48 protein-coding genes, 2 pseudogenes and 1 riboswitch (2 of these 51 running past the window's edge) are annotated in these 57188 nt (G+C 70.1%); of the genes and pseudogenes, 23 read left to right on the top strand and 27 right to left on the bottom strand.

Features of this window, described 5'->3' with window-relative positions; genetic code table 11:
- The 3 genes from truB to pnp form a co-directional block, all read left to right on the top strand.
- A protein-coding gene (gene truB / locus LY625_RS02925) for a tRNA pseudouridine(55) synthase TruB (protein ID WP_233737486.1) crosses the window boundary here: on the top strand, window positions 1-146 show its final stretch. Its footprint begins 787 nt before the window's first position; 146 of the gene's 933 nt are visible here — the last part of the coding sequence; its start codon lies beyond the left edge, outside the window; it ends in the stop codon at window positions 144-146.
- A gap of 185 nt (window positions 147-331) precedes the next feature.
- Window positions 332-592 (top strand): 30S ribosomal protein S15, encoded by a 261-nt coding sequence (gene rpsO / locus LY625_RS02920; protein WP_233737485.1) that lies wholly within the window; start codon window positions 332-334, stop codon window positions 590-592.
- Between the two features lie 150 nt (window positions 593-742).
- Entirely contained in the window at window positions 743-2851 is a 2109-nt protein-coding gene (gene pnp / locus LY625_RS02915; RefSeq protein WP_233737484.1) for a polyribonucleotide nucleotidyltransferase, read from the top strand.
- Window positions 2852-2959: 108 nt separating this feature from the next.
- Here pnp and LY625_RS02910 read toward each other — a convergent pair whose 3' ends face one another.
- The 7 genes from LY625_RS02910 to lexA all read right to left on the bottom strand — a co-directional run bounded on the left by LY625_RS02910 (window position 2960) and on the right by lexA (window position 12213).
- Window positions 2960-4342 (bottom strand): aldehyde dehydrogenase family protein, encoded by a 1383-nt coding sequence (locus LY625_RS02910; RefSeq protein WP_233737483.1) that lies wholly within the window; start codon window positions 4340-4342, stop codon window positions 2960-2962.
- The gene (locus LY625_RS02905) at window positions 4339-5178 is read right to left on the bottom strand and encodes an SDR family NAD(P)-dependent oxidoreductase (RefSeq protein ID WP_233737482.1); all 840 of its coding nucleotides are present in this window, start codon (window positions 5176-5178) and stop codon (window positions 4339-4341) included. Before LY625_RS02905 ends, LY625_RS02910 begins: the two co-directional genes overlap by 4 nt.
- Window positions 5179-5232: 54 nt before the next feature.
- Window positions 5233-6177, bottom strand: a complete 945-nt coding sequence (locus LY625_RS02900) for an EamA family transporter (protein ID WP_233737481.1) — start codon at window positions 6175-6177, stop codon at window positions 5233-5235.
- A gap of 87 nt (window positions 6178-6264) precedes the next feature.
- The gene (locus LY625_RS02895) at window positions 6265-9444 is read right to left on the bottom strand and encodes an error-prone DNA polymerase (protein WP_233737480.1); all 3180 of its coding nucleotides are present in this window, start codon (window positions 9442-9444) and stop codon (window positions 6265-6267) included.
- A 4-nt stretch (window positions 9445-9448) separates the two neighbouring features.
- The gene (locus LY625_RS02890) at window positions 9449-10903 is read right to left on the bottom strand and encodes a DNA polymerase Y family protein (RefSeq protein WP_233737479.1); all 1455 of its coding nucleotides are present in this window, start codon (window positions 10901-10903) and stop codon (window positions 9449-9451) included.
- Window positions 10904-10912: 9 nt separating this feature from the next.
- Entirely contained in the window at window positions 10913-11545 is a 633-nt protein-coding gene (imuA, locus tag LY625_RS02885) for a translesion DNA synthesis-associated protein ImuA (protein WP_233737478.1), read from the bottom strand.
- Window positions 11545-12213, bottom strand: coding sequence for a transcriptional repressor LexA (gene lexA / locus LY625_RS02880; protein WP_233737477.1), 669 nt, complete (start codon window positions 12211-12213; stop codon window positions 11545-11547). Before lexA ends, imuA begins: the two co-directional genes overlap by 1 nt.
- Before the next feature lie 88 nt (window positions 12214-12301).
- Here lexA and LY625_RS02875 point away from each other — a divergent pair, with 88 nt between their 5' ends.
- The 4 genes from LY625_RS02875 to LY625_RS02860 all read left to right on the top strand — a co-directional run bounded on the left by LY625_RS02875 (window position 12302) and on the right by LY625_RS02860 (window position 16896).
- The gene (locus LY625_RS02875) at window positions 12302-12964 is read left to right on the top strand and encodes a UdgX family uracil-DNA binding protein (protein ID WP_233737476.1); all 663 of its coding nucleotides are present in this window, start codon (window positions 12302-12304) and stop codon (window positions 12962-12964) included.
- A 95-nt stretch (window positions 12965-13059) separates the two neighbouring features.
- Window positions 13060-14214: a GGDEF domain-containing protein gene (locus LY625_RS02870; RefSeq protein WP_233737475.1), complete on the top strand. Its 1155-nt coding sequence runs from the start codon at window positions 13060-13062 to the stop codon at window positions 14212-14214.
- Window positions 14215-14247: 33 nt separating this feature from the next.
- Window positions 14248-15900, top strand: coding sequence for a serine hydrolase (locus LY625_RS02865; protein WP_233737474.1), 1653 nt, complete (start codon window positions 14248-14250; stop codon window positions 15898-15900).
- Between the two features lie 9 nt (window positions 15901-15909).
- Complete coding sequence (locus LY625_RS02860) at window positions 15910-16896, top strand: LLM class flavin-dependent oxidoreductase (protein WP_233737473.1); 987 nt, start codon at window positions 15910-15912, stop codon at window positions 16894-16896.
- Between the two features lie 66 nt (window positions 16897-16962).
- On the opposite strand, the gene LY625_RS02855 is transcribed toward LY625_RS02860, so the two are convergent.
- Complete coding sequence (locus LY625_RS02855; protein ID WP_233737472.1) at window positions 16963-17400, bottom strand: FKBP-type peptidyl-prolyl cis-trans isomerase; 438 nt, start codon at window positions 17398-17400, stop codon at window positions 16963-16965.
- Window positions 17401-17523: 123 nt separating this feature from the next.
- Here LY625_RS02855 and LY625_RS02850 point away from each other — a divergent pair, with 123 nt between their 5' ends.
- Complete coding sequence (locus LY625_RS02850) at window positions 17524-17919, top strand: host attachment family protein (RefSeq protein WP_233737471.1); 396 nt, start codon at window positions 17524-17526, stop codon at window positions 17917-17919.
- 6 nt (window positions 17920-17925) lie between these two features.
- On the opposite strand, the gene LY625_RS02845 is transcribed toward LY625_RS02850, so the two are convergent.
- The 3 genes from LY625_RS02845 to LY625_RS02835 are packed head-to-tail and all read right to left on the bottom strand — an operon-like array spanning window position 17926 to window position 20296.
- Window positions 17926-19122, bottom strand: coding sequence for an NAD(P)/FAD-dependent oxidoreductase (locus LY625_RS02845; RefSeq protein WP_233737470.1), 1197 nt, complete (start codon window positions 19120-19122; stop codon window positions 17926-17928).
- 4 nt (window positions 19123-19126) lie between these two features.
- Complete coding sequence (locus LY625_RS02840; RefSeq protein WP_233737469.1) at window positions 19127-19675, bottom strand: YaeQ family protein; 549 nt, start codon at window positions 19673-19675, stop codon at window positions 19127-19129.
- A gap of 45 nt (window positions 19676-19720) precedes the next feature.
- Entirely contained in the window at window positions 19721-20296 is a 576-nt protein-coding gene (locus LY625_RS02835; RefSeq protein ID WP_233737468.1) for a manganese efflux pump MntP family protein, read from the bottom strand.
- A 3-nt stretch (window positions 20297-20299) separates the two neighbouring features.
- A riboswitch (yybP-ykoY riboswitch) is annotated at window positions 20300-20480 on the bottom strand.
- Between the two features lie 211 nt (window positions 20481-20691).
- Here LY625_RS02835 and LY625_RS02830 point away from each other — a divergent pair.
- The gene (locus LY625_RS02830; RefSeq protein ID WP_233737467.1) at window positions 20692-21018 is read left to right on the top strand and encodes a helix-turn-helix transcriptional regulator; all 327 of its coding nucleotides are present in this window, start codon (window positions 20692-20694) and stop codon (window positions 21016-21018) included.
- Window positions 21015-22304, top strand: a complete 1290-nt coding sequence (locus tag LY625_RS02825; protein WP_233737466.1) for a type II toxin-antitoxin system HipA family toxin — start codon at window positions 21015-21017, stop codon at window positions 22302-22304. Before LY625_RS02830 ends, LY625_RS02825 begins: the two co-directional genes overlap by 4 nt.
- Before the next feature lie 23 nt (window positions 22305-22327).
- Here the strand turns inward: LY625_RS02825 and LY625_RS02820 are convergent, their stop codons facing one another.
- The 5 genes from LY625_RS02820 to LY625_RS02800 form a co-directional block, all read right to left on the bottom strand.
- Window positions 22328-22651 (bottom strand): YnfA family protein, encoded by a 324-nt coding sequence (locus LY625_RS02820; protein WP_233737575.1) that lies wholly within the window; start codon window positions 22649-22651, stop codon window positions 22328-22330.
- A gap of 22 nt (window positions 22652-22673) precedes the next feature.
- Window positions 22674-23222, bottom strand: a complete 549-nt coding sequence (locus LY625_RS02815) for a DUF2058 domain-containing protein (RefSeq protein ID WP_233737465.1) — start codon at window positions 23220-23222, stop codon at window positions 22674-22676.
- A 45-nt stretch (window positions 23223-23267) separates the two neighbouring features.
- Complete coding sequence (locus LY625_RS02810; RefSeq protein ID WP_233737464.1) at window positions 23268-24125, bottom strand: copper resistance protein B; 858 nt, start codon at window positions 24123-24125, stop codon at window positions 23268-23270.
- Window positions 24122-25903, bottom strand: coding sequence for a copper resistance system multicopper oxidase (locus tag LY625_RS02805; protein ID WP_233737463.1), 1782 nt, complete (start codon window positions 25901-25903; stop codon window positions 24122-24124). The genes LY625_RS02810 and LY625_RS02805 overlap by 4 nt, the downstream gene beginning before the upstream one ends.
- Window positions 25904-26027: 124 nt before the next feature.
- Window positions 26028-26393, bottom strand: coding sequence for a CopL family metal-binding regulatory protein (locus LY625_RS02800; protein ID WP_233737574.1), 366 nt, complete (start codon window positions 26391-26393; stop codon window positions 26028-26030).
- Between the two features lie 138 nt (window positions 26394-26531).
- On the opposite strand from LY625_RS02800, the gene ada reads away from it, so the two are divergent.
- Complete coding sequence (gene ada / locus LY625_RS02795; RefSeq protein WP_233737462.1) at window positions 26532-27650, top strand: bifunctional DNA-binding transcriptional regulator/O6-methylguanine-DNA methyltransferase Ada; 1119 nt, start codon at window positions 26532-26534, stop codon at window positions 27648-27650.
- Window positions 27651-27672: 22 nt separating this feature from the next.
- On the opposite strand, the gene LY625_RS02790 is transcribed toward ada, so the two are convergent.
- Both LY625_RS02790 and LY625_RS02785 read right to left on the bottom strand, forming a co-directional pair.
- Window positions 27673-28386, bottom strand: a complete 714-nt coding sequence (locus tag LY625_RS02790; RefSeq protein WP_233737461.1) for an arginine deiminase-related protein — start codon at window positions 28384-28386, stop codon at window positions 27673-27675.
- A 224-nt stretch (window positions 28387-28610) separates the two neighbouring features.
- On the bottom strand, window positions 28611-30596 hold the full coding sequence (locus LY625_RS02785) for a DEAD/DEAH box helicase (RefSeq protein ID WP_233737460.1): 1986 nt from the start codon (window positions 30594-30596) through the stop codon (window positions 28611-28613).
- Window positions 30597-30735: 139 nt separating this feature from the next.
- Between LY625_RS02785 and LY625_RS02780 the strand changes: the two genes are divergently transcribed.
- The 4 genes from LY625_RS02780 to LY625_RS02765 all read left to right on the top strand — a co-directional run bounded on the left by LY625_RS02780 (window position 30736) and on the right by LY625_RS02765 (window position 37219).
- Window positions 30736-32301, top strand: coding sequence for a YdiU family protein (locus tag LY625_RS02780; RefSeq protein ID WP_233737459.1), 1566 nt, complete (start codon window positions 30736-30738; stop codon window positions 32299-32301).
- A gap of 51 nt (window positions 32302-32352) precedes the next feature.
- Window positions 32353-34257: an ATP-binding cassette domain-containing protein gene (locus LY625_RS02775; protein WP_233737458.1), complete on the top strand. Its 1905-nt coding sequence runs from the start codon at window positions 32353-32355 to the stop codon at window positions 34255-34257.
- 79 nt (window positions 34258-34336) lie between these two features.
- Window positions 34337-34885 carry an alpha-ketoglutarate-dependent dioxygenase AlkB gene (locus LY625_RS02770; RefSeq protein ID WP_233737573.1) on the top strand — a complete coding sequence of 183 codons (549 nt, stop codon included), beginning with the start codon at window positions 34337-34339 and terminating at the stop codon, window positions 34883-34885.
- A 114-nt stretch (window positions 34886-34999) separates the two neighbouring features.
- Window positions 35000-37219: a TonB-dependent receptor gene (locus tag LY625_RS02765; RefSeq protein WP_233737457.1), complete on the top strand. Its 2220-nt coding sequence runs from the start codon at window positions 35000-35002 to the stop codon at window positions 37217-37219.
- A gap of 601 nt (window positions 37220-37820) precedes the next feature.
- Here LY625_RS02765 and LY625_RS02760 read toward each other — a convergent pair.
- The 3 genes and pseudogenes from LY625_RS02760 to LY625_RS02750 form a co-directional block, all read right to left on the bottom strand.
- On the bottom strand, window positions 37821-38759 hold the full coding sequence (locus LY625_RS02760) for a hypothetical protein (protein WP_233737456.1): 939 nt from the start codon (window positions 38757-38759) through the stop codon (window positions 37821-37823).
- 327 nt (window positions 38760-39086) lie between these two features.
- Window positions 39087-39892 (bottom strand): annotated as a pseudogene (locus LY625_RS02755) (transposase).
- 98 nt (window positions 39893-39990) lie between these two features.
- Window positions 39991-41500, bottom strand: a pseudogene (locus LY625_RS02750) (M14 family zinc carboxypeptidase).
- Between the two features lie 142 nt (window positions 41501-41642).
- Here LY625_RS02750 and LY625_RS02745 point away from each other — a divergent pair.
- The 5 genes from LY625_RS02745 (at window position 41643) to LY625_RS02725 (ending at window position 45463) form a co-directional block, all read left to right on the top strand.
- The gene (locus LY625_RS02745) at window positions 41643-43211 is read left to right on the top strand and encodes an oligopeptide:H+ symporter (protein WP_233737455.1); all 1569 of its coding nucleotides are present in this window, start codon (window positions 41643-41645) and stop codon (window positions 43209-43211) included.
- Between the two features lie 3 nt (window positions 43212-43214).
- A complete protein-coding gene (locus LY625_RS02740; RefSeq protein WP_233737454.1) occupies window positions 43215-43820 on the top strand; it encodes a rhomboid family intramembrane serine protease in 606 nt (201 codons plus the stop codon).
- A gap of 74 nt (window positions 43821-43894) precedes the next feature.
- On the top strand, window positions 43895-44167 hold the full coding sequence (locus LY625_RS02735) for a hypothetical protein (protein WP_233737453.1): 273 nt from the start codon (window positions 43895-43897) through the stop codon (window positions 44165-44167).
- Window positions 44168-44177: 10 nt separating this feature from the next.
- On the top strand, window positions 44178-44492 hold the full coding sequence (locus LY625_RS02730) for a GNAT family N-acetyltransferase (RefSeq protein ID WP_233737452.1): 315 nt from the start codon (window positions 44178-44180) through the stop codon (window positions 44490-44492).
- 71 nt (window positions 44493-44563) lie between these two features.
- Complete coding sequence (locus LY625_RS02725; protein WP_233737451.1) at window positions 44564-45463, top strand: RsiV family protein; 900 nt, start codon at window positions 44564-44566, stop codon at window positions 45461-45463.
- Window positions 45464-45541: 78 nt separating this feature from the next.
- Here the strand turns inward: LY625_RS02725 and LY625_RS02720 are convergent, their stop codons facing one another.
- From LY625_RS02720 to LY625_RS02705, 4 genes are all read right to left on the bottom strand, one after another.
- Window positions 45542-47764 (bottom strand): M3 family metallopeptidase, encoded by a 2223-nt coding sequence (locus tag LY625_RS02720; RefSeq protein ID WP_233737450.1) that lies wholly within the window; start codon window positions 47762-47764, stop codon window positions 45542-45544.
- Window positions 47765-47888: 124 nt separating this feature from the next.
- Complete coding sequence (locus tag LY625_RS02715; RefSeq protein ID WP_233737449.1) at window positions 47889-50243, bottom strand: Tex family protein; 2355 nt, start codon at window positions 50241-50243, stop codon at window positions 47889-47891.
- 83 nt (window positions 50244-50326) lie between these two features.
- Complete coding sequence (locus tag LY625_RS02710; protein WP_233737448.1) at window positions 50327-51136, bottom strand: ferredoxin--NADP reductase; 810 nt, start codon at window positions 51134-51136, stop codon at window positions 50327-50329.
- Window positions 51137-51215: 79 nt separating this feature from the next.
- Window positions 51216-52889, bottom strand: coding sequence for an AarF/UbiB family protein (locus LY625_RS02705; protein WP_343223453.1), 1674 nt, complete (start codon window positions 52887-52889; stop codon window positions 51216-51218).
- Window positions 52890-53058: 169 nt separating this feature from the next.
- Here LY625_RS02705 and LY625_RS02700 point away from each other — a divergent pair, with 169 nt between their 5' ends.
- From LY625_RS02700 to LY625_RS02690, 3 genes are all read left to right on the top strand, one after another.
- Window positions 53059-53613 (top strand): DUF488 domain-containing protein, encoded by a 555-nt coding sequence (locus tag LY625_RS02700; RefSeq protein ID WP_233737447.1) that lies wholly within the window; start codon window positions 53059-53061, stop codon window positions 53611-53613.
- A gap of 217 nt (window positions 53614-53830) precedes the next feature.
- Entirely contained in the window at window positions 53831-55312 is a 1482-nt protein-coding gene (locus tag LY625_RS02695) for a SulP family inorganic anion transporter (RefSeq protein WP_233737572.1), read from the top strand.
- Between the two features lie 10 nt (window positions 55313-55322).
- Complete coding sequence (locus LY625_RS02690; RefSeq protein WP_233737446.1) at window positions 55323-56195, top strand: universal stress protein; 873 nt, start codon at window positions 55323-55325, stop codon at window positions 56193-56195.
- 3 nt (window positions 56196-56198) lie between these two features.
- On the opposite strand, the gene LY625_RS02685 is transcribed toward LY625_RS02690, so the two are convergent.
- A complete protein-coding gene (locus LY625_RS02685; protein ID WP_233737445.1) occupies window positions 56199-56903 on the bottom strand; it encodes a BON domain-containing protein in 705 nt (234 codons plus the stop codon).
- A gap of 67 nt (window positions 56904-56970) precedes the next feature.
- A protein-coding gene (locus LY625_RS02680) for an ABC transporter ATP-binding protein (RefSeq protein WP_233737444.1) crosses the window boundary here: on the bottom strand, window positions 56971-57188 show its 3' portion. It continues 1672 nt past the right edge of the window; only the last 218 of its 1890 coding nucleotides appear in the window; its start codon lies off the right edge, out of view — the gene reads right to left on this strand; its stop codon occupies window positions 56971-56973.

The following is a 57188-nucleotide window of genomic DNA, read 5'->3' as shown; positions in this document are numbered from 1 at the left end:
GCCTGCGGCTCCACGGCGGCGTGGAGGACGGGCCGGCCGGCGAGGTCGCCGTGTTCGGACCGGATGGCCGGGCGCTGGGGCTTGCCGAGGTCGACGCCGGCCTGCTGCGGCCGCGACGCCTGTTCAGCCGGGCCGCCATGGCGTAACCGGCCAGACCGGCCGCGTGCTTGTGAGCCCGCCGGGGCGCGGGATACAATGCCGGTCGCCTTTTCCCAAGGGAAAGGCGGTTCATCCATCCAGTCAAGCAAGCGGCGGACCAGGCGGTGCGCCGGTGCCGTCCTTTCCGGCGCCGGTCGTTCTTCTGCAGGTCGCGCGTCCAACGAGGCAATACATGTCCATCGACACCAGCAAGGTCATCGAAGAAAACAAGCGCGGCGAGAACGACACCGGTTCGCCGGAAGTCCAGGTCGCCCTGCTGACCGCCCGCATCGAGCAGCTCCAGAGCCACTTCAAGGAGCACAAGCAGGACCACCACAGCCGCCGCGGGCTGCTGATGATGGTGAACCGCCGGCGCAGCCTGCTCGACTACCTGCACCGCAAGGATGCCGAAAGGTACAAGGCCCTGATCGCCAAGCTCGGTCTGCGCCGCTGATCGAAATACCCACCGCGGCGCAGTGATGCGCCGCGGCCGTTTCCGGGGTCGACGACAGAACGGTCGGACGCTCCCCAGGTCGCGAGCCGGCGACCGACCGGGCAGGGCAAGGGTGCTGTCCGGACCGCATCGAACCGATAGGAACCCAACGTGGCAAAAATCACCAAGACCTTCCAGTACGGCAAGCACCAGGTCACCCTGGAAACCGGCGAGATCGCCCGCCAGGCCGGCGGCGCCGTCATCGTCAAGGTTGAAGACACCGTGCTGCTGGTCAGCGCCGTCGCCAACAGGACTGCGCGCGAGGGCCAGGACTTCTTCCCCCTGACCGTCGACTACCAGGAGAAGTTCTACGCCGGTGGCCGGATCCCGGGTGGCTTCTTCAAGCGCGAAGGCCGCGCGACCGAGAAGGAAACGCTGATCTCGCGCCTGATCGACCGGCCGATCCGCCCGCTGTTCCCGGAAGGCTTCCGCAACGAGGTCCAGGTCATCGCCACCGTGATGTCGATGAACCCGGAGATCGACGGCGACATCCCGGCGCTGCTGGGCGCGTCCGCCGCGCTGGCGCTGTCGGGCGCCCCGTTCGGCGGCCCGATCGGCGCCGCGAAGGTCGGCTACAAGGACGGTGAGTACCTGCTCAACCCGACGAAGACCGAACTCGAGGATTCCAGTCTGGAACTGGTCGTCGCCGGCACCCAGGCCGCCGTGCTGATGGTCGAGTCCGAGGCCGACGTGCTGTCCGAGGACGTCATGCTCGGCGCGGTGATGTTCGGCCACCGGGAAATGCAGGTCGCGATCAACGCCATCAACGAGCTGGTCGCCGAGGCCGGCAAGCCCAAGTGGGACTGGGCTGCCCCGGCTGCCGACCCGGCCATGGTCGATGCCCTCAAGGGTGCGATCGGCGACCGCCTGTCGGCCGCGTTCCAGATCCGCGACAAGGCCGAGCGCCGCGACAGCATCTCCGCGCTCAAGAAGGACGTGCTGGCGTCGCTGGCCGGCCAGATCGAGTCCAACGAGTGGAACCCGGCCGAGGTCTCCAAGCAGTTCGGCGAGCTCGAGTACGAGACCATGCGCGGCGCGGTGCTGAGCACCAAGGTCCGCATCGATGGCCGCGCGCCCGATACCGTGCGCCCGATCAGTGCCACCGCCGGCATCCTGCCGCGTACCCACGGTTCGGCCCTGTTCACCCGTGGCGAAACCCAGGCGATCGTGGTCACCACCCTGGGCACCGCGCGCGACGGCCAGATCATCGATGCCGTGTCGGGCGAGTACAAGGAACACTTCCTGTTCCACTACAACTTCCCCCCCTACTCGGTGGGCGAGGCCGGCCGGATGATGGGCCCGAAGCGCCGCGAGATCGGCCACGGCCGCCTGGCCAAGCGCGGCGTGCTTGCCGTCATGCCGTCGATGGAGGAGTTCCCGTACACCATCCGCGTGGTGTCGGAGATCACCGAGTCGAACGGTTCGTCCTCGATGGCTTCGGTCTGCGGCAGCTCGCTGGCGCTGATGGATGCCGGCGTGCCGATCAAGGCGCCGGTGGCCGGCATCGCGATGGGCCTGGTGAAGGAAGGCGACGACTACGTGGTGCTGAGCGACATCCTCGGTGACGAGGACCACCTCGGCGACATGGACTTCAAGGTGGCCGGCACCAGCGAGGGCATCTCCGCCCTGCAGATGGACATCAAGATCCAGGGCATCACCGAGGAGATCATGAAGGTCGCCCTCGCCCAGGCCAAGCAGGGCCGCCTGCACATCCTCGGCGAGATGGCCAGCGCGCTGACCGCCCCGCGCGAGGAGCTGTCGGAGTTCGCCCCGCGCCTGCTGACCATGAAGATCCACCCGGACAAGATCCGCGAAGTGATCGGCAAGGGTGGCTCGACCATCCAGGCCATCACCAAGGAGACCGGGACCCAGATCGACATCCAGGACGACGGCACCATCGTCATCGCCTCGGTCAACGCCGCCGCCGCCAACGCCGCCAAGGAGCGCATCGAGCAGATCACCTCCGATGTCGAGCCGGGCCGGATCTACGAGGGCAAGGTCGCCAAGATCATGGACTTCGGCGCGTTCGTGACCATCCTGCCGGGCAAGGACGGCCTGGTGCACGTCTCGCAGATCTCCAGCGAGCGCGTGGAGAAGGTCTCCGACAAGCTCAAGGAAGGCGACGTGGTCAAGGTCAAGGTGCTGGAAGTCGACAAGCAGGGCCGCATCCGCCTGTCGATGAAGGCCGTGGAGGAAGGCGAGGGCGCGTCGGCCGAGTGAGGCGACGGGTAATCGCAGGACATGGGAAAGCGGGCTCCGGCCCGCTTTTCCTTTTCCGGGGCCAGCGCATGCCGGAGTACTCCGGTGGGGGGCCGGGCCGGCCGGGCGTCAGCGCAGCAGCCAGCGCAGCACCCGGTCCCGCCAGCCGCCGTACGGCGGGTAGGCCATGCGCAGGGTGTCGGGCCACAGCGGCTTGCGGAACACCGGGCGCGCCTGGCTGAAGGCCTCGAAGGAATGCCGTCCGTGGTAGCGGCCCAGGCCGCTGGCGCCGATGCCGCCGAACGGCAGGCCCGGGGCGGCCAGGTGCACGGCGCAGGCGTTCACCGCGATGGCGCCGGCGCGCAGGCCGGCCTCCACCCGTGCGCGCACCGCCGGGTCCCGGGTGAACACGTAAGCGGCGAGGGGCGGCTGGTGCTGGCGCGCGCGTTCCAGTGCGTCGTCGAGGTCCTGCACCACCACCAGGGGCAGGACCGGCCCGAAGATCTCCTCCCGCGCCAACGCGCTGTCGCTCGGTGCGTCCACCAGCACGGTGGGCTCGAAGTAGCGCCGCCGGGCATCATGGCGGCCGCCACTGAGTACGGTGGCGCCGCCATCGAGCGCCTCGGCCAGCGCATCGGCGAGCCGCCGGTGATGGCGCTCGTTGACGATCTTCCCGTAATCCCGGCTCTGTGCCGGGTCGGCGCCGAAGAACTCCAGGATCGCCCCGCGCAGCTGGCGGGCGAGTTCGGGTGCGTGTTCGCGCAGGACCAGCACGTGGTCGGGCGCGACGCAGGTCTGCCCGGCATTGGTGAACTTGGCGAAGGCGATCCGCCTGGCAATCGTGCGCAGGTCGCCGTCGTGGACGATGGCCGGGCACTTGCCGCCCAGTTCCAGCGTGGCCGGGGCGGGGACGCGCGCGGCCGCCTCCATCACCTGCCGGCCGACGCCGGCGCTGCCGGTGAAGAAGTAATGGTCGAAGCGCTGCCCGAGCAGTTCGCCGGCGGTGCGCGTGCCGCCCTCGACCACGGCCACCGCGTCGGTGTCCAGGTAGCGCGGCAACAGGGTGGCCAGCAGCGCCGAGGTGAACGGTGCCAGCTCGCTGGGCTTGAGCACGGCGCAGTTGCCGGCCGCCAACGCTCCGCACAACGGGACGAGCAGCAGCTGGAGCGGGTAGTTCCAGGGCGCGAGGATCAGGACCACGCCCTGGGGTTGTGGCGTGGTGCGCGCGGACGCGGGCTGCAGCGCCAGCGGTATCGCCACGCGCCGTGGCCGGGTCCAGCGTTTCAGGTTGGCCAGCGCGTGGCGGACCTCGCCCAGGGTGAAGCCGATCTCCGTGGCGTACGCCTCCGGCGCCGGCTTGCCCAGGTCGCGGGCCAGGGCGCCGGCGAGTTCGGCCTCGTGCGTGCGCAGCATCCGTGCCAGTGCCTGCAACTGGGTCCGGCGCCATTCCAGCGGCCGGGTACGGCCGCTGGCGAAGCCCGCGCGCAGGCGTTCGACGGTCGCGGCGGTCATCGTGCCTCCGGCCCGGCGCGGCCGGTGAAGCGTTCCATCGAGCCGTACACCCCGAGCGGACCCCAGGCCAGTGCGTCCCAGGCGCGGCGCGGCAGGACCCCGCGCAGCAGCATCGACAGCCGCACGGTCCACGGCAGCATCAGCATCGGGCGGCCCCGCTTCATCGCCCTCCAGGCACGTTCGACCACGTACTCCGGCTCGAGCAGCGGAGTGAGCAGCGGGGCGCGGGCGCCGGCGAACATGCCGGTGTCGATGTAGCCGGGCATCAGCGTGGTGACCCGGACGTGGTGGTGGCCGGCGCGCTCCAGTTCCAGGCGCAGGGTGTCGCTCCAGCCGGTCGCCGCCCATTTGCTGGCGGTGTAGGCGGCCATGCGCGGCACCGGCAGCAGGCCGGAGGCGGAGGTGACGTTGAGCAACCGGGCCGGCGTGCCGCGCTCGATCATCCCCGGGAGGAACTCCAGCGCCACGTGCATCGGCCCCAGGGCGTTCACCCGCAGGCTGGCGTCGACCTCGGCCGGCGCCTGCTCCCAGAACCAGCCACTGCGCACGATGCCGGCGTTGTTGATGACGATGTCCGGCCCGCCGGCTTCGGCGCGCACCCGCGAGGCGGTGGTGCGGATGTCGGCCGGCGAGGCAAGGTCCACCGTATGGGCATGGATCCGCGAAGGCCCGCCAGCGGCGGCGAGCTCCTCGCGGGTACGGGCCAGGCGCGGGCCGTCCACGTCCCACAGGACCACATTGGCGGCCTTTTCGGCCACGGCCCGCTCCGCGTGGAGCCGGCCCATCCCCATCGCGGCCCCGGTGACCAGCACCGTCCGTCCTTCGACTGTCTTCATGGCATTCCCCCTGCGCCCGATTATGCCTGCCCGGGGACGCGGATTCCGCCGGGGCTACCGCGGGGTGTCCGCTGCCGGGGCGGCGGGGTCGGTGTGCCGGATGGCGGCAGGCGCAAGCGCGTCCGGGGAGGGCCTGCGCGATTGCCGCACGGCAGTGCGGGTGGTGCCGACGCTGGCGGCGACCACCAGGGCGATCGCGACCGCGCGCAGCCAGCCGAAGGTCTGGTCCAGCAGCACCCAGGCCACGGCGGCGGCGAACACCGGCTCCAGGCTCAGCAACACGCTGAAGGCCGGTTTCGACAGCCGCCGCAGCGCGCCCAGCTCCAGGCTGTAGGGAACCACCGAGGAGAGCAGGGCCACTCCGAGGACCAGGCCGGCCAGTTCCGGGTGGTGGACCGCCTTCAATGCGCCCGGTGCGCCCGGGATCATCGTGCCCATGGCGCCGATCGCCATCGCCACGGCCAGGCCGCCGACGCCGGGAACCTGCCGGCCCACGCGCGCGGAACACAGGATGTAGGCGGCCCAGAACCCGCCTGCGACGAGTGCGAAGGCGATGCCGGCCGGATCCAGCGATTCCGCGCCAAGCGCCGATTCCACGCCCAGCAACACCATGCCGGTGGCGGCAATGCCCACCCACAGCAGGTCGCGCCCGCTGCGCGAAAGCACGGCGGCCAGCACCAGCGGACCGATGAACTCGAAGGCGACCGCAACCGCGAGTGGCAGGCGTTCGATCGAGGCGAAGAAGAACCCGTTCATCGCCCCCAGGCTGGCGCCCAGCAGCAGCACCCCGGTCCAGGCCTCCCGGCTCCATCTCCATGCCGCGGGACGGGCGATTGCCAGCAGGAACAGCGCGGCCAGCCCCAGCCGGAGGGTGGTCACGCCCCAGGGGCCCAGGTATGGGAACAGCCCGCTCGCCAGCGCGGCACCGAACTGCAGCGACAGGCACGAGCCGACCACCAGCAGGATGCCCGTGGCAGGCGAGGGATTCAGCGGGGACACCGGGAGGTTTCCAGTGGTCGATGGCGGGGCCACATCGTCGGGGACGGAGCCGGATTGGTCCAGCGGAAACTCTGTTCCGGCAGCGGGTCAGTGGAAGTCGCGCGAGCGCACGTCCAGGCCATCCAGCAGCGGAGTCAGGTCCTCCAAGCGGCGGGCGACGAGGTGCTGGACGCCGTCCTTGCGTTCCAGCCGCCCCTCCACCGCCAGCAGGCGCGACTCCAGCAGCTCGCGGCGCTGGCGCTCGGCCAGGTCGTGCCAGACCACCACGTTGGTCATCCCGGCCTCGTCCTCCAGGGTCATGAAGATCACCCCGCTGGCGGTCTGCGGCCGCTGGCGCAGGGTGACCAGGCCGGCAACGCGGACATTGCGGCCCCCGGGCACCCCGGCCAGATCGCTGGAGCGGCGGCAGCGGCGCGCCCCGAGCGCCTTGCGCAGCATGGCCAGCGGGTGCCGGCCCAGGGTGGTGCCGAGCATCGCGTAGTCGGCCTGCAAGTCCTCGCCGGCGCTGGGCAGGGGCAGGGTGATGGCGTCACCGTCCTCACCGGGCGTGGTGCCGGCGAACAGCGGCAACTGCGGCTCCACCCCGGTGATCGCCCAGCGGGCGCGGTGCCGGTGGCCGGCCAGACCACGCAGCGCGCCGGCGTCGGCCAGCAACGACTGCCCGCGCCGGTCCAGGCCGGCGCGGGCGCACAGGTCGGCGACGCCGGTGAACGGCCGCTGCCCGCGCGCGGCTTCGATGCGGCCGGCGGCCGCGGCGGGGAAGCCGCGGATCATCCGCAGGCCGAGGCGGATGGCGGGCTGGCCCGATGGGGGAGGGAACGACGAGGGCTCCAGGCCGCAGTCCCACCCGCTGTAGCGCACGTCCACCGGCAGGACAGGGATGCCATGGCGGCGGGCGTCCTGGAGGATCTGGTCGGGGGAGTAGAAACCCATCGGCCAGGAGTTGATCAGCCCGCAGGCGAACGCCGCCGGTTCGTGGCACTTGAGCCAGCTGCTGGCGTAGGCCAGCAGGGCGAAGCTGGCGGCGTGGGACTCGGGGAAGCCGTAGTCGCCGAAGCCCTTGATCTGCTCGAAGATGCGTTCGGCGTACTCGCGCGTATAGCCACGCTCGAGCATGCCGTCGGTCAGCTTCTGCCGGTGCGGCTCCAATCCGCCGCGTCGCTTCCAGGCCGCCATCGAACGGCGCAACTGGTCGGCCTCGCCGCCGGTGTAGCCCGCCGCCTCGATCGCGATCTGCATCACCTGTTCCTGGAACAGCGGAACGCCCAGGGTGCGCTCCAGCACCTTGCGCAGCTTCTCCGAAGGGTAGTCGACCGCCTCCTGCTTCCGCCGCCGGCGCAGGTAGGGATGGACCATGTCGCCCTGGATCGGGCCGGGGCGGACGATCGCCACCTGGATCACCAGGTCATAGAACTTCCGCGGCCGCATCCGCGGCAGCATCGCCATCTGCGCGCGCGACTCGATCTGGAACACGCCGATGGTGTCGGCGCGGCTGATCATGTCGTAGGTCGGCTTGTCCTCGGTCGGGATGGTGGCCAGGGCCAGGTCGCGACGGCCGGTATCGCGCAACAGGTCCAGGGTCTTGCGCACCGCGGTCAGCATGCCCAGCGCCAGGCAGTCGACCTTCATCAGTCCGATCGTGTCCAGGTCGTCCTTGTCCCACTGGATCACCGTGCGCCCGTCCATGGCCGCGTTCTCCACCGGCACCAGAGTCGACAGCGGGTGCTCGCTGATCACGAAGCCGCCGGGGTGCTGGGACAGGTGGCGGGGCATGCCGACCAGTTCGGCGGTCAACACGACCAGTTGCCGCAGCACCGGCGAATCCGGGTCGAAGCCACGCTCGCGCAGGTGTTCGGCGACCGGTGCCCGACCGCTCCAGCGGCCGAGGGTGGAGGCCAGTTCGCCGACCACGTCCGGCGGCAGCCCGAGCGCGCGGCCGACATCGCGCACCGCGCCGCGGCCGCGGTACTGGATGGCCACCGCGGTCAGCGCCGCCCGCTCGCGGCCGTAGCGTTCGAACACGTACTGGAGGACTTCCTCGCGGCGCTCGTGCTCGAAGTCGATGTCGATGTCCGGCGGCTCGTTGCGCTCGGCGGAGATGAAGCGCTCGAACAGCATCCCCATCAGTGCCGGGTCGATCTCGGTCACGCCCAGGGTGTAGCAGATCACCGAGTTGGCGGCCGAGCCGCGGCCCTGGCAGAGGATCCCGCGCGAACGGGCGAAGCGGACGATGTCGTGGACGGTGAGGAAGTAGGATTCGTAGCCGAGCCTGGCGACCAGCGCGAGTTCCTTCTCGATCAGTTCCCGGGCCTTGTCGCTGGTGCCTTCCGGCCAGCGCCAGCGGGCGCCTTCCTCGACCAGGTGGCGCAGCCAGCCGGTGGCGTCGTGGCCGGCGGGGACCAGCTCGTGCGGGTACTGGTACTTCAGGTCGTCGCGCAGGCTGAAGTGGCAGCGCCCGGCAATGCGGGTGGTCTCGGCCAGCAGGTCGTCGGGGTAGATGGCCGACAGGGCGCGACGGCTGCGCAGGTGGCGCTCGCCATTGGGGAACAGCCGGTGCCCGGCCCCGGCCACGGTGACGTGGTGGCGGATCGCGGTCATCGTGTCCTGCAGGGCACGGCGGCCGCGCACGTGCATGTGGACGTCACCGGCGGCGACCAGCGGCAGGCCGAGGCGCCCGCCGGCTTCGCGCAGTTGCAGCAGGCGGGTTCCGTCGTCGGGGCCGCGGTGCAGTTCGACCGCCAGCCAGGCCCGGTCGGGGAAGGTGGCCTGGACCCAGCGGGCGTGGTCGTCGTCGATGTCCGCGCCGGGCACCCACAGCGCGAGCAGCCCGGTGGTGTCTGTGAAGTCCTCGCGCAGCAGGCGGTAGGTGCCCTTGGGGGCGCGGCGGCGGGCACGGGTGACCAGGCGGCACAGGGCGGTGTAGCCGGCGGCGTCCTCGACCAGCAGGACCAGCTTCGGGCCGTCTTCGAGTTGCATCTCGCTGCCGGTGACCAGCTTCACGCCGTGGCGTTCGGAGGCTTCCAGTGCGCGGACGATGCCGGCCAGCGAGCACTCGTCGGTGATCGCCAGGGCGGTGTAGCCGAGCCGGGCCGCGCGCTCGAACAGTTCGTCGGCGACCGAGGCGCCGCGCTGGAAGCTGAAGGCGGACAGGCAGTGGAGTTCGGCGTAGGCGCCGGAGCCGCCGGAGCCGTCCGTCGATGTCCGTGGATCCCCGCGTTCGCGGGGATGACGGGAGGATTCGCGGGGATGACGGGAGGAGGGAGCCATCTGCTTACCCGAACCAGCCGTGGAGCATGAAGCCGTCGGCGCTGCCCTCTGGCGGGGCGTCGCCGGCCGGGCGGAAGGCCCAGGCCTGCTGGCCGGGACTGGTGCGCAGGCGGTAATAGTCACGGCGCACGTCGCCGTCCCACCAGCCGCTCTCGATGCGCTCGGGGCCGGCGAGGATCTCGACCCGGTGGTCGCGCAGCGGTGCCGGTTGCGGCAGCAGCCAGCCGGGACGGGACGGGACCGGTTGCCGGGCGGGGGGCGCGGTGCCGGCAGTACGGCGCGGGCCCGGCGGGTCACCGGCTTGGACGACGCGTTCGGGGCGGTGGTCCGGACGCACCACCAGGCCATGCACCGCGTCGTCGCCCAGGCGCGCGCGCAGACGTTCGCGCAGTTGCTCCCACGGCACCGCCTGTTGCGGGCGGGTGTCGAACAGGTCGCGACCGGCAGGCACGAACGGCGGCAGGCCGGACGCGGCCAGCCGCACCCCACGCACCGGGGCCGGAACGCGGGCCTGCTCCAGCCGGCCGCGGGCCAGTTCGAACAGCATCGCCGGCTGGCGTTCCGGCGCCAGCAGGCCGACCGGGACCACGGTGTCGCCCCGGCCCTCGTGCTCGAGCCTGAGCTCGAACCGCTGCACGCCGCTGTCGCGGCCGGCGAGGAAGGCGGCCAGGTCGCCGGTCAGCCGGCGCAGCGGGAACAGCAGGGCCTGGCTGGATTCGACGTCGTGCTCGAGCTCGATCCGCGAGGTGAATTCGTCCGGTGGCTGGTAGCAGTCCAGCGGCGTGGGCAAGGTGCCGGCCAGCCGGTCCAGATGGGCCAGGGTTTTCGGACCGGCCCGCTTGCCGAGCGCGGCGCGCGGCAGGTCGAGGACCTGCCGCAGCCGGCGCAGGCCCATGCGCCGCAGGCTGGCCGCCACCTCCGGCGCCAGGCCGCTGCGTTCCACCGGGAGCTGGCCGAGCGCATTGCGCAGCGGCGCCACGGCGGTGACCGCCAGGCCGTCGTGGACGTTGGCCAGGGCGCGGGCGGCGTACGGATTAGGCGCCAGGGTGATGCGGTGGCGGAAGCCCAGCGCCTCCAGGTCCTCGCGCAGCTTCGCCTCGAACCGTGGCCATGGCCCGAACAGCCTGAAGCTGGCTTCCACCTCCAGCAGCAGCGCCGAGGGCAGGGTGCGGCAGACCAGCGAGCTGTAGCGGTAGGCCCAGGCAGCGAGGAAGTCATGCCAGCGCTCGACCTCGGCCGGGTCATGGGCGACGGCGGCGAACCGGCTGCACAGGGCCTGTGCCGCGCCCAGCGACTGCCCGGCACGCAACCCGGCTGCCCGTGCCGCCGGGTTGACCGCGCGCAGCACGCGCCGCTGCACCGGCCCGTCGACCAGTGCCAGTGGCGCCCCGGGGTCGGGGTGGCGGCGCAGGACGCCATCGAGCGCCAGTTGCGGCAGGAGGATGCAGGCCCAGAGCATCGGTCGGCCTCATTGCACCTGTTGGACGGCGGCGGGGAAGGGCAAGGGCCGGGTGGGCGGGTTGCCGCCGCGGCACTTGAGCACCCGCAATTGCGCCGGGTCGGCGTCGAGAGCGATCCGCAAGGCCGCCGGCGAAGGGTTGCCTGCCGCCCGCAGCGGCCGCATCGCGAAACCCAGGCATTGCCCGGTTTCGGCGGCTACCTGCAGCCGGCGCAGGGCGCGATCGTCGGCCCCGTGCGGCCAGCACAGTACTGCCGAACAGGCGGCCGAACGCAGGCACTGCTCGGCCGCCCACAGCGCGTCGCGGCCTTCGGTACGCACCACCTGCAGCCGGTCCAGCCGCACGCCGGCGCCCACCCAGGCGGGCGCGAAGGGCAGGTAGGGCGGGGCGACGAGCACCACCCGGCCGCCGGCCTGCGACAGCCGCCCCAGGGTCGGCCACAGCAGGCGCAGCTCGCCGATGCCATCGGCCGGCAGCAGCAGTTCGGTCAATGCGTGCTCGGGCCAGCCGCCGTCGGGCAGGGCGGCGTCCAGGCCCGCGTGGCCGGTCGGTTGCCGCGAGGGCGCGCGCTCGGCCGGCTGCCCGCCGCGCCAGACCCGGCGCGAGGCCAGCAGGCTGTCCAGGGCGACCACGGCTCCCATCAGGACGGCCTGACCAGGCCGGCGAACAGCCCCTCGATGGCGAAATCGGTGACGGTCCGGTCGATCTCGATCGGCGCATGGGCCGGATTGCGCGGCAGCAGTCGCAGCTGTCGCGGGCCGTGCTCCAGGCGCTTGACCGTCAGCTCGCCCTCCACCCGCGCCACCACGGTCTGGCCATTGCGCGCCTGCGCGGTGCGGCGCACCCCGATCAGGTCGCCGGGCAGGATGCCGTCGAGCAGCATCGATTCGCCCTCGACCTCCAGCAGGTAGTCCGGGCGCAGGCGGAACAGGCCGGGGTCGAGCTGCACCTCGCGGCGGACCTCCGGATCGGAGCCGATCGGGGTGCCGGCGGCGACCCGGCCAAGCAGGGGGACCTGCAACAGGCCGGTGATACCGGCACGCCCGGTGGCGGCCTGATGGAGTGGCGCGTCATCGGACAGGGCAGGCGCTGCATTGCCCGCCGCAGTCAGCCTGATCCCGCGCGCGCGGCCGGCCGAAAGTTCGACCAGCCCCGCCTGCGCCAGCGCTTCCAGGTGGTAGCGCGCCGAGCGGTTCTGGCGGAACCCGAAGGCCCGCGCGATTTCCATCTGCGACGGCGGCCAGCCATGCGTGGCGATGTGCCCGCGCAGGTAGTCGAGCAGGCGGCGCTGGGTGTCGGTGAGGTGCATGGGTACTAATTCTAGTAACAGCCCGCAAAAAAGTCCTGAACGTGGCCGGTCACGGGAAGGGCACGGTGGGGATTTCATCATCCGCCCGGTGACCGACCCTGACTTCCTGCTGCCGCTGGCCAAGCCGCTCGCGGACCCGGTTCCCGCCGGTGACCTGCGCACGCTCGAGCGCAAGGCGCGCGACTGCCGCAACTGCCCGTTGTGGCGGCCGGCCACCCAGACCGTGTTCGGCGATGGGCCGGCCGATGCGCTGGCGATGCTGATCGGCGAGCAGCCGGGCAACCAGGAGGACATCGCCGGCGCACCTTTCGTCGGCCCCTCCGGGCAACTGCTCGACCGCGCCTTGCAGGAAGCGGGACTGGAGCGCGAGCGCCTGTACCTGACCAATACCGTCAAGCACTTCAAGTTCGAGCAGCGCGGCAAGGCCCGGCTGCACAAGCGTGCCAATGCCGCCGAGCAGGAGGCCTGCCGGATGTGGCTGGCCGCGGAAATGCTGCAGCTGCGGCCGAAGGTGGTCGTCGCGCTTGGCGCCATGGCGGCGCAGACGGTCTTCGGACGGCAGTTCCGGGTCACCCGCGAACGCGGTCGGTGGCAGGCGCTGCCCGGGCAGGCCCGGGGCCTCGCCAGCTGGCATCCCTCGGCGGTGCTGCGGATGCCGGACGAGCGCCGCGAGGCCGGGTTCCGGGAGCTGGTGGAGGATCTGGGGCGGGTGGCGGAGGCGGTCGGGGCAGGGGGCAAGACGGCGACGTGACAACAGGGGAGGGGATTTTCCGATCGGGGTCCCAGGTTTCGGCCGCCGCGGCCGTTAACGTCATTGGGCAAGAGTCTTCCGTGGAAGGGAGCACCATGCAGTCACCTGAAATCCCCGCCGGGAACACCGGCGCGGGCCTGGATCCGGCAACGCGTGCCCGGCAGGCGCTGCGCCTGGGCCGCATGCGGATGGGGGCGGTGTCGCACCTGGTGGTGTGGCTGCTGCTGATGCTGTGCAGTGCCTTCGGGATGCTGCCCTGGTGGACGAGCGCCTGCTACGTGGGGGCGACCGCGCTCATGCAGCTGGTCTTCCACCGGATTTTCCGGCTCCACCTGAACCTGGGGTTCCGCGATCCCAGCATGACCTTCTGGCAGGTCTTCGCGCCGATCCCGGTGGGCCTGTGGGCGGCCTACTTCGTGACCGGGGACGCCCTGCGCCCGGTGATTCCGATGCTGGCCGCCATTCCCGCCATCTACGCGATCCTGGCCCTGGGTACGCGGCAGCTGATGCGGCTGGCCGGGGCCTTCCTCGTCTGCTACCTCCTCCTGCAGCTGGCCATCTGGCAGCGGGATCCGGAGGCCTTCGACATGGCGCACGAGGCCATCGTGCTGCTGGCCTTCGTCGTGCTGATGGTGCAGCTCGCCGTGATCGGGGGGTTCATCAGCCGGCTCCGGCGCAAGCTGCACCAGCGCAATGCCGAGCTGCGCGGCGCGATGGAGCGCCTCAACCAGGCCAATGCCGAGCTGGAGGTGCTGGCCGAACGCGACCCGCTGACCGGCGTGTACAACCGCCGCCGCCTGTTCGAGCGGCTGGAGGAAGAGGTGGAGCGCAGCCGGCGCGGCCACAGTCCGCTGTCGGTGTGCATGCTCGACGTGGACCACTTCAAGGAGGTCAACGACCGCCACGGCCACCAGGCCGGGGACCAGGTGCTGCGGCAGGTCGCCACCACCATCGCCGCCAGCCTGCGCAGCATCGATTCGCTGGGCCGCTACGGCGGCGAGGAGTTCGTGCTGGTCCTGCCGCAGACCCCGCGCGACGGCGCCAGGAAGAAGGCCGAGCGGGTCCGTGGGGCAATCGATCTGTCGTGCGCGTGCGGGAGGGCGTTGACGGTCTCGATCGGGGTGGCCGGGTACCGGCCGGGCGACTCGGTCGACACCCTGCTTGCACGGGCCGATGCCGCGCTTTACCGGGCCAAGGCAAAGGGTCGCAACCGGGTCGTCCTGGAGCCGGAAGGGGCCTCGGCGGGTTAAGGTTCCTTCCTCGTTCCGTCAGGGGAAATCCAGATGCACCACCCGCGTTTCCGCCTGCGCCTGGGCGCGCTGGCACTTGGAACCGTCCTGTCGCTGCCGCTGATGGCCGCGGCGGTGCAGGAGCCGGCCGCGCCGGCCGTCGTCGGCACCCCAAACAACGTGCTGCCCGAGCGACTGCATGGACTGGATGCGTACGTGGAAGCCGTGCGCGAACGTTTCGACGTGCCCGGCATCGCGGTGGCGATCGTCAAGGACGGCGAGGTGGTGCTCGAGCGCGGCTACGGGGTGAAGGACCTGGAAACCCGGGAGCCGGTGGATGCGCGCACGCTGTTCGCGATCGCCTCCAACACCAAGGCCTTTACCTCCGCGGCGCTGTCCATGCTGGCCGACGAGGGCAAGCTGGAGCTGGAAGACCGGGTCATCGACCACCTGCCGTGGTTCCGCATGGCCGACCCGTACATCACCCGCGAGATGCGCGTGCGCGACCTGCTGGTCCACCGCAGTGGCCTGCCGCTGGGCGCCGGCGACCTGCTGTACTGGCCGACCAGCGACTACAGCACCCGCGATGTCGCCGAACGCCTGGCGCAGGTGCCGATCGAAGGCGGCTTCCGCGAGAAGTACGCCTACGACAACATCCTGTTCGGCGTCGCCCAGCTGGTGGTCGAGGAGGCCAGCGGACAGTCCTACCGCGACTTCCTGCAGCAGCGCATCCTCGATCCGCTGGGCATGGCCGACACCCGCTTCAACTCCGAGTACCTGCGGAGCGGGGACAACGTTGCCACCGGCTACTCCAGGGCCGACCACGACGAACTGGTGCCGGCGCCACGGGTCAGCTGGCACAACGTCTCCGGCGCCGGCGGCATGTACTCCAGCGTCCACGACCTGACCCGCTGGATCCGCGTGCAGCTCGACCAGGGCGTGATTGCCGGCGAGGGCGAGGACGCCGAGCGGCTGTTCAGCGAGAAACGCCAGCAGGCAATGTGGCAGATGGCCACCCCGATCCCGGTCGGCAAGCCGGCCGTGCCCGAGCTCGAACCCGCCCAGCCCAACTTCCGCGGCTACGGCGAGGGCTGGAGCCTGAACGACTACCGCGGCGAGAAGCTGGTCTGGCACACCGGCGGCTGGCCCGGCTTCGTCTCGCGCATCACCCTGGTGCCGGAGCGGGAACTGGGCGTGATCGTGCTGACCAGCGCCGAGAGCGGGGCGGCATTCAACGCCATCACCAACGAGGTCCTCGATGCCTATCTCGGCGCGCCGGAGCACGACTGGATCGGTGCCTACGCCGCCGCGCGTGGCAGCCAGGAGGAAAAGGCGGAGAAGGACTGGCAAGGGCACCTGGACGCCCGCGACCCCGACAGCCGCCCCTCGCTGCCGCTGGCCGGCTACGCCGGTACCTACCGCGACCGCTGGTATGGCGAGGTGGTCATCCGCGAAACGGGGGACGGGCTGCGGATCAATTTCAGCCGTACCCCCGACCTGGCGGGTAAGCTGGAGCACTGGCAGGCCGACACCTTCATCGTCCGCTGGGACCAGCGCTGGCTCAACGCCGACGCCTTCATCACCTTCAGCCTGGACCCGGACAACAAGGTGCGCGAAGCCCGCATGGAGGCGGTGTCGCCCCTGACCGACTTCAGCTTCGACTTCCATCACCTGCGCCTGGCGCCCATCGAAGACGAGAACCCGTAGGAGTCCCGCATGATCCCGTACTCGCTCCTTGACCTCGCACCCGTGCCGCAGGGCAGCGACATCCGCCAGGCCTTCGCCAATTCGCTGGAACTGGCGCAGCGTGCCGAGCGGGCCGGGTACCGGCGCTTCTGGCTGGCCGAGCACCACAACATGCCGGGCATCGCCAGCGCCGCGACCGCGGTGCTGATCGGCCATATCGCCGGCGGCACCTCGACCATCCGCGTCGGCGCCGGCGGGATCATGCTGCCCAACCATTCGCCGCTGCAGGTCGCCGAGCAGTTCGGCACCCTGGCTTCGCTGCATGGCGAGCGCATCGACCTGGGGCTGGGCCGCGCGCCCGGCACCGATACCGCGACCGCACGCGCGCTGCGCCGCTACTTCAACAGCGCCGATGCCTTCCCGCAGGACGTTGCCGAACTGCTGCACTACTTCCAGCCGGTGCAGCCCGGGCAGGCGGTCCGGGCGGTCCCCGGCGCAGGCATCCAGGTGCCGGTCTGGCTGCTGGGCTCAAGCCTGTTCAGTGCGACCCTCTCGGCGCACATGGGCCTGCCGTTCGCCTTCGCCTCGCACTTCGCGCCCGATGCGATGGACGAGGCGCTGGCGGTCTACCACCGCGAGTTCCGCCCATCGGCGAGGCTGGACAGGCCCTACGCGATGCTGGCGATGAACGTGGTCGTGGCCGATACCGAAGCCGAGGCCAGGCGCCAGTTCACCAGCCAGCAGCAGAGCTTCGTCAACCTGCGCCGTGGCGACCTGGGCCCGGTGCCGCCGCCGATCGACGACATCGAGTCGTGGTGGACACAGGCGGAGAAGGCCGGGGTCGAACGCGCGCTGGCGGTGAGCGCGGTCGGCGATGCCGGCCAGGTGCGCGAAAAGCTCGCCGCCTTCATCGAGCGCCACCGCCCCGACGAGCTGCTGCTGACCGCCAACCTGCACGATCCGGCCGCCCGCATCGCCTCGTTCGAAAAGGCCGCCGGGGTGATGCGCTCGCTGTAGTCGCCGACGCGCCGGATAACCGTAGCCCGGGTGCGCTGCGCTTGCCCGGGCTACCGGTTCAAGGGGTCAGTGCTTCTCGACGTCGAGAAGTTCGACCTCGAACACCAGCGAGGCCTGCGGCGGGATCACCCCGCCGGCACCCTTGCGGCCGTAGCCCAGCTCCGGCGGGATCATCAGCACCCGCTGGCCGCCGACCCGCATGCCGGCCACGCCCTCGTCCCAGCCACGGATCACCCGTCCGGCACCGAGCAGGAAGGTGAACGGCTCGCCCCGGGTGCGTGAGCTGTCGAACTCCGCGCCACGGTGGTCGGGCGCGGCCTCGTCGTAGAGCCAGCCGGTGTAGTGCACGGTCACCTCGTCACCGGCCGCGGCGACCGTCCCCTCGCCGGTGGTGACCTCGATGCGCTGCAGCTCCGCCACGGTGCCACCCGGCGGAGGCGCGGGCTCGCCGCAACCAGCCAGCAGGACGGCGGCAAACAGGGCGAAGCAGGCGATCAGGCGCATGGCGGTTTCCACGGGAAAGCCGCCAAGCCTACCGCACCCGCAGCCCCGTGCCCGCACCCATACACACATGCATAACCGCCAGCGCGCCAGTGTCGGAGCCATCGACAGCAGACAGGAGGCCGCATGCAGATCCCGAACGAAGCCTTGGTGGTGGTTGCCGATGGCGCCGGCGCGCGCGTGTTCCGCAACCGCGGCAATGACCGTGACCTGATGCTCCACCAGTTCGATCTGCTGGAGCTGATGAACATGAACGATGACGGGCCTTCCGGCTCGATGCCCGACGGCACCGACGGCTACCGCATCGACAAGGCCACCTTCGCCAAGCAACTGGCGCAGGGCCTCAACCAGGGCGCGCTGCAGCAGCGCTACGACGACCTGGTGATCGTTGCCGACGAAAAGACCCTCGGCGAGATCCGCGGGCTGCTGCACAAGGAGGCGCGGGACCGCTTGCGCGGGGAGCTGGCGAAGAACCTCACCAATTCGCCGCTGGACGACATCCAGCGGATCCTGGTGTCCTAGGCCGGGCTATACCGCGGTGCCGGCGGCGTGGGCGGAGGCCCAGGCCCACTGGAAGTTGTAGCCGCCGAGCCAGCCGGTGACATCGAGCACCTCGCCGATGAAGTACAGGCCGGGCACGGTGCGCGACTGCATGGTGGTCGAGGACACACTGTCGGTATCCACGCCACCCAGGGTGACCTCGGCGGTGCGGTAGCCTTCGGTGCCGCTGGCCACCAGCGGCCAGTCCGCCAGCAGGGCGGCAACCTCGCGCAGCTGTGGCGCGCTGAACTGCCGCATCGGCCGCCCCGGTTGCAGGTGCGCCAGCCACGCCTCGCACAGCCGCTGGGCAAAACGCCTGGGCAGCAGCTCGGCGAGCACCGTCCCGAGTCCGGCGGCCGGGCGGGCGGCCTGCAGCTGCCGCAGTGTTTCCAGCGCATCGGATCCCGGCAGCAGGTCCAGCCGCAGCTCGTCGCCGGGCTGCCAGTACGAGGAGATCTGCAGGATCGCCGGACCGCTCACGCCGCGGTGGGTCACCAGCATTGAGTTGCTGAAGTCCCGGCCGTTGCAGCGGGCGGTGACCGGCAGGGCGACCCCGCTCAGCCCTTCCAGCCGCTCATGGTGCTTGCCGCTGAGCGTGAGCGGCACCAGTCCGGCGCGGGTCGGCAGCACCGGGTGGCCGAACTGGCGCGCCAGCTCGTAGCCGAAGCCGCTCGCGCCCATGCTGGGGATCGACAGGCCGCCGCAGGCGACCACCAGGGCCGGGGCCGCGAACCGCCCCTGCGTGGTCTGCAGCCGGAAGCCGCCGGCGTCGGGTTGCTCCACGCGCTCGACGCTGCAGTGGGTGCGGACCTCCACCCCGGCCCGGGCGCATTCGTCCAGCAGCATCCGCACGATCAGCCTGGAGGACTCGTCGCAGAACAGTTGCCCGAGCTCCTTCTCGTGGTAGGCGATGCCGTGGCGCTCGACCATTTCGATGAAGTGCCACGGTGTGTAGCGCGCCAGCGCCGACTTGCAGAAGTGCGGGTTGGCCGAGAGGTAGTTGGCCGGGGTAGTGCCGGTGTTGGTGAAGTTGCAGCGCCCGCCACCGGACATCAGGATCTTCTTGCCGACCTTGTTGGCGTGCTCGATGACCAGCACCCGCCGCCCGCGCCGGGCGGCGGTGACCGCACACATCAGCCCGGCGGCGCCGGCGCCGATCACCAGGACGTCATGGTGCCCGGACATCGTTTCAGCCGGCGGCGGCCATCCGCACGCCGGGCCGCAGCGCCAGGCTGCCGCGTTCGCCCATCAGCTGCAGTTCGCCGTCCTCGATCAGGGCGTTGAGCCGCATGCCGCGCTCGCCGATGGCGGGCAGTGCCTCGACCACGTCGGCGGGGATGTCGAGCACGGTGAGGTTCTTCAGCCGCGCCAGCGAGTTGGCGACCTTGTCCCACCAGATGTCCGAGGCGCGGCCGCCGTAGTTGACCACCACCACCTGGCCGGCGCGGGCGCAGGCCTTCTTGATCCGCGACTCGTCCGGGTTGCCGACGTCGATCCACAGTTCGACCTCGTTGGTGTAGTTGCGCCGCGACAGCGCCGGCTCCTCCTCGTCGCTGAGCCCGCGGCCGAACTCCAGCTTCTCGTCGGCATACAGGGCGAAGGCCAGCAGCCGCACCATCAGCCGCGCATCGGTCTCCGACGGATGCTGTGCCAGGGTGAGGTTGTGGGTGGCGTAGTAGTGCCGGTCCATGTCGCTGATCTGCAGCTCGGCCTTCACCACGGTTGAGTTGAGCGCCATCGGTCCGGCCCTGGGGGAAACCGGCCATTCTACCGGCGCGAGGCCCTAGCCGGCAGCGCTGCTGATGTGCTCGTACAGGATCATGGCGCCTACGGCGATCAGTACAAGGCCGCCCGCGATTTCAGCGCGCTTGCCGATCAGCGTGCCGAGCACGTGGCCAACCATCACGCCCACCGTGACCAGGGCGAACGTGCACAAGCCGATGACGGCCGCCACCGTGGCGATGTTCACGTCGACGAACGCCAATCCGACGCCGACGGCCATCGCATCGATGCTCGTCGCCAGTCCGGTGAGCGCCACCACCAGCAGGCTGCTGTTTGCGGTAAAGCCCGACGGCTCGTGTTCGGTCGCAGTCACGGCCTTGTAGATCATGTGCAGACCCAGTGCGGCCAGCAGGCCGAATGCGATCCAGTGGGCCCATGCCTCGACGAAGCGTGAAGCCGCCGAGCCAAGCAGCCAGCCGACGATCGGTGTCAACGCCTCCACGACGCCGAAGATCAGGCCGACGCGCAGGGCCTCGCCCCAGCGCGGTTTCGGCATGCCGGCGCCCTTGCCCAGGGCAGCAGCGAACGCGTCCGTGGACATGGCAAGGCCAAGAAGGAGGATGGAAAGCAGGGACATGGCAGCACCAACGGTCGGGACTTGGAGACGAAACGAACCACAGGCGCGCCCGACCGGAGTTGCGTCTGTGGCCCGTTGGTCTCGCCAAGCGTCAGGCTGCGCCGCCACGGCCGATTGAGGCCGAGTATGTTGACGGACGCGCTTCCGGTACCGGAAGCCGGCTACTCCCCAAAGAGCGTGCCGGAGCGTCATGGTACGGCGCTTCGGCGGGCGCGAGTATAGCCCGGAAACCCATCCCGGCTTGCGGCTGTTGGCGGTTTCATCGAACTGCTGTGGATCAGCACCGCCCATCATCGATTCCCACTTGAACTGTCTGCGCTCAGTTACATTCGGCGCTTGTAAGCGATCGTATACATCGGTACGATGTCGGCGAACGATGACTTTGAGGTGGCGCCATGCCGATCATCCACACCCCGAGGGAGCTCGGACTGGCTATCCGCTCCCGCCGCAAGGAACTGGGCTGGGGCCAGGCCACGCTAGCGGAACAGGTCGGCGTTACCAGGCAATGGATCATTGATATCGAGAAGGGCAAGCCCCGGGCGGAGCTCGTGCTCGCGCTGCGTGCGCTGCGCGTGCTGGGGCTGTCCCTTCACGTGGAGGCTGAGCGGAACGAAGGCGTCGCGAGAGACAGCGACAAGCAAGCGCGTTCCAAAGTGCCCGCGGCGCCCGCTCTGGACATCGATGCCATCGTCGAGGCTCACCGGAGCGATGGGAACCGATGACGGAGTTGCTCGTCCTGATAAATGGAATTTTGGCCGGCCGGGTTTTTGCGGGGAGGCGAAGCCGGCCAGGTTTTGTGTACGACGACGAATGGCGACACAGCCGCGACGCGCTCCCGCTGTCGCTGAGCCTGCCGTTGGCGAGCACGCACCATGATCCGGACGCCACCGCCGCGGTGTTGTGGGGATTCCTGCCGGACAACGAGCATGTCCTCCAGCGTTGGGCAAGCCGGTTCCACGTGTCGCCACGCAATCCGCTGGCACTGCTGGGCCATGTCGGCGAAGACTGCGCGGGTGCCGCGCAGTTCGTGCGGCCAGAGCGATACGCCGGGGACATCGAGGATGCGACTGGCGGGGTCGAGTGGCTGGACGAGGCCGCAGTGGCGGAAAGGTTGCGCCTGGTGCGGCAGGATGCGGGCGCCACGCGGCGCCAGGATGACATCGGGCAGTTCAGCCTCCCGGGTGCCCAGCCGAAGATCGCACTGCATCGCGACGGCGGACGATGGGGGATTCCGCAAGGCCGCATGCCAACGACACACATCCTGAAGCCGCCCACGGGGGCGTTCGAGGGCTATGCCGAGAACGAGCACTTCTGCCTGACGCTGGCGCGCGCGCTGGGGCTGTCGGTATGCGAGTCCACGATCCTGCGCTTCGGGGACGAGATCACCATCTGTGTCACGCGGTACGACCGCCAGTACCAGGGGGGGCGTTGGTGGCGCGTCCATCAGGAGGACTTCTGCCAAGCCTTGGGCGTGATGCCGCAGCGCAAGTACCAGAACGAGGGCGGTCCTTCGCCGGCGGCGATCGACAGGTTGCTGCACCAGTATTCGAGCCAGCCCCAGGTCGATCGGGAGGATTTCCTGCGATCGCTGGCCTTCAACTGGCTGATCGGAGGTTCCGACGCACACGCCAAGAACTATTCCCTGCTGGTCGGAACAGGTGGCACCGTGCGCCTGGCGCCGCTCTATGACATCAGCAGCGCTTTGCCGTACCCGCAGATCGAGCGACGGAAGCTGAAGATGGCGATGAAGGTCGGGAGTCACTATCGCTGGCACGACATCAGGCTGAGCGACTGGCTGGCACTCGGTCGGGAGATGGGCTTACGCGACGAGCACATCAGGGACGTCCTGATGTGGGGTGGGAGTTCCATCGCCGATGCAGCAGCAGGGGTCGCCGCCGGGATGAGAGAGGGCGGAATTGGTCACCCGATCATCGACGCACTGGTCGATGCGATCGCCGGGTCAGCCGCTCGCTGCCTGAAAATGTTGAACGCATCGTCCAAGGGCTGACCGCGCGATGTCGAAGTGAACGGTCAAGCGCGCCAGTGCCCCACCACCATCACCAGCGCCCCCAGCAGGATCAGCCCGCCACCCAGCACGTCCACGCGGTTGAGCGGCACTTTGTCCACCCACGCCAGCCAGCCCAAGGCGGTCGCCACGTAGATGCCGCCGTAGGCGGCGTAGATCCGGCCGGAGGCGACCGGGTGCAGGGTCAGCAACCAGGCGAACAGCGCCAGGCTGGCCGCGGCCGGCACCAGCAGCCACGCGCCTGCCGCTTCCTTGCGCCACAGCAGCACCAGCCAGCAGCCGACGATCTCCGCCAGCGCGGTGACCGCGAAGAGCGTGGCGACCTTCAGGGTGGCGAAGGCACCCACCGGCTCACCAGACCAGGTCGTCGGGGACCTGGAACCGGCTGTAGTACTCGTCGTCGGAGCCTTCGGGTGCGGATGCGTCGGGCTGCGCGGCGTTGTCGAGCACCAGCAGCTCCGGGACCCGTGCGGCGACCTTCTCACCGGCGGCCTGCGGCAGCAGTGCGTAGCCGTCGTCCAGGCGCACGATCACCAGCGCGCCCTTGGCCAGCTGCGCGCGAAGGGCGGTGTTCACGTACACGGTGCGGATCTGGGTACCGTCACTGAAACGGTAGGGAATCTCACCGTCCACCGGGACTTTGTGGTCCTGGATGATCTGCCGGGCCTGGGCACGCGCTTCGTGGGCGCGGGCCTGCGCGTTGCGCTCGGCGGCCAGGGTGCGGTCGCGCTCGGCGCGTTCGGCCTGCAGGCGCCGGGCGTCCACCGCAGCGGCGTCGTCTCCGGCGGTGGGCGGGGCGACGCCCTTGCGCTTGCGCTTCTGGTCGCGGGTGGCCTGGGCGAGCTGGCTCTTCTTGGCCAGGCCCGCCTTGAGCAGCTGGTCCTGCAGGGGATTGCGCATCGAATCGGGAGTGCCATGCGTGGGCAGCCGAGTGTAGCCCGCCGGTCAGAACCAGAACCGCACGCCGGCAACCAGCCGGGTGTCGTGGACAGGCTCCCCTGCGTGGCCGCGCAGGTCGGCAGTGGTCCCGAAGGCGCGCTCATGGGTCACACCGACGTACGGCGCGAACCGGCGGCTGAGTTCATAGCGCAGCCGCAGGCCGGATTGGGCTGTCGCCAGGCCGGAGCCGATCCCACGCGCCGGGTCGTCCTTGCCGTACAGCGCGACTTCGATGACCGGCTGGAGGACCAGCCGGTTGGTCAGCAGCAGCTCGTACTCCGCCTCCATGCTCAGTGCGGACCGACCCGACCGGTCCACCAGGGCGGTCGCCTGCAGTTCGACCCGATAGGGGGCCAGGCCCTGTATCCCGAAGGCGAGCCAGTCGCGCGTGGCGCCGGGCTGGAATTCGTGCCTCAACCCGGCGACGACATCCCACCACGGTGAGATGCTCCGGCCGTACAGCAGTTCGATGTCGGCCGATTGCGTACTTCCCGCGGAGCGCTCGCCCCCCGAACGCAGCCACAGTCGGTCGAGATCGGTGCCGATCCAGCCTTCCAGCTCCCAGGCCTGGCCGGTGCCGGGGCCGGCATCCCAGGCTTCCAGCCGGTCGAACAACAGATGGGTGTTGATGGGGGAGGGATGCTCCATCGGTCGCTGGAGCACCGGGAATGCCGCAGTGCGGTCGGCGGCGGTGACCGGGGGAACCGGCGTTGCCGGCTCCGGCGCTTCGCCGTGGCCGGCATGCCCGGCGTGCCCCTGCGGGTGCGCCATGCCAGGGTGCCGGGCGTGGTCCTGCGCGTGCAGGTGGCCGCTCGCCAGGCCGAGCGTGGCCGCGACCAGGGTGCAGGGAAGCAGCCGGTTCATGCGCTTTCCTCCACGCGTACCTCGCGCATCATTCCCGCCTCCATGTGGTAGAGCAGGTGGCAGTGGAAGGCCCAGCGGCCCAGGGCATCGGCGCGGACACGATAGCTGCGCCGGGTGCCGGCGGGGATGTCGACGGTGTGCTTGCGCAGCTGGAAGCGCCCGTGTTCGTCCTCCAGGTCGCTCCACATGCCGTGCAGGTGGATGGGGTGCGACATCATGGTGTCGTTGACCAGCACGATGCGCAGGCGCTCGCCGTACGTCAGGCGCAGGGGCTCCGCGTCCATGAACCCGAGGCCGTCGAACGACCACGCGAACTTTTCCATGTGCCCGGTCAGGTGCAGCTCGACCGTGCGTCCGGGTTCGCGGCCGTCGGGATCGCCGGACAGGCTGTGCATGGCGCCGTAGGTCAGCACCCGGCGTCCGTTGCCGCGCAGCCCGATGCCCGGGTCGTCCAGCTTCGGGCCGAGCGTCATCGCCTGCATGTCGACCAGCGGATTGCCGTGCTCGGATGGCGGATGCTGCTGCATGCCGGACCCGTCGCCGCTGCTGGCGTGGCCGCCGCCGTGCCCGGCATGGGCGTGCTGCCCGGCCGTGGCCTTCGCGGGGGCACCATGGCCCGCATGGCTGGCATGGTCCATGCCAGCGTGGCCCATGTCGTCCATCGTCAGCAGCGGGCGTGGATCGAGCGCGGGGACCGGCGCCTGCAGGCCATGGCGGACCGCGAGGGTGCCCAGGGCGAAACCGGTGCGACCCGAGTCCTGGGCAAACAGGGTGAACGCGTCCTGCCCCCGGGGCTCGACGATCACGTCCAGGGTCTCGGCGGTGGCGATGCGGAACTCGTCGATGCCGACCGGGTGGATGTACTGCCCGTCGGCGGCGACCACGGTCATCTCCAGGCCGGGGATGCGTACGTCGAAGTAGGTCATCGCCGAGCCGTTGATGAAGCGCAGCAGGACCTTCTCGCCGGGGCGGAACAGACCGGTCCAGTTGCCCGCCGGCGCGGTGCCGTTGAGCAGGTAGGTGTAGGTGTGGCCGTTGATGTCGGAGATGTCGCTGGGGGTCATCCGCATCCGGTCCCACGCCAGCCGCTCGCGCAGGGCGGCACGCAGGCCGTCCCGGCGGGCATCGCGCAGCAGGTCGCCGGCGGTGGGTTTGTAGTGGTTGTCGTAGCTGGCGTCCTTTTTCATCCGCCGGAACAGCGCGGCCGGATCCAGGTCGGTCCAGTCCGACAGCAGCACCACGTGCTCGCGGTCGTGGCGGTAGGGCGGCGGTTCCCGCGGTTCGATGACGATCGCGCCGTACAGCCCGGCCTGCTCCTGGAACAGCGAATGGCTGTGGTACCAGTACGTGCCCGATTGCCTGGCCTGGAAGCGGTACAGGTACGAGCCGCCTGGGGGGATGCCATCGAAGCTCAGCCCCGGCACGCCGTCCATGTTGGCCGGCAGGATCAGTCCGTGCCAGTGGATCGAGGACCAGTCACGCAGCCGGTTGGCCACCTGCAGGGTGATGGTGTCGCCTTCGCGCCAGCGCAGGACCGGCGCCGGCAGGCTGCCGTTGACGGTGGTCGCCAGGCGGGTCCGCCCGGTGAAATCCACCGGGGTCTGGCCGATGGCCAGCTGGAATCCGCTTCCGGCCAGCTCGGGAACGTGGCTGGCGGAAACGCCGTGGCTGGTGCGCGGCCACAGGCCGAAGCCGGCGAGGGCGCCACCGGCGGCCAGGCCCTGGATGAACCGGCGGCGCGACGGATCGGCGCCGCGGGAGTCGGAGTGGATCGACATGGGGTGTTCCATCGGGCCGGTGGCCACGGGCCGACCGGCGGAATGCGGATAAGTCCCGGCGCGACGCGGCGGGCAGCCGGATCGCGGGGACAGGCGGTGGGTGCCAGGGCGGCACCAGCCCCGCTCAGCCGATCGGCGGCCGCAACACGCCGGGCAGGGCGGGCGATGCGTGGCTGTGGACCCGCGGATGGGCCTGGGCCGGATCCGGGGTGAGCGGTGCAAGCACCGGTCCGGCGGGGAGCGCCGCTGCCACCTGCAGGCAGGGACAGGCGCACTGGCCCGGCTCCCCGCAGTCGGACCCACAGGGCGGGGCCTGGTAGTCGGACCCACAGGACGGATCCTGGTGGGCGTCCGGATGGCCGGTGTTGTGCATGGCCGGCGCGGCGCTCGCACCGGCCTGCATGCGCACCGCCGCCCCGGCCGTTCCGATCCCGTCGAGGACCAGCACGAGGGCGAGCAGCAACTGAAGCAGGACCGGCAGGGAGCGCATGTGCACCAGTCTAGCCGCAGGGAGTAGGACCAGGATACGAGCCCGGCCGAGAGGAGGAGTTCGACCGCAAGAACCGGAGTGCGGCCGGTGGCGGCGACGCTTATCTTCACGGCATGGTGCAGTGACAGGTCCAGTGCAATGACAGACAAACCAGCCAGTGCGTTCGACAGCCCGGCGACACATCCGGGCCGGAAGCCGCCGGATTCCGGCCCGGGCGCGGTCGACGGAGACCCCCGCTGGGCGGCAGTCACCCGTCGCGACCCGGCTGCCGACGGGCAGTTCGTCTACGCCGTGCGGACCACCGGGGTGTACGCGCGCCCGAGCAGCGCGGCGCGGCTGCCGCGGCCGGAGAACGTCGAGTTCTTCGCCACCCCCGCCGAGGCCGAGGCGGCCGGTTACCGTGCCAGTCGCCGTGCTGCGCCGGACCGCAGCGCGGTTGCCGCCCGCCACGCGCAGCTGGTGGCGGCGGCCTGCGGGTTCATCCGCGACGCCCCGGAACGCCCGGGCCTGGACGTGCTGGCGGCGCGTGCCGGGCTCGCCCCGCACCACTTCCATCGCGTGTTCAAGGCGGCCACCGGCCTGACACCGGCGGCATACGCCCGGGCGCACCGGGCACAGCTGCTGCGCGACCGGCTGGGCGAGGCCCGTTCGGTCACCGACGGCCTCCATGAAGCCGGTTTCGGCTCCAGCAGCCGCTTCTACGAGACCGCCGGCGAGCGCCTGGGGATGCGTCCGGGCGAGTACCGCGCCGGCGGCGCCGGCACCGAGATCCGCTTCGCGGTCGGGGAGTGTTCGCTGGGCTCGATCCTGGTCGCCTGCAGCGGGCGGGGTATATGCGCGATCGCCCTTGGGGACGACCCGGATGGGCTGGTGCGCGAACTCCAGGACCAGTTCCCAAAGGCCGGCCTGGTCGGCGGCGACGCCGGCTTCGAGGCGGTGGTCGCCGCGGTGGTTGGCTTCGTCGAGGACCCGGCGATCGGCCTGGAGCTGCCGCTGGACGTGCGCGGCACCGCCTTCCAGGAACGGGTGTGGCAGGTCCTGCGGCAGATCCCGGTCGGCAGCACCGCCTCGTACACCGAGATCGCCCGCCGGACCGGCCGCCCGGCCGCGGTGCGGGCGGTGGCGCGCGCCTGCGGAGGCAACCGGCTGGCCGTGGCGATCCCCTGCCACCGGGTGGTGCGCCAGGACGGCGACCTGTCGGGCTACCGCTGGGGGGTGGAGCGCAAGCGCGAGCTGCTGCGGCGGGAGCGGGAGTGAGGGCGGCGCATGTCGCCCGCAGTCAGTAGATCTCGCCGACGCAGCAGCGCAGCGAGCCGCCGCCGGCCTCGATGGCGTCGATCTCCACGCTGCGCACCTGGAAGCCGGCCGCCACCAGCGTTGCGCGGCTGGCGGCGGACAGGGCGCGGTCGGCACCGGCGCTCATCCAGACCGTCTCCGGTGTCAATGCGATGCAGTTGCCGGCAAATGCGGCGTGCTCGCGCGGACAGGCGGTGACCACGTGTGGCGCGTACAGGGTGGTGATGGCATCGACCACCGCCGGGTCGGCGATGCCCGCAGGGCAGACCACCGCCGCGCGTCCGGCCAGCACCGCCAGGACCACGTTGGTGTGGTATTCACCGGGCGCAAGCTCGAACATCAAGGTCGCCCGCAGCCCCAGCGCCTCGTGCATCAGCCGGGCGCCTTCCTCGTCGCAGCGCTCGGACAGCCCGGCAAAGCCCAACCCACGGGCACGGTCGACGACCAGCGCGCCGGTGAGCTCGCACGCGTGTGGCTGGGTGGACAGGTCGTATTCGCGGTAACCGAGCACGTCGGAGAAGAACCGCCGGATGTCCCCGCGCCCGGCCTCGCGCTGGCGCACCGGGTGGCGCATGCGTCCGACCACGTAGCGGCCGGGGGCGGTGGCAAAGACATTGTTGGGGAACAGGGCGTCGGGGGTTTCCGGATCGCCTGCGAAGCACACAATGGGCAGCACGCCGGCGAAGGCGTGGTGCAACTCGCGGTGCTGGCGCGAGGCGGCGTCGGGATCGAAGTCGCCGGCGCGGGGCCATGTAGCGGTTGTCGGCCGCCGACTGCTCGGCCAGCCGGAAGCCGTCCGGTGCCACGAGGAAGGCGGCACGCGCGGTGGCGGTCCCCGCATCGGGCGCGGCCTCGCGGGCAAGGGCGAGGAACCGCCCGGTGTCGCGGGTAATCATTGCTGTCCTTGTTCCCCTGTTCCGGTCAGCGCGGCGGACGCGGCTTGCGCGGGCCCGGGCGCGGCGGACCATTGCGGTGCGGCGGCCTGGGCCCACGGGGAGGCGGCCCGCGGCGGGCATGCGGCGCCTGGCGTGCCTCCTCGCCGGCACGGGAAATCCGCAGCGGCTGGCCGGCGACGCGGACCTTCTTCAGGAACTGCAGCAGGTCCGGGGGCATGCCCTCGGGCAGGTCGACGAAGCTGTGGTCGTCGCGGATGTCGATCCGGCCGATGTGGCGGCTGTCGAGCTCGGCCTCGTTGGCGATCGCACCGACGATGTTGCCCGGCTTGACGCCGTGGTCGTGGCCGACCTCGATGCGGAACGTCTCGCTGCCGTACTCGGATGTCCCGCGCGGCGGAGTGGATCCGCGCGGCGGGGTGTCGCCGGTACGCGTGGGCATCGGTGGCGCGTCGTCGGGGAACAGCATCTCGCCGGCGTTGCCCGCCGCGCCGATGTCGCCGGCCGATGAGGCTGGCTGCCGCTGCGCGGTCGCTGTCGCGCCCTGCGGCGCGGCGGGGCGGGTGTGCTCGCGGGCCTGTGGCCGTTCCCGCGGTGGGCGCTCGGACGTGCCGCCCTGGAACGGAGCGCGCTCGAACGGCTTGCGCTCGGGCTGGCGCGGCGCGTCCAGCAGCAACGGCCGTTCGCCCTGTGCCAGCCGCGCCAGGGCCGCGGCGATTTCCTCGACCGGGACGTTGTGCTCGCGCTGGTAGCGCTCGACCAGGTCGCGGTACAGCGCAAGGTCGTTGGCGGCGAGGGTTTCGGTGATGCGGTCGAGGAAGCGCGAGACGCGCTGCTCGTTGACGGTGTCGATGGTCGGCAGCGCCATCTGCTCGATCGGCTGCCGGGTCGCGCGCTCGATCGCCCGCAGCATGCCGCGCTCGCGCGGGGTCACGAACAGGATCGCCTCGCCCTTGCGCCCGGCCCGGCCGGTGCGGCCGATGCGGTGGACGTAGCTCTCGGTGTCGTAGGGAATGTCGTAGTTGAGGACGTGGCTGATGCGGTCCACGTCCAGTCCGCGCGCGGCGACATCGGTGGCGACCAGCACGTCGATGCGTCCGTCCTTGAGTTGGGCGATGGTCTTCTCGCGCTGGGCCTGCTGCACGTCGCCGTTGATGGCGGCGGCGGCGATCCCGCGGGCGGCCAGCTTCTCGGCCAACTCCTCGGTGCCCAGCTTGGTACGGGCGAACACGATCATCGCCTCGAACGGCTCGGCCTCCAGGATCCGGGTCAGCGCGTCGAGCTTGTGCATCCCGCTGACCGCCCAGTAGCGCTGGCGGATGTTGGCCGCCGTGCTGGTCCTGTTCCTGATCGAGATCTCGACCGGCTCGTTGAGGTAGGTCTGGGCGATGCGCCTGATCTGCACCGGCATGGTCGCCGAGAACAGCGCCACCTGGCGGCCTTCCGGGGTCTTCTTGAGCACGGCCTCGACATCGTCGATGAAGCCCATGCGCAGCATCTCGTCGGCCTCGTCGAGCACCAGGCAACGCAGCTGCGACAGGTCCAGCGAGCCGCGGTCCAGGTGGTCGATGATCCGCCCCGGGGTGCCGACCACCACCTGCACGCCGCGCTTGAGCGCCTGCAGCTGCGGGTAATAGCTCTGGCCGCCGTAGATCGGCAGCACGGTGAAGCCGGGCAGGTGGGCGGCGTAGCTCTGGAAGGCCTCGGCGACCTGGATCGCCAGCTCGCGGGTCGGGGCCAGCACGAGTGCCTGCGGCGCCTTCTGCGTGGGGTCCAGGCGGGCCAGGATCGGCAGCGCGAAGGCGGCGGTCTTGCCGGTGCCGGTCTGCGCCTGGCCGAGCACGTCGCGGCCTTCCAGCAGCGGCGGGATGGTGGCAGCCTGGATCGGCGAGGGACGCTCGTAACCCAGGTCGGCGGAGGCGCGCAGCAGCGGCTCGGGCAGGCCGAGGGCCGAGAACAGCGGGGTCTCCGGGCTTTCGTCGCCGGTGCCGGCAGTGGGGATGTCGGCGCTCATTGCGGCTCCGGACGGCGCTCAGGCCGGTAAAAAGGGGGCGCGTAGTCTAACGGGGATGGCGTGGTCCGCCGCGTGAGCCGGGTTTCCCGTGCAGTCGCCGTGCAGCCCCGGTGCACGCGCGCCGGCCTAGCATGGCCGCATGCTTTCGTTCCGCTTCGACAACGCCTTCGTTCGCGAACTGCCCGGCGACCCGGTGCACGGCCCCCGGGTGCGCGAGGTCCGCGAAGCCTGGTCGCCGGTGATGCCCACGCCGGTCGCCGCACCGCGGGTGCTTGCGTACTCGCGCGAGATGGCGACGGCACTGGGCCTGGCCGCCGGGGAGGTCCTGTCGCCGGAGTTCGCCCAGGTGTTCGCCGGCAACCGGCTGCTGCCCGGCATGCAGCCGTTCGCGGCCAACTACGGCGGCCACCAGTTCGGCCACTGGGCCGGGCAGCTGGGCGACGGGCGCGCGATCAGCCTGGGCGAGACCGTCGATGCGGTCGGCGGGCGCTGGGAACTGCAGCTCAAGGGCGCCGGCCGCACGCCGTACTCGCGTGGCGCCGACGGCCGGGCGGTGCTGCGCTCGTCGATCCGCGAGTTCCTGTGCAGCGAGGCGATGCACCACCTGGGCATCCCGACCACCCGCGCGCTGGCGCTGCTGGCCACCGGCGAGGAGGTGGTGCGCGACATGTTCTACGACGGCCACCCCGCGCCGGAGCCCGGCGCGGTGGTGGTGCGGACCGCGCCGTCCTTCCTGCGCTTCGGCAGCTTCGAGCTTCCGGCCTCGCGCGGCGATACCGGCCTGTTGCGGCAGCTGGTGGAGTTCTGCATCCGCCGCGATTTCCCGCACCTGGAAGGCGAGGGCGAGGCGCTGGTGGCGGCGTGGTTCGCCGAAGTCGCGGTGCGCACCGCGCGACTGATGGCCGACTGGATGCGGGTGGGCTTCGTCCACGGCGTCATGAACACCGACAACCTGTCGATCCTCGGGCTGACGATCGACTACGGGCCGTACGGCTGGATCGACGACTACGATCCCGACTGGACCCCCAACACCACCGACGCCCAGCGCCGGCGCTACCGCTTCGGCCAGCAGCCGGCGGTCGCGTACTGGAACCTGGGACGGCTGGCGGGCGCCCTCTCGCCACTGTTCGCCGATGTCGCCCCGCTGCAGGAAGGCCTGGCCGCCTACGTCGACGCCTACGAAGCCGCCGAGCAGGACGTCACCGCCCGCAAGCTGGGCCTGGCCGGGTTCCGCCACGGGGACGACGCCCTCATGCGCACCCTCCAGGACTGGATGGCGGCCACCGAGGTCGACATGACCCTGTTATTCCGCGCCCTCGGCGACCTGCCCGCGGACCCGGACCCACAGGCCGAAGCCGTCCTCTTCGCCGGGGCCTTCTACGATCCGGCCAGGCGCGAGGCCGGCTGGCAAGCGCTGCAGGACTGGCTGGCGCGCTACCGCGCCCGCCTCGCCGCCGACCCGCGGGAACCGGGCGCCCGCCGCGAGCGCATGCGCCTGGCCAATCCCCGCTACGTGCTGCGCAACTACCTGGCGCAGCAGGCCATCGACCGGGCGGAGCAGGGCGACCCGTCCGGCGTGCGCGAAGTGCTCGAGGTCATGCGCCGGCCGTACGAGGACCAGCCGGGGCGGGAGGCGTATGCGGGGAAGCGGCCGGAATGGGCGCGGGAGCGGGCGGGGTGTTCGATGCTTTCATGCAGCTCGTGAGAGCGGGGAGTGAGGAACGAGGAACGTTCCTTGCCCCTACAATCCCTCCCCATGCCCCTGATCACCCTCCACAACGTCGACTACAGCGTCGGCGGCCCGCTGCTGCTCGAAGACGTGGCCCTTTCCATCGCCCCGGGTGAGCGCGTCGCCCTGATCGGCCGCAACGGCGCCGGCAAGTCCACCCTGCTCAAGCTGCTCGCCGGCGAGTTGAACCCCGATGACGGGGAGATCCGCCGCGAAGGCGGCGCGCGGATCACCCGGCTCGAGCAGGAAGTGCCCGCCGACGCCAGCGGCGCGGTGTTCGACGTGGTTGCCGCCGGAATGGGGGAGCTGGGTGGCTGGCTGGCCGAGTTCCACCGCATCAGCCACGCCGAGGAGTTCGACGCCGACGCCATGGCCGCGGTGCAGGCGAAGATCGACGCCGCGCAGGGCTGGAGCGCCGACCAGCGCGTCGCCGAGACCCTGGACAAGCTCGGGCTGGATGGCGATGCACCATTCGCCGGACTGTCGGGCGGCATGAAACGCCGCGTCCTGCTGGCGCGCGCGCTGGTGTCGGCACCCGAGTTGCTGTTGCTGGACGAGCCGACCAACCATCTGGACATCGAGTCGATCGACTGGCTGGAGCAGTTCCTCAAGTCCTGGCAGGGCGCGCTGGTGTTCGTCACCCATGACCGGCGCTTCCTGCGCGCGCTGGCGACGCGGATCGTGGAGATCGACCGTGGCCAGGTGACCAGCTGGCCCGGCGACTGGGCCAACTACGAGCGCCGCCGCGAGGAACGCCTGAATGCCGAGGCGCAGGAGAACGCCCGCTTCGACAAGCTGCTGGCCCAGGAAGAGGTCTGGATCCGCCAGGGCATCAAGGCCCGGCGGACCCGCGACGAAGGCCGCGTGCGCCGGCTCAAGGCGATGCGCAACGAGCGCGCCGAGCGCCGGGCACACACCGGCAACGTCAAGATGGACTTCGCCCAGGCGGAGAGTTCCGGCAAGAAGGTGATCGAGGCCCGGCACGTCTGCTTCGACTACGGCGGGCGCAAGCTGCTGGACGACGTGTCGACCACGGTGTTCCGCGGCGACCGGATCGGCCTGATCGGCCCCAACGGCAGCGGCAAGACCACCCTGCTCAAGACCCTGCTCGGCGAGCTGGAGCCCACCGCCGGCGAGGTGCGCCTGGGCAGCAACCTCCAGGTGGCCTACTTCGACCAGTACCGCGCCACCCTGCGCGAGGACTGGAACGCGCTGGAGAACGTGTCCGAGGGCCGCGAGTTCGTCGAGGTCGGTGGCCGGCAGAAGCACGTGATCGGCTACCTGCAGGACTTCCTGTTCACGCCCGAGCGCGCCCGTGCGCCCATCACCCGGCTGTCGGGTGGCGAGCGCAACCGCCTGCTGCTGGCCAAGCTGTTCGCCCAGCCGTCGAACCTGCTGGTGATGGACGAGCCGACCAACGACCTGGACGTGGAGACGCTCGAACTGCTCGAAGAATTGCTGGGCGACTACCCGGGCACCCTGCTGCTGGTCAGCCATGACCGCGACTTCCTTGACAACGTGGTGACCTCGACCCTGGTGATGGAAGGCGGCGGCCGGGTCGGGGAATACGTGGGTGGCTACAGCGACTGGCTGCGCCAGCGCCCCGCGGCACCCGTCGAGGCAGGCCCGGGCAAGCGGGCAATGCCGGTGTCGCCGATCGCCGGGGGAGGCGGGGCACGGACGGCCGGGAGCACCAGTACCGCGGCGCCCGCCAGGCGGAAACTGGGCTTCAAGGAAGCCCGCGAGCTCGAGCAGTTGCCGGGGACCATCGAGGCACTCGAGGCGAAGCTGGCGGCGCTGACGGCCGGGATGAACGACCCGGCGTTCTACCAGCGCGACGCGGCGGCGATCACCGCCCACGCCGCGGACGTGGCACGGGTCCAGGCGGAACTCGATGCCGCCTACGCGCGCTGGGCGGAACTGGACGGCTGAGGTCACCGCGGTGCCACGCGATGCCGGGTTCCAGCCGTCGCTGTTCCAGCCTGCCGCTCCGGCGGAAGGCTGGCAACGGCTGTTCGACGATCCCGGGGGCGGCGTGCGCTACCGTCCCGGCGTGGTGGATCCCGCGACCGCCGAAGCATGGTTCGACGCCCTGCGCGACGGCATCGCCTGGAAATCGCAGCGTCGGTTGATGTACGAACGGGTGGTCGAGGTGCCAAGGCTGGTGGCCTCGTGGTGGCTTGCCGATCCGGGACTTCCGGCCGCCTTGGGCGCCGCGTTCACGGCGGTACGCGAGGTGGTGGACGAGCCCTTCAACGCGGTCGGGCTGAACTTCTATCGTGATGGCGACGACAGCGTCGCGCCGCACGGCGACAAGCTGCACATGCTGGTGCCGGGCCACCCGGTGGTCCTGCTCTCGCTCGGCGCGGCGCGGCGGATGTCGATCCGCCCGAACACGCCACCCCGCCGTTCCCTGCAGGTGGAGCTTGAGCCCGGCAGCGTGCTGCTGATGAGCTATCGCTCGCAGCTGACCCACCAGCACGGGGTGCCGAAGACGCGGCAAGCGGTGGGTCCGCGGATCAGCCTGGCGTTCCGGGTCCGGCCGCAAGCCGATGCATGAGCGGGGGCCTGGCAGCTGGTTTCCTGAACGGAATGGACAGTGCCATCACGCCCGTCCATGCGAGGGTCCCGGCGGCCGACAATGGCCGGTCCCCCAGATCCCTCCGGAGACGTCTTGAATCAGCCCCAGCCGGGCCGGCCGCCCGATCTCCCCGTTTCCTCCCGCCATGGCCGCAAGGCCGCCCGCCGCCTCCCCCTGCTGCTCGCGTTGCAGGCCGCGCTCGCCGCGCCGCTGGCGCTTGCCGCGCCCGCCGGGCAGGATCGCGATCCGGCGGCCCAGGCTGCGACCACGCTCGACCACGTCGTGGTGACCGCCACCCGCCAGGCCGATGATGCCCTGGTGGTGCCCGCCGCGGTGGACGTCGTCACCGGCAGGGACATCCGGCTGGCACAGCCCGGGATCAACCTGTCCGAATCGGTGCAGCGCATCCCCGGGGTGGTGGCGCGGGACCGGCAGAACCACGCCCAGGACCAGCAGATCTCGATCCGTGGCTTCGGTGCCCGGGCGACCTTCGGCGTGCGCGGCATCCGCATGTTCACCGACGGCATCCCGGCGACGATGCCGGACGGGCAGGGCCAGGTCTCGCACTTCCTGTTCGACGCGGCCGACCGGGTCGAGGTCCTGCGCGGCCCGTTCTCGGCGCTGTATGGCAACGCATCGGGCGGGGTGATCTCGCTGTTCACCGCCGATGCCCCCGCCGACCCGCTGCTGCGCGGCGAGTACATCGCCGGCTCCGATGGCCTGCGCCGGGCCTCGGCCAGCTACCGCGCGCCCTGGGCCAGTGGTGACCACGGCAGCTTCCTGTTCGACCTGGTGGACCTGGACACCGACGGCTACCGCGACCACAGCAAGGCCAGCCGCCGCCAGGGCCAGGCGTTGCTCAAGGGCACCCTGGCCAGCGGCGGGCACTACACCCTGCTGGCCAATGCGATCGACCTGAAGGCCCAGGACCCGCAGGGCCTGAGCCGCGACCAGCTGGACGGCGACCGTCGCGCGGCCAGTGATGGCGCACTGCAGTTCGACACCCGCAAGACCGTGCGCCAGGACCAGCTCGGACTCAACCTCGAGCAGCCGCTGGGTGGCGGCCACGGGCTGGCATTCACCGCCTACACCGGCAGCCGCGAGACCACCCAGATGCTGGCGATCCCGGTGTTCGTCCAGGAGCGCCCGCTGCACGGCGGCGGGGCGATCGACCTCGACCGCGGGTACTACGGCGGCGACCTGCGCTGGCGCTGGGAGGGCGCGTGGCTGGACCGGCCGTTCTCGTTGACCGCCGGGTACTCGCACGAGGTCTCCGACGAGCGCCGCCTGGGCTACGAGAACTTCATCGGCGACACCGTCGGCGTGGTCGGCGCGTTGCGCCGCGACGAGGACAACGCGGTGACCGGCCGCGACGTGTACGTGCAGGCCGACTGGGCGCCCGCCCAGCGCTGGCGGATCAACGTCGGCGCGCGGCACAGCCGGGTCGGGTTCGAGTCCGACGACCGCTTCGTCACCGACGCCAATCCCGACGACAGCGGGCGGCTGGAGTACTCGCGCACCTCGCCGGTGGCCGGCGTGCTGTTCCGCGCGACCCCCACGCTCAGCGTGTATGCCAACGCCGGTGCCGGTTTCGAGACCCCGACGTTCGCCGAGCTGGCCTACCGCAGCGACGGCCTGAGCGGCCTCAACGACACCCTGGCCCCGGCCCGCAGCCGCAACTACGAGTTCGGCCTGCGGGGTCGCACCGGCGCGCTGGACTATTCGGCCGCGCTGTTCCACAGCCGGACCGCGGACGAGCTGGTAGTGGCCGCCAACCAGGGTGGGCGCAGCGTCTACGCCAATGCCGAGACCACGCGCCGCCAGGGACTGGAACTGGCCGTCTCCGGCGAGCTGGCGCCGGCCTGGCGTTTCGCCACCGCCTACACCTTCCTCGACGCCGAGTACGTCGACGACTTCGCCCTGTGCGGGGCGCCGCCGTGCGCGTCGGACGACCTGATCATCGAAGGCGGCCGCAACATCCCCGGCCTGTCCCGGCACTTCGCCTGGGGCCAGCTGCGCTGGAGCCCGCTGGCCGACACCGACGTGATGTTCGAAGGCCGGTTCTCCGACCGGGTCTGGGTGGACGACAGCAACACCGAGTCGGCGCCGGCCTATGCGTCCTTCGACCTGGCCGCCGAGCGCCGCTTCCGGCTCGGCGGACTGGAGTGGCGCGGCTTCGCCCGGATCAACAACCTGTTCGACCGCGACGTGATCGGCTCGGTGATCGTCAACGAGGGCAACGGCCGCTTCTACGAGCCGGCGCCGGGAAGGAACTGGATGGTCGGCCTAGAAATTGGATATGTACTTGATTGACGCTGAAAGCAACTTCACCTTCTTTTTCAAGAGCGTGAGACCATGCTCAATCAACAAGCGCGAGTATTGCATGGAGAAAGTAAAGTTCCTGTGGCATAGCCTGATTAAAACCTTTGCCTAGAACGAATATGACCGCGACGCCTGCTTGGCGTCGCGGTCGGCTAGTTACCGCGCCAAAATGTTTGATGGAAGTTCGAGTCCGCAGGATCTGGGTATTTCACTTGAAGTCAAGCATTCTCGCGTGATTGTGGCCCAACGCTGCAGGCCTTCATCCGTAATACGAGTTAACCCTTCCTGGCGCTCCACGTGTTTCACCGTTTCAAGGACACGTCGCTGAGCATCTTCCGTCATTGCTGGAAATTCTTGGCCGGCCAGAATTATCTGTATGGCTAATAGCTCCCTCGCTGCACTAGCTACTTCACTATCCGAACGCATGCGACCCTCTGCGTCCAAAAGTATGGAGCCCACTACGTCTAGTTTCCTAGATACTGCGTCCGAGGCAGCTGATGCCCGCGCTTCATACTGAATCGCTGCCGCTGCAAAACCTGCGCTACCTAATGCGATCACTACGATAGGGATAAATATTCTCTTCATTGCGGCCTCACAATGGTTGGATGTAGCACGAGTGAAGCTTTCCACCGATGTAGGAGCAGACTAGATAACTACTGGAGGGTCGACTCCACGAGATGTATCCGGTCGAGGGACGATTGGGCTGTACATTGAGCCCGCTACCGCCACCACCACCGCCAATGCCACCAGTCTGTGGAATTGGCTGGCCGTTCGCATCTTTCCCGCTATCGGTAATGTACCGGGCAGCATTTTTATCCATGATGTTCAACTGATAACAAGCGCTGTCGCCATTCCTATAGACAATGCATGCGGTTGGGCCCTTCCCATGGAGGCTTTTTAAGGCATTGAATAATCCCTTCCAAAAACTGGGGATCTCCGCGGCTTGCCACGCGGGATTAGCGCCGGCAGCCATCGCTGAATACAAGAATGGACTGACTACTTCCATTTGCGCGCCACGGAGCGACGAAAATCCGGACGAATTGGGTGCGGAGACCATGATCGAGTTTTTGCTCAACTTTACAATGGCTCCAAACTGTTGCTGTTCCGCTGGAGTCGCGGAGCTCACAACAGCGTTCGTTTGACCAAACGTGGGTCCCATCAGCCCTGCGAGCAGTTGCGGATCCTCAGGGATGGTAACTGCGGCTTCATCTTCGTTAGCGATGAAGCCGACGGCGTCCGTTGCTAGTCCGCCCAGAGTAAGTTTCTGCGGAATTGGAGCTGATCCGCCGCGCGGGACTTCACCCGGCATGGTTTTGAACACTATGACGTGCTTCATGGTGCCTGTGTTCGGGTTGCCCACTGCAAATCGAAACTCTCCGGTCCTGTCCGGAGCTTTGGAGATCGCCGCAGTTTGGAACTGTGCTGTTGTTGAGCAATTGGTGCAGAGGACCCACTGCTGCGCTTCGGCGCGACCGGTAACAGAGAAGAAGAGGCCGAGTCCTATCGCCACTAAAAACAAAATATGCTTCATGTAACACTCCTTCGTCGATGAGCATGAACAAGCGAGCGCAGTGTGCTCGCTTGTTCATGTTCAACTGTCATTCAGGATGTGTCAAGGCCATGCTTGGGTATCGCATAGAGTGGTCAGACAGTAGCTAACCGCCGTCTATCTGCTGGTCGGTGGCACCTCGCTCTATCAGTACGTGCACGACCGCCTCGCCTTCTGCCGCCACAGAAGATTGCCACTAGGCCGCGGCAAGTGTCCGGCTCCTTGCGCCTGACCTGCCGAGCCGATTTACGCGACCATCCATGTCCAGCCGTGTAGTGCGCTCAAGCAAGGCATGGTCGCCGCGCTGCGTCAGGCCAAGCAGGCCTGTGGCCAGCGGCGGATCACCGCCACGACCCGCAACTTCGTGTCTGATGCGCTGCGCATCTGCGCCATGTTCTTCGCCAGATGGCGATAGCGCACCTTGAGGTAGCCGAACTGCCACTTGACCGCCCGGAACGGATGCCCCCTTCGGCAGCACGGTGGCCTTTGAGGTGCTCCCCAGCGTTCAGTGTATTTGCGGTCACGCCGGTTCTTCATCGCCCGCAACTTCGATAGCTTCTCCGCGGTCCAGAACGCCGCTGTCACGTCCCGCAACTCCTCGCGCGTGTCCGCCCCGGTATAACTGCTATCGCCGCAGACCGTGTCCTCACTGTCATGCAGCGGCTTGTGCACCTGGGTCGTTGACCATGTTCGCGCCTGCCGTCAGACTCTGGCCATTGCGCGCCAAGTGCGTTCACCCGCTCCAGGATCTGCGGCGCCAGATCGTTTTCCAGCAAACGCCGGAATTTGAGGGTCGTGGGTTGGTCGGGGATGTTGTCCAGCCCAACCAAGCGGGCGAAGCGGCGCATTACCGGTATCTCGTACAAACGTCTCTTCCATGTCCGGATCACTCAGCGCAGCGCCTATCACTGCCGCAGGAAGTGGATGCGCAGCATCGTCGCCAGCGGGTAGGGCTGGCGGCCGGGGCGACCCATCTTCGCGTAGTGCTGCGTGATCAGCTTCAACAACGTCCCGCGGCACCACTGCTCCATCTCGGCCAGGAAGATCTCGCTCCGCCTCCGCCTCCGCTTGCGCTTGCCCATGTGCTCCGTGTTCCCGAAGCTCAGCCACGTCATCTCCGTCGAACGTTCCCGCTTTGTCGCTGAGGAAGTTGCTGAGAGCATTCTTAATTCTGAGATGTCGGCAATGACATGCGCCTCTGGCCTCCGAGGGATCAGCGCCGTGGCGCCCGGTCCACCCGCAGTACCGGGTACAGGTTCAACCGGTCGTCCCAGGACTCGTGGCGCCGGTAGAAGAACTCCAGCCGGGCCTGCGCGTCGGCCGCGAACTCCGGGTCCTCGCGCAGCCGGCGCTCGAATTCGGCCTTGACCCGGCGGTCGCCCAGCATTTCGCGGGCGACCTGCTCGGCGACGTAGGACTCCATGTATTCCTTGCGCTCGAAGGCGTTGTTGAACCAGCCCCAGGCGGCCAGCGAGTCCGGCGCCTGCGGCTCCAGCAATGCCATCGCCATGCGCGCGCGCGGCTGGGCGATCGGCACGAACAGCGCGCCGGCGGCCAGGTCGTGCGACTCGGCCTCCCAGTCCCCGGCGAGCGTCACGCGCTGGTGGCCTTCCATCGGGCGCGGCGCGAACTCCACCGTATCGGCGCGGAAAGCCGCCACCCGGGCATCCCGGAGCGGCTGCTCCAGGCGCGTATACCCGACGCCGTGCAGGTCCAGCTTGCCGGCCACGCGGCCGGCGTGCTCGGCCGGCACCAGGTAGCCGGCCCCGGGCGCGTCGACCACCAGCGAAGGCTGGATGTCGTCGCACAGCGGGACGTTCCAGACCTGCGGCGCGGTCTCGTCGTACCGGGTCATGGTCGCGCCGGAGACCTCCGACGGAGTGCGGCTGTACTCGTAGCCGCGGAAGTCGACCCGCCGGCAGGCCTCGCCGGCCTGGTAGTCCAGCTCGACCGGCTGGCCGCCGATGCGCACGGCCCGGGCATCGGCCTCGCGCGCCAGGCCGTGCCAGCGCGCCCCGTGGGCGGCGACCAGGTCGAGCACCGCGACGATCGTGTTGCGGGTGATCGCCACGCGCTCGGGGTACTCCTTCCACGAGTGGGTCTCCACCAGCATCCCGAGCCGGTTGCGCAGCGGCATGTAGCCGTGGGAGAAGCGCGGCGGTGACACGTCGTCCTCGAAACCCGAGGCCGGGTTGTCGTACTGCACGAAGGAGGGGTAGAACGGCAGCGGCAACGAGCCGGACCCGGCCAGCGCGTCGATGGTGCCGTCACGCAGTGCCCGGGACGTTGAACACCGGCACGAACACGAACACCTGCATCTTCAGCACGCCCGGCGAGACCTCGCCCTCCAGCAGCTGGCGCAGGGCCAGGAATCCGGCGTCCTTGCCGTCGATCTCGCCGGCGTGAATGCCGCCCTGGATCAGGGTCACCGGCAGGCCCTGCGCCCGGGCCTGCTCCGGGGTGAAGGCGCCGGACTGGCTGACCACCAGCGCCTTCATCGGCCGGCCCTGCGGGCTGGTGCCGAAGTCGGTGCAGCGCACCGCGTCCGGGTAGCGGGCGGCGAAGGCCCCGCACAGTTCGATCACCTCGGGGTAGCGGCCGGTCTCGACAAAGCCGCTGCGCTCGGAATGGGTGGTGAGCGGAGCCTCGGCGCGCGACGGGGCGGGCAGGGCGAGGCCCGCCAGGCAGAGCAGCGCCGGCAGGGCGAGGCGGGCGGTCGTCATCAGGTATCCCCGGGGTGTTCTCGAAGCCGGGCATGGTACCCGCTCGCGGGCCTGCCCGAGGCGGCGCAACGGCCAGTGGTCACAGCGCGGAACGGGCCGGCCTTCCGGTACCCTTGCCGCTTTCGCCCGGAACTCTCGACCGATGTCCCAGATCCCCGCCGTGCCGGCTGCCAGGGGCCGTTTCCCGCGCCAGATCCCCTTCATCATCGGCAACGAGGGCTGCGAGCGCTTCAGCTTCTACGGGATGCGCAACATCCTGGTGCAGTTCCTGATCACCTCGACCCTGCTGCAGCACATCATGGAGGGCGGCGAGCGGGAGCTGGTGGCCAAGGACCTGATGCACTCCTTCATGATCGGGGTGTACTTCTTCCCGCTGCTGGGCGGCTGGCTGGCCGACCGGTTCTTCGGCAAGTACAACACCATCCTGTGGTTCAGCCTCATCTACTGCGCCGGCCACGCCTGCCTGGCGCTGTTCGAGGACAACCGCACCGGTTTCTTCGCCGGCCTGGGGCTGATCGCACTGGGTGCGGGCGGCATCAAGCCGCTGGTGGCCTCGTTCGTGGGCGACCAGTTCGACCAGTCCAACAAGCACCTGGCCAAGGTGGTCTTCGACGGCTTCTACTGGATCATCAACTTCGGCTCGCTGTTCGCCTCGCTGCTGATGCCGCTGTTCCTCAGGCACTTCGGCGCCAGCGTGGCGTTCGGCATCCCCGGGCTGCTGATGTTCATCGCCACCCTGGTGTTCTGGCTGGGGCGCAGGCACTACGTGATGGTGCCGCCGGCCACGACCGCGGATCCGGACTCGTTCTCCAGCGTGATCCGCACCGCCCTGACCCGGGAGGTGCCGGGGCAGGGCCGTCCCGGGCTCTGGCTGGCGCTCGCGGGCGCGGTGCTGGCCGCCGCCTCGTTCGCGCTGATCCCGTCGCTGGGTTTCGTGATCGCCTTCTGCATCGCCCTGGTGGCGCTGCTGGCCGGTGTCGGTGGCGGGGCCTGGATGCAGCTGGACCGGGCCCGCGGGGTGCATCCGCCGGAGGCGGTCGACGGAGTGCGCAACGTGCTGCGGGTGCTGGTGATCTTCGCCCTGACCACGCCGTTCTACTCGCTGTTCGACCAGAAGGCCTCGACCTGGGTGATCCAGGGGACCGCGATGACCAAGCCGGACTGGTTCGTCGCCTCGCAGATGCAGGCGCTGAACCCGGCGCTGGTGATGCTGCTGATCCCGTTCAACAACCTGGTGCTGTACCCCGCGCTCAAGCGACTGGGCTGGGAGCCGACCGCGCTGCGGCGGATGACCGCCGGCATCGCCTTCAGCGGACTGGCCTGGATCGTCATCGGCGGCATCCAGGTGGCGATGGACGGCGGCAATGCGATGTCGATCGTCTGGCAGGTGCTGCCCTACGCACTGCTGACCTTCGGCGAGGTGCTGGTCTCGGCCACCGGGCTGGAATTCGCCTACAGCCAGGCACCGCAGGCGATGAAGGGCGTGGTGATGAGCTTCTGGAACCTGACCACCACCATCGGCAACCTGTGGGTGCTGCTGGCCAATGCCGCGGTCCGCAACGACACGGTGACCGGCTCCATCGCCACCACCGGGCTCAGTACCGCGGCCTTCCAGATGTTCTTCTTCGCCGTGTTCGCGCTGCTGGCGGCGCTGGCATTCGGGCTCTATGCGCGTCGTTACCGCATGGCCGACAACTACCGGGAGGCCTGACCGATGCTGACCCTCGTGCTCATCGCGGTGACAGTGCTGGTCTCCTGGCAGGCCTGGCAGCGCCCGCGGCTGCTGGAGCGGCTGATCCTGTGGCCGCCGGCGATCGACCGCCAGCGCCAGTACGACCGCCTGCTGACCCACGGCTTCATCCACGCCGACTGGCAGCACCTGCTGTTCAACATGATCACGCTGTTCTTCTTCGGCCGTTTCGCCGAGCAGCTGGTGACGGCGATGATCGGCCCGGTCGGCTTCGTGCTGTTCTACCTGTCGGCGATCGTGATCGCGATCCTGCCGACCTGGCTGCGCCACCGGCACGACGCGCGCTACCGTAGCCTCGGTGCCTCCGGTGCGGTGTCGGCAGTGCTGTTCGCCTTCATCCTGTTCAACCCATGGCAGCTGATCTTCGTGTTCTTCCTGCCGGTGCCGGCGATCCTGTACGGCGTGTTCTACGTCGGATATTCGTTCTGGATGGACCGGCAGGGCACCGACAACGTCAACCACAGTGCCCACCTGTCGGGGGCCATCTACGGCGTGCTGTTCATGCTGCTGATGGAGCCGCGGATCGGCGCCCATTTCCTGCGCGAGTTGGCGCGCCCCTCGTTCGGCTGAGCGGCCCCGGTGCTCACCGGGAATGAATGCCGCCGGTGATATCGAATGGCCGACCCACCACAGGAGGCGCGTACATGAGCAACCAGGGCGAGAACAGCGGCCAGGGGAAGACGATCACCCCGGAACAGGCGATGGCCAACACCCGTGAACTGCTGCAGCGCAAACAGGAAGACGCGCAGCAGGCCCGCGCCGTGCAGCCCGACCAGCCGGGCGATCCCGGTTTCCAGTCGGACCAGGCCAGGGTGAAGGCCCAGGAGTTGCACGAGGGCGAGGCACGGCTGCAGGGCACCCACGGCAGCATCAGCACCACCGACCGGCACAACCAGGGCCGGCGCGACAGCCGCTGAGGACGACAGCATGGCACCCGACGAAAGGGTTTCCGACGAGATCGTGGCCGGCGAGCTCACTGTCGAGCACGAGCCGGCCAACCAGCGCCTGGTGACTCGCGTCGGCGGGCACGAGGCCTGGCTGGATTACCGGCTGCAGGACAACGTGATGGTGATCACCCACACCCTGGTCCCGAGCGAAGTCAGCGGCCGCGGCATTGCCGGCCGGCTGGTGGCCGAGGCGTTCGAACAGGCCCGCCGGTTCGGCTGGCTGGTCAGCCCGCAGTGCTCGTACGCGGCGGCCTGGGCCGAGCGCCACGGCGAGGTGGCCGACCTGGTGCTCTGAGGGTCGGCACGCCTGCATCCGTGCATCACGCAGGCGCCGATAAGGTCCCTCGCAACAGGAGGGACCACCCGATGACGAAACCCCGGATGAGCTACTTGGCGCTGGTGACCGGCGCCGCCCTGGCAATGGCCGTGGCCGGCTGCAGCCGGGATGATCCGGGGACCGCGGTGGACAGCCGGAGCACGGACATGCCGCCACCCGCGGCGGATCCCGTTCCCGCCGGGCCGGTGGCGCTGGCGGAAGTCAGCGAAGCCACTCCGGACTACATGATCGGCATCAGTTATCCGGAGTCGGCGGAGCGCTACCCGGGCGTGGCCGCAGCGATGAAGGCGTATGCCGATGCGGCCCGCGCCGAGCTGATGGAGGCGGTCGCCGGGCGTCGCCAGCTTGCCGGCCCGGGTGACCCGCCGCCCATGTACGACCTGTCGCTGGCGTTCTCCGAACTGCTGGTCACGCCCGCCGTGGCCGCCTATGCCGCCGACGGCAGTACCTATACCGGCGGTGCGCACGGCATGCCGCTGGTCGCGCGGTTCGTCTGGCTGCCGCAGCAGCAGCGCATGCTCACCGCCGAACGGCTGGTGCCCACCCCCGCGGGCTGGGCCGACATCGCCGGTTACATACGCGGCCAGCTGCACGAGGCGCTCCCGGCGCGGGTGGACGCGACCGGGCTGGAGGCCGAAGACCGCCAGCAGCTGCTGCGTACCGGGGCCCGGATGATCGACGAGGGGACGGCGCCCGAGGCCGGCAACTTCGACCAGTTCGAGCCCCTCGCCGGCGCCGGCGGCCGATTGTCGGGGCTGCGCTTCATCTTTCCGCCCTACCAGGTGGCGCCGTACTCGGAGGGGGTGCTGCAGGTCGACGTGCCCGCCCCGGTGCTGTTGCCGGTGGTGGCGCCCGAGCTGCGCAACCTGTTCGAGGGCGGGCTGGGCAGCGATGTACCCGGTGCGGAAGCGGTGACCGACCCCGGCTGAGGCGGCCTCCGGGTCGTTGCCATGAAAAAGGCCGCCCGGATTGCTCCGGGCGGCCTTCGTCCACTGCTGCGGCAGACCTCAGCCCTGCGGCGGCACCGGCTCCTGCGCCTGGCCGCCCGGGACGGCCGAGTCGTCGGAAACCGGCGCGTCCAGGCCACGGCGGACCAGCAGCGGCTGGATTTCCGGCTCGTGCCCGGCGAAGTCGCGGAACAGCTGCAGCGCGTCCTTGCTGCCGCCGCGCGACAGCAGGGTCTGGCGGAAGCGGTCGCCGTTGGCGCGGGTCAGGCCACCGTTCTCCTCGATCCAGGCGACGGTGTTGGCGTCCAGCACCTCCGACCAGATGTAGGCGTAGTAGCCGGCCGCGTAGCCGCCCATGATGTGGCTGAAGTACGGGGTCCGGTAGCGCGGCGGGACCGCCGCGTAGTCGGTGCCGTTGTCCTTCAGCGCCTTCGCCTCGAACGCCATCACGCCGTCGGCGGCGGGGATCTGGTCGGCGTCGAGCCGGTGCCAGCTCTGGTCGAGCATCGCCGCGCCCAGGTACTCGGTGGTGGCGAAGCCCTGGTTGAACTTGGCGGTCTCGACCACCTTGTCCAGCAGCTCCTTCGGCATCGCCTCGCCGGTCTTGTAGTGCTTGGCGTAGTTGGCGAGCACTTCCGGCCAGTCGGCCCACATCTCGTTGACCTGGGACGGGAACTCGACGAAGTCGCGCGGCACGCTGGTGCCGCTGAAATACGGGTACTTCACGTCGGAGAACATGCCGTGCAGGGCGTGGCCGAACTCGTGGAACGCAGTGGTGACCTCGTCCCAGGTCAGCAGGGTCGGGCCGCTGGAGGGCTTGGTGATGTTGAGGTGGTTGGCGACGATCGGCAGGTCGCCGGTCAGTTCGGACTGGTCGACGTAGGAGTTCATCCACGCCCCGCCGCGCTTGGACGGTCGCGCGTAGGGATCGAACAGGAACATCGCCAGCTGGCTGCCGTCCTCGTCGAATACGTCGTAGACCAGCACGTCCGGGTTGTAGACCGGCAGGTCGGTGCGCTGCTTGAAGCTCAGGCCGTAGAGCTTGCCCGCGGCGTAGAACACACCGTCCTCGAGCACGCTCTTCATCTCGAAGTACGGCTTGAGCTGGCTTTCGTCGAAGTTGTACTGGTCGGCGCGGACCTTTTCGGTGTAGTACGCCCAGTCCCATGGCTCGAGCTTGAAGCTGGGCTCGCCCTTGGCGGCCTGCTCGCGGTCGATCATCGCCTGCAGGGTGGCGCCCTCGCTGCGGGCGTTGGCGACCGCGGCCGGGGCCAGCTGGTCGAGCATCGCGCTCACCGCCTCGGGGGTGCCGGCGGTCTCGTCGGCCAGCACGTAGGCGGCGTAGGTCGGGTAGCCGAGCATCTTCGCCTTCTCGGCGCGCAGCTTCAGCACCTGGGAGATGATCCCGGTGTTGTCGTACTCGTTGCCACGGCTGCCGCGGGCGACCGAGGTCTTGAAGATGCGCTCGCGCAGCTCGCGGTTCTCCAGCTGCGCCAGCGGCGGCTGGCCGGTGGTGTTGAGCAGGGCGATCCGGTACTTGCCGTCCAGGTCGTGGCTGGCGGCATCCTGGGCGGCGGCGTCGATCTGCTCATCGGTCAGACCGGCCAGTTCCTCGCGGCTGTCGACCACCACCGCCGAGTCGTTGACCTCGGCCAGCACGTTCTGGCTGAACTGCGTGCCCAGCTTCGCCAGCTCGCCGTTGATCTCCTTCAGGCGGGCCTTGTCGGCATCGGAGAGCTTGGCGCCGGCGCGCACGAAATCGGTGTGGTAGCGCTCGACCAGGCGCACGCCCTCGGCGTCCAGGCCCAGCGTGTCGCGCTGGTCGTAGAGCGCCTGGATGCGCTCGAACAGCGCCGGATTCAGGCTGATCGCATCGCGGTGTGCCGACAGCTTCGGCGCGTACTCGGCCTGGATGGCCTTCTTGGCGTCGTTGTTCTCGACCCCGGCCAGGCTGAAGAAGACCGTGGACACGCGGCCCAGCAGCTCGCCGGACTTCTCCATCGCGATGATGGTGTTGTCGAAGCTCGCCGGCTCTTCGTTGTTGGCGATCGCCTCGATCTCGGCCAGGTGCTCGGCCATGCCGCGATCGAAGGCCGGGCCATAGTGGCTGTCCTCGATCTTGTCGAACTGCGGGTAGTGCAGCGGCAGCGGGCTTTCGGCGAACAGCGGGTTGGCTTCGTTCACGTTTTCGGTCTGCGCGGTTTCGTCCTGCGCGTCGGCGGCGCAGCCGACCAGGGAACCGGACAGGGCAATGGCAAGGGCCAGTGCGAGAGGATGCTTCATGCGGGTGTCCCGTCTTGGTGAAAAACCACCTGATCCTAACGGAACCCGGTCCCCCTCACCCCATGACTAAAGGCACCCGCGGTGCCAGCGGCCCGATCGTGCATGGCGTACTGCGCCGGACGGGTCAGTCCCGCTTCGCGCGGGCGAAGGCGGCGGCCAGGGCGTTGTTGGCGGGCGGGGCCGCCTGCCTCGGGGCGCCGGCGCCGGAGCGGCTGGCGGGGCGGCCTCCCGGACGGGGCCCCGGCCGATCGTTGCCGGCCGCCGCCGCGGGGCGCCGCTGCCCGCCCGGCTCGTCTTCCAGGCGCCGGGTCAGGGCGATGCGCTTGCGGGCCACGTCGACCTCCAGCACCTTCACCTTGACCACGTCGCCGGCCTTGACCACCTCGCGCGGGTCCTTGACGTAGCGGTCGGCCAGCGCGGAGATGTGCACCAGGCCGTCCTGGTGGACGCCGATGTCGACGAACGCGCCGAATGCGGCCACGTTGCTCACCACGCCCTCCAGCACCATCCCGGGCCGCAGGTCCCGGATGTCCTCGACCCCTTCGGCAAAGGTCGCGGCCTTGAATTCCGGGCGCGGGTCGCGGCCGGGTTTCTCCAGCTCGCCCAGGATGTCGCGCACCGTCGGCACGCCGAAACTGTCGTCGGTGAAGTCTTCCGGCCGCAGGCCGCGCAGCCAGGTGGCGTCGCCGATGAGCTGGCCGACGCCGCGGCCACTGGCCTTCACGATCCGCTCCACCACCGGATAGGCCTCCGGGTGGACCGCTGACGCATCCAGCGGCTGCTCGCCGTCGCGGATGCGCAGGAAGCCGGCGCACTGCTCGAAGGTGCGGGCGCCCAGCCGCGGGACGTCCAGCAATCCCTTGCGGCTGCGGAACGGACCGTTGGCGTCGCGGTGCACGACGATGTTGCCGGCCACCGTCGCCGACAGTCCGGCCACGCGCGAGAGCAGGGCGGCCGACGCGGTGTTCACGTCCACCCCGACCGCGTTGACGCAGTCCTCGACCCGGGCATCCAGCGTGCGCGCCAGGCGCAGCTGGTCGACGTCATGCTGGTACTGGCCGACCCCGATCGCCTTGGGCTCGATCTTGACCAGTTCGGCCAGCGGGTCCTGCAGCCGGCGGGCGATCGAGACCGCGCCGCGCAGCGACACGTCCAGCTCCGGGAACTCGCGCGCGGCGGTCTCGGAGGCCGAGTACACCGAGGCGCCGGCCTCGGAAACCACGATCTTCTGCATCTTCAGTTCCGGCAGGCCCTTGAGCAGCTCGGCGGCCAGACGGTCGGTCTCGCGGCTGGCGGTGCCGTTGCCGATCGCCACCAGCGCCACGCCGTGCTGCCGGCACAGCTTCGCCAGCACCTGCAGCGACTGGTCCCACTGGCGGCGCGGCTCGTGCGGGTAGATGGTTTCGGTGGCGACCAGCTTGCCGGTGGCATCGACCACCGCGACCTTGCAGCCGGTGCGGATGCCCGGGTCGATCCCGAGCACCGTCTTCGGACCCGCCGGGGCGGCCAGCAGCAGGTCCTTGAGGTTGTCGCCGAAGACCTCGATCGCCTCGGCTTCCGCCTTCTCGCGGGCCTGGTTGAACAGGTCGAGCATCAGGTGCAGGTGCAGGCGCGCCTTCCAGGCCAGGCGGCAGGCGGTCAGCAGCCAGGTATCCGCCGCGCGGCCGCGGTCGGCGATGCCGGCGTGGACCGCCACCCGTCCCGCCCCCTGGGCGTGCCCGGCCTCGGCATCGGTACCGGGGTCCAGGTCCAGGGTCAGGAACTCCTCGCGCCGTCCGCGCAGCAGCGCGAGCATGCGGTGCGAAGGGATCTTCGCCAGCGGTTCGGCGTGGTCGAAGTAGTCGCGGTACTTGGCACCCTCGGCCTCCTTGCCCTCGACCACCCGCGCGCGGACCTGGCCGATCTCGGCCAACCAGTCGCGCAGCCCGCCGACCAGCCCGGCATCCTCGCCCCAGCGCTCCATCAGGATCGCCCGGGCGCCTTCCAGCGCGGCCCTGGAGTCGGCGACGCCCTTTTCGGCGTCCACGAAGCCGGCGGCGAATGCCTCGGGTACCCGGGCCGGATCTTCCAGCAGGCCGTCGGCCAGCGGCTCCAGCCCGGCCTCGCGGGCGATCTGCGCGCGGGTGCGCCGCCTGGGCTTGTAGGGCAGGTAGAGGTCTTCCAGCCGCGACTTGCTGTCGGCGGCCTCGATGTCGGCGCGCAGATCGCCGGTCAGCTTGCCCTGTTCGTCGATGCTGGCCAGGATCGCCGCGCGGCGGTCCTCCAGCTCGCGCAGGTAGCCGAGCCGGGTCTCCAGGTTGCGCAGCTGGGTGTCGTCCAGGCCGCCGGTGACTTCCTTGCGGTAGCGGGCGATGAAGGGCACGGTCGCGCCTTCGTCGAGCAGTGCGATGGCGGCGGTGGCCTGCGCCGGCTGGGCGCCGATCTCCGCGGCGATGGTGCGGGCGATCTGGTCGGCGAGCAGGCGGCTGGACTCGGGCATGGCAGGGCTGCAATCAACGAGGGAGCGCGATTCTGGCCGGCGGCCGGCCGCGCGTCACGGGTTGACAGCCGTGCCGAAGCCTCCTACTTCTCGACGAACGCCCGCTCGAACACGTAGCTGCCGGGGCTGCCGATCCGCGGCGAGGCCTGGAAGCCGCGGCCGTCGAGCAGGGTGCGGAAGTCCGCCAGCATCGCCGGGCTGCCGCAGATCATCGCCCGGTCGTGCTCCGGGTCCAGCGGGTCCAGGCCCAGGTTCCGCATCATCACCCCGCTGGCCATGGCGTCGGTCAGCCGGCCGCGGTGGTCGCGGCCCTCGTGGGTGAACGGCTCGCGGGTGACCGTCGGGTAGTACATCAGCTTCCCCGCGACCAACTCGCCGAGGAACTCGTGCCGGGGCAGTTCTTCGGTGATGTAGTCGCGGTAGGCGAGGTCCTCGGCATGGCGCACGCCGTGGCAGACGACCACCCGCTCGAAGCGCTCGTAGGTCTCCGGGTCGCGGATGATCGACAGCCAGGGAGCGACGCCGGTGCCGGTGCCCAGCAGGTACAGGTTGCGGCCCGGGTGCAGGTCGGAGATCAGCAGGGTGCCGGTGGGCTTGCGCCCGACCAGGACCTTGTCGCCGGGCTTCACGTGCTGCAGCCGCGAGGTCAGCGGGCCTTCGGCCACCTTGATCGAGAAGAACTCCAGCTGTTCCTCCCAGTTGGCACTGGCCACCGAGTAGGCGCGCAGCAGCGGCTTCATCCGGCCGTCGGGCTGCTCCACCTCCAGGCCGATCATCACGAACTGGCCGTTGTCGAAGCGGAAGCCCGGGTCGCGGGTGGTGGTGAAGCTGAAGTAGGCGTCCGTCCAGTGGCGGACGTCCAGCACGGTTTCGGCACCGAAGGGGGAGGACATGGGCAGAAAGATGCAGCGGATCCAGCCGCCCATTCTATCCGACCGCGGCCACCGGGCCCGGGCCCGACCGGGCCGTGGTTCAGCGGGGGGCGCGCTGCTCGCGCGGGCGGGCGCGGCGGTCGCGCAGCAGGGCGCTGCCCACCACGTAGAGCCCCAGGCCCGCGCCGACCAGGAACAGCACCAGGGCGATCGCCGGATAGCCGAAAAGCGTCGGCCCGCTCCCGCTTCCGCCACGCATCACCAGCGCCGAGGCCATGATCAGCGCGGCGATCACCATGCCGGTGGTGATACGGTTGGCGATCTTCTGCAGGGCCTCCAGCAGTTGCGAGTCGTCCAGCCCGGCCACCCGCACCTGCATGCGGTTGTCGCCCAGCAGCGAGAGGATGTTGGAAAGCTGGCGCGGGCCCTCGCGCAGCAATTCCTGCAGTTCGATCATTTCTCCGGCCACCGCGGCGGCCGAGAAGGACCTGCGCAGGCGCTCGCGCATCACGTGCTCCAGGTGGTCGCGGACCACCGACTTGACGTCCATGGTGGGGTCCAGGGCGACCGAGACCGACTCCAGGTTGAGCAGGGTCTTGCCCAGCAGGCTGAGCTCGGGCGAGGTGCGCAGCCCGCAGGCGGTGGCGATCCGGGTCAGGTCCAGCACCAGCCGGCCCTCCGACAGCGGGTGGCCGCCGCCGGGCGTGGACTGGCGCGCGGCGTAGCGGGCCACCAGCTGGCCCACCTCGCGCATGTAGCGCTCCTCGTTGAAGTCGCCCAGGCGCGTGCCCATGGCGATGCCTTCGTTGGCGACGTCCTCGCCGCGCCCGTCCACCGCGGCGAACAGCAGCTTGAGCAGGTGGTCGCGCTGGCGCGGCGGGATGTGCGCGACCATGCCCAGGTCGAAGATCGCCAGCCGGCCCTCCGGCGTCAGCAGCAGGTTGCCGGGGTGCGGGTCGGCGTGGATCTCGCCGTGCACGAACGCCTGGTCCAGGTAGCCGCGCATCAGGGCCTCGGCCAGCCGGCCCAGCGGTTCCTCGGTCCTGCGCAGGCCACTGATCGCGGTGACCTTGGTGCCGGTGACCAGCTCCATGGTCAGCACCCGGCCCGTGGACAGGTCGCGCAACGGGACCGGCACCAGCAGCTCCGGGTAGCCGCCCAGGTGCTCGGCGAAGCGCGCCAGGTTGTCGGCCTCGGCGCGGTAGTCGAGCTCGGCCAGCAGGGTGCGGCGGAACTCGTGGATCCAGTCGGAAAAGCGCATCCGCTGGCCGATCCGGGTGGTGCTGTCGACGCGCCCGGCAATCGAGCCCAGGGCATCCAGGTCGGCGCGGATCTGGTCGTAGGCGTGCGGACGCTGCACCTTCACCGCGACCTCGCGCCCGTCGCGCAGAACCGCCCGGTGGACCTGGGCCAGGGAGGCGCAACCCAGCGGCGTGTCATCGAACTCGGTGAACACCTTGGCCAGGCGGACGCCCAGTTCCTGCTCCACCACCGCCCGCACCGTGGCGGAGTCGATCGGTCCGACGTCGTCCTGCATCCGCTCCAGCGCGGCCAGGTACTCCGGCGGCACCATGTCCGGCCGGGTCGAGAGTGCCTGGCCGATCTTGACGAAGGTCGGCCCCAGGGCCTCCAGGTCGGCGACGAACTGCTCTGGGCGGCTGTCGCCGTGGCCCTCTTCCCCGGCCTGCACGTGCAGGTCGTCCAGGTACAGCCCCTCGAACACGCCGGCCTTGCGGTACTTGAACAGGAACGCGAGGATCCGCGCGGTGCGCATCGCGCCGCCGTCGCTGGCGTGCGTGGCGCTGCGGCCCCCGTCGTTCCCCGGCGCTCCGGCGCTGCTGTCGTTCATCGGGTTCTCCAACGTGGACGTTCCACGTCATCGCCGGCAGCCTATCGGGGTCGGCGTCAAGGCGGCTTCACCCCGGCGGCGGCAGCATGGCGGCATGGAGCAGGGCACGCGGAGGATCTGGACCATCGGCCACTCGACACGGGAGTGGCCGGTCTTCACCGGCATGCTGGCGGACGCCGGCATCGAGGTGCTGGTGGACGTGCGGCGCTTCGCCGGCTCGCGGCGCAACCCGCAGTTTTCCGGCGAGACCATGGCCCACGAGCTGCCGCGTGCCGGCATCGACTACCGCCCGGTCCCGGACTTGGGCGGGCGGCGCCGGCCGGTGCCGGACAGCCCCAACGACGCCTGGCGCAACAGCAGCTTCCGCGGCTATGCCGACTACATGATGAGCGCGCGGTGGCAGGCCGCGCGCGACGGGCTGGAGGCCTTGGCCGAGCGGCGCCCGGTGGCGATCATGTGCGCCGAGGCGCTGTGGTGGCAGTGCCACCGCGGCCTGATCTCCGACGACCTCAAGGTGCGGGGCTGGCAGGTGCTGCACCTGGCCGCGCCCGGGCGTACGGACGAGCACCCGTACACCTCCGCGGCGCGGATCGTCGACGGGCGGCTGGACTACTCGGCCCCGGAGGCACCGCAAGGCTCGCTGTTCTGACCGCCCCCGGCTAGAATGATCGGCTTCGCGCGCCGGTACTCCGCCGACGCCGACCGGAACCGCGATGACCACGCCGCCCTAGCAAGCCGACCCGACCTGCCGCGTTCTGCCCCCTTGGCGGCGCCGCGCGGCAGCGGTGTGCGTGTTCCCTTCGCCATGGACGCATAGACGTCCTGAAAAGGTTTGCGCCGAGGGCGTGGGCAGGAGTCCTGTCTTGATCGATATCCAAAGGCTGCGCCAGCAATGGTTCGGCAATGTACGCGGTGACGTCCTCGCCGGGCTGGTGGTTGCGCTGGCGCTGATCCCCGAAGCCATCGCGTTCTCCATCATCGCCGGAGTCGACCCCAAGGTCGGCCTGTATGCCTCGTTCTGCATCGCGGTGGTGATCGCGTTTGCCGGCGGGCGCCCGGGGATGATCTCGGCCGCGACTGGCGCGATGGCGCTGTTGATGGTCGACCTGGTGCGCGACCACGGCCTGCAGTACCTGCTGGTGGCGACGATACTCACGGGCGTCCTGCAGGTGGCCGCGGGGCTGGCAAGGTTGCCGATGCTGATGCGCTTCGTCTCGCGCTCGGTGATCACCGGCTTCGTCAACGCGCTGGCGATCCTGATCTTCATGGCCCAGCTGCCGCAGCTGGTCGACGTGCCCTGGGCGGTCTACCCGATGACCGCGGCGGGTCTGGCGATCATCTACCTGCTGCCGCGGGTCACCCGCGCGATCCCGTCGCCGCTGGTCGCCATCGTCGTGCTCACGGCCTTCGCCATGGCCACCGGGATGCAGGTGCCGACCGTGGGCGACATGGGCGATCTGCCCGACAGCCTGCCGGTGTTCCTGCTGCCGGACGTGCCGCTGAACCTGGAAACCCTGATGGTCGTGCTGCCGGTCTCGGCGACGCTGGCCGTGGTCGGCCTGCTGGAGTCCATGCTGACCGCGCAGATCGTCGATGACCTCACCGACACCCCAAGCGACAAGAACCGGGAAGCGCGGGGCCAGGGCATCGCCAATATCGCCACCGGCTTCCTCGGCGGCATGGCCGGTTGCGCGATGATCGGGCAGTCGGTGATCAACGTGAAGTCCGGTGGGCGCGGGCGCCTGTCCGCGCTGGTCGCGGGTGTCGGGCTGCTGGTGATGGTGGTGTTCGTGGGGCCCTGGGTGGCGCGCATGCCGATGGCGGCCTTGGTGGCGGTCATGATCATGGTTTCCATCGGTACCTTCAGCTGGTCCTCGATCCGCGACCTGCGCAAGCACCCGCCCAGTTCCAGCGTCGTCATGATCGCTACCGTCGCGGTGACCGTGGCCACCCACGACCTGGCCAAGGGCGTGCTGACCGGCGTGCTGTTGTCGGCGCTGTTCTTCGCCCGCAAGGTCGGCCAGGTGCTGCACGTCGAGTCGGCCACCGTGGAAGGGGGCAGGGTGCGGCACTACGGAGTCACCGGCCAGGTGTTCTTTGCCTCGGCACAGGACTTCATCGGACGCTTCGATTTCCGCGAGGCGGTCGAGGCGGTGCGGATCGACGTGTCCAATGCCCACTTCTGGGATTTGACCGCGGTCGGCGCGCTGGACAAGGTGGTGCTGAAGTTCCGCCGCGAAGGCACCCGGGTCGAGGTAATCGGGATGAACGAGGCCAGCGCCACCCTGGTCAGCCGACTGGGTGTGCACGACAAGCCCGGCGCCGAGCGCCTGATGGGCGATCACTGAGGAGCCAGCGATGAGCGAGATCGAGACCACGAATCCGCACGGCAAGGTGCTGGCGGCGATCGACGAGTCGGTCTACACCGAGAGCGTGTGCCGGCATGCGGCCTGGGCCGCGACGCAGCTGGCGGCGCCGCTGGAACTGGTCCATGTGCTCGACCGCGGGCTCCACGGCCCGGCGGTCGACCTGACCGGCAACCTGGTGCTGGGGACCAGCGAGGCACTGCTGGCCGAACTGGCCGAACTGGACGAGAAACGCGGACGCCTCGCCCAGGAGCGCGGCCGGCTGCTGCTGGAGCAGGGGCGCAGCTTCGCGGCGCAGGGCGGGGCCGAGGCCACCGCACGGCTGCGGCACGGTGGGCTGGTCGACACCCTCTCCAGCCTGGAGCAGGAGGTGCGGCTGTTCGTCCTGGGCAAGCGCGGGGAGAATGCCGACTTCGCCAAGGGCCACCTGGGCAGCCAGATGGAACGCGTGGCACGCGCGGCGCGGCGGCCGTTGCTGGTGGCTTCGCGGGAATTCCGCCCGGTGCGCCGCGCGCTGGTCGCCTTCGACGGCAGCGAGACCACCCGCAAGGCGGTCGGCTTCGTCGCCTCCAGCCCACTGTTCAAGGGGCTCGAGTTGCAGCTGGTGATGGTCGCCGATGACGATCGTGATGCCGCGCAGCTGGATTGGGCGCGGCAGGTGCTGGCCGAGGCGGGCCGGCCGGCCGAGGCCGCGCGCATCGCCGGCGACCCCGAGGCGGTGATCAGCGAAAGGGTGTCGCAGGCCGGCGTCGACCTGCTGGTGATGGGTGCCTACGGACACTCGCGGATCCGGCAGCTGATCGTCGGCAGCACCACCACCGCGATGCTGCGCAGCTGCCGGATCCCGGTCCTGCTGGTGCGCTAGGTCTCAGGAGGAGGGACCGCGTCCCTGGTCGCGGTCCTCGCTGCGCTCGTCCACCCCGAGCGGATCGCGCAGCCGCCCGGAACTGGAAAAGCCGCTGCCGATCTGGCTTTCGCCGCCCTGGTGGTTGCCGCTGCGCACCGCCTCGCCGGGTGGGCCCAGCCAGGACTTGCCGTCGTCGACGCGGATCCGGTTGTGCAGCTCGGCGACGCCGTGCAGTTCGGCGGCGATGTCCTCGGCCAGGTGCTTCATCCGCCGCTCGGGCACCTCGCCGGTCAGGGTGACCTCGCCGTCCTCGACCTGCAGCAGGATCTGCGTCGCGTCCAGGTCGGGATGGTCGGTGAAGCGGTCGACCAGCTCGTCGGCGATGCTCTCGTCGGAGCGCCGGTAGTTGCGCGGGCCGCGTCCACGGTGGCCTCCGCTGCCGCGCGAATGGCGGTCGCTGTCGGCGTGCTGCGAACCGCCGCGCCCGTGCCCGCTCTGGGCGTGGCGGCCCTGGTCCTGCCCGTAGCCGCCGGGGCCGCGCTGGTAATCGTCGTCGTGGCTGAAGACATCGTGGCCACTCTGGCCGGGGTAGCCGAAGGTCCGGGCGCTGGAGGCGTTGCCGCTGGTACGGATGGGGCCGTTGGAGACCGAGGGCATGTCCTGGTAGCGCGGATCGGGACGCGGGCCGTGGTCACGGTCGTGGGGGCCGCGGTTGCGGTGTCGCATAGGGGAAGCTCCGCAGTGGGGGGAGTTCCGACGCTAGCGCCGGCCGCGTTAGGGTCGCGGCAAGCGCTCAGCGGTAGCCCGCCGCCTGCAGTTCGAACAGCTCGGCGTAGCGCCCGCCGCCCGCCATCAACTCCTCGTGGGTGCCGCTGGCTTCCAGCCGCCCTTCGGCCAGCACCAGGATCCGGTCGGCCATGCGCACGCTGGAGAAACGGTGCGAGATCAGCACCGCGGTACGCTGGTCGGACAGTTCGCGGAAGCGCTGGAAGACCTCGAACTCGCTGCGCG

It is taken from the genome of Lysobacter sp. GX 14042 (genome assembly GCF_021390425.1).
GTDB lineage: Bacteria > Pseudomonadota > Gammaproteobacteria > Xanthomonadales > Xanthomonadaceae > Novilysobacter.
This window is presented reverse-complemented; position numbering and strand designations above follow the sequence as displayed.

Coding starts and splice junctions, on each gene's coding strand:
- rpsO (WP_233737485.1), top strand. CDS start 332: ATGTCCATCGACACCAGCAAGGTCATCGAAGAAAACAAGCGCGGCGAG.
- LY625_RS02910 (WP_233737483.1), bottom strand. CDS start 4,342: ATGACCGCCGCGACCGTCGAACGCCTGCGCGCGGGCTTCGCCAGCGGC.
- LY625_RS02905 (WP_233737482.1), bottom strand. CDS start 5,178: ATGAAGACAGTCGAAGGACGGACGGTGCTGGTCACCGGGGCCGCGATG.
- LY625_RS02895 (WP_233737480.1), bottom strand. CDS start 9,444: ATGGCTCCCTCCTCCCGTCATCCCCGCGAATCCTCCCGTCATCCCCGC.
- LY625_RS02890 (WP_233737479.1), bottom strand. CDS start 10,903: ATGCTCTGGGCCTGCATCCTCCTGCCGCAACTGGCGCTCGATGGCGTC.
- imuA (WP_233737478.1), bottom strand. CDS start 11,545: ATGGGAGCCGTGGTCGCCCTGGACAGCCTGCTGGCCTCGCGCCGGGTC.
- lexA (WP_233737477.1), bottom strand. CDS start 12,213: ATGCACCTCACCGACACCCAGCGCCGCCTGCTCGACTACCTGCGCGGG.
- LY625_RS02870 (WP_233737475.1), top strand. CDS start 13,060: ATGCAGTCACCTGAAATCCCCGCCGGGAACACCGGCGCGGGCCTGGAT.
- LY625_RS02865 (WP_233737474.1), top strand. CDS start 14,248: ATGCACCACCCGCGTTTCCGCCTGCGCCTGGGCGCGCTGGCACTTGGA.
- LY625_RS02860 (WP_233737473.1), top strand. CDS start 15,910: ATGATCCCGTACTCGCTCCTTGACCTCGCACCCGTGCCGCAGGGCAGC.
- LY625_RS02855 (WP_233737472.1), bottom strand. CDS start 17,400: ATGCGCCTGATCGCCTGCTTCGCCCTGTTTGCCGCCGTCCTGCTGGCT.
- LY625_RS02850 (WP_233737471.1), top strand. CDS start 17,524: ATGCAGATCCCGAACGAAGCCTTGGTGGTGGTTGCCGATGGCGCCGGC.
- LY625_RS02845 (WP_233737470.1), bottom strand. CDS start 19,122: ATGTCCGGGCACCATGACGTCCTGGTGATCGGCGCCGGCGCCGCCGGG.
- LY625_RS02840 (WP_233737469.1), bottom strand. CDS start 19,675: ATGGCGCTCAACTCAACCGTGGTGAAGGCCGAGCTGCAGATCAGCGAC.
- LY625_RS02835 (WP_233737468.1), bottom strand. CDS start 20,296: ATGTCCCTGCTTTCCATCCTCCTTCTTGGCCTTGCCATGTCCACGGAC.
- LY625_RS02830 (WP_233737467.1), top strand. CDS start 20,692: ATGCCGATCATCCACACCCCGAGGGAGCTCGGACTGGCTATCCGCTCC.
- LY625_RS02825 (WP_233737466.1), top strand. CDS start 21,015: ATGACGGAGTTGCTCGTCCTGATAAATGGAATTTTGGCCGGCCGGGTT.
- LY625_RS02815 (WP_233737465.1), bottom strand. CDS start 23,222: ATGCGCAATCCCCTGCAGGACCAGCTGCTCAAGGCGGGCCTGGCCAAG.
- LY625_RS02810 (WP_233737464.1), bottom strand. CDS start 24,125: ATGAACCGGCTGCTTCCCTGCACCCTGGTCGCGGCCACGCTCGGCCTG.
- LY625_RS02805 (WP_233737463.1), bottom strand. CDS start 25,903: ATGTCGATCCACTCCGACTCCCGCGGCGCCGATCCGTCGCGCCGCCGG.
- LY625_RS02800 (WP_233737574.1), bottom strand. CDS start 26,393: ATGCGCTCCCTGCCGGTCCTGCTTCAGTTGCTGCTCGCCCTCGTGCTG.
- ada (WP_233737462.1), top strand. CDS start 26,532: ATGACAGACAAACCAGCCAGTGCGTTCGACAGCCCGGCGACACATCCG.
- LY625_RS02785 (WP_233737460.1), bottom strand. CDS start 30,596: ATGAGCGCCGACATCCCCACTGCCGGCACCGGCGACGAAAGCCCGGAG.
- LY625_RS02780 (WP_233737459.1), top strand. CDS start 30,736: ATGCTTTCGTTCCGCTTCGACAACGCCTTCGTTCGCGAACTGCCCGGC.
- LY625_RS02775 (WP_233737458.1), top strand. CDS start 32,353: ATGCCCCTGATCACCCTCCACAACGTCGACTACAGCGTCGGCGGCCCG.
- LY625_RS02760 (WP_233737456.1), bottom strand. CDS start 38,759: ATGAAGCATATTTTGTTTTTAGTGGCGATAGGACTCGGCCTCTTCTTC.
- LY625_RS02745 (WP_233737455.1), top strand. CDS start 41,643: ATGTCCCAGATCCCCGCCGTGCCGGCTGCCAGGGGCCGTTTCCCGCGC.
- LY625_RS02740 (WP_233737454.1), top strand. CDS start 43,215: ATGCTGACCCTCGTGCTCATCGCGGTGACAGTGCTGGTCTCCTGGCAG.
- LY625_RS02735 (WP_233737453.1), top strand. CDS start 43,895: ATGAGCAACCAGGGCGAGAACAGCGGCCAGGGGAAGACGATCACCCCG.
- LY625_RS02730 (WP_233737452.1), top strand. CDS start 44,178: ATGGCACCCGACGAAAGGGTTTCCGACGAGATCGTGGCCGGCGAGCTC.
- LY625_RS02725 (WP_233737451.1), top strand. CDS start 44,564: ATGACGAAACCCCGGATGAGCTACTTGGCGCTGGTGACCGGCGCCGCC.
- LY625_RS02720 (WP_233737450.1), bottom strand. CDS start 47,764: ATGAAGCATCCTCTCGCACTGGCCCTTGCCATTGCCCTGTCCGGTTCC.
- LY625_RS02715 (WP_233737449.1), bottom strand. CDS start 50,243: ATGCCCGAGTCCAGCCGCCTGCTCGCCGACCAGATCGCCCGCACCATC.
- LY625_RS02710 (WP_233737448.1), bottom strand. CDS start 51,136: ATGTCCTCCCCCTTCGGTGCCGAAACCGTGCTGGACGTCCGCCACTGG.
- LY625_RS02705 (WP_343223453.1), bottom strand. CDS start 52,889: ATGCGCACCGCGCGGATCCTCGCGTTCCTGTTCAAGTACCGCAAGGCC.
- LY625_RS02700 (WP_233737447.1), top strand. CDS start 53,059: ATGGAGCAGGGCACGCGGAGGATCTGGACCATCGGCCACTCGACACGG.
- LY625_RS02690 (WP_233737446.1), top strand. CDS start 55,323: ATGAGCGAGATCGAGACCACGAATCCGCACGGCAAGGTGCTGGCGGCG.
- LY625_RS02685 (WP_233737445.1), bottom strand. CDS start 56,903: ATGCGACACCGCAACCGCGGCCCCCACGACCGTGACCACGGCCCGCGT.